General features: G+C 60.8%; 37 protein-coding genes and 1 tRNA gene. 20 read left to right on the forward strand and 18 right to left on the reverse strand.

The features are described from left to right. Positions 1-414 precede the first annotated feature (414 nt). Entirely contained in the window at positions 415-1,251 is an 837-nt protein-coding gene (locus HJC04_RS26505; RefSeq protein ID WP_221147479.1) for an EamA family transporter, read from the forward strand. Here HJC04_RS26505 and HJC04_RS26510 read toward each other — a convergent pair whose 3' ends face one another. Beyond that, positions 1,252-2,079, reverse strand: coding sequence for an enoyl-CoA hydratase (locus HJC04_RS26510; RefSeq protein WP_221147480.1), 828 nt, complete (start codon positions 2,077-2,079; stop codon positions 1,252-1,254). It lies immediately after the preceding gene. A gap of 82 nt (positions 2,080-2,161) precedes the next feature. Then, positions 2,162-2,392: a DUF1127 domain-containing protein gene (locus tag HJC04_RS26515; protein WP_221147481.1), complete on the reverse strand. Its 231-nt coding sequence runs from the start codon at positions 2,390-2,392 to the stop codon at positions 2,162-2,164. Positions 2,393-2,464: 72 nt separating this feature from the next. Here HJC04_RS26515 and HJC04_RS26520 point away from each other — a divergent pair, with 72 nt between their 5' ends. The 7 genes from HJC04_RS26520 to HJC04_RS26550 all read left to right on the forward strand — a co-directional run bounded on the left by HJC04_RS26520 (position 2,465) and on the right by HJC04_RS26550 (position 9,036). After that, the gene (locus HJC04_RS26520) at positions 2,465-3,364 is read left to right on the forward strand and encodes a LysR family transcriptional regulator (RefSeq protein ID WP_221147482.1); all 900 of its coding nucleotides are present in this window, start codon (positions 2,465-2,467) and stop codon (positions 3,362-3,364) included. 269 nt (positions 3,365-3,633) lie between these two features. Then, complete coding sequence (rplM, locus tag HJC04_RS26525; RefSeq protein WP_210628319.1) at positions 3,634-4,098, forward strand: 50S ribosomal protein L13; 465 nt, start codon at positions 3,634-3,636, stop codon at positions 4,096-4,098. A 2-nt stretch (positions 4,099-4,100) separates the two neighbouring features. Then, a complete protein-coding gene (rpsI, locus tag HJC04_RS26530) occupies positions 4,101-4,568 on the forward strand; it encodes a 30S ribosomal protein S9 (protein WP_009995734.1) in 468 nt (155 codons plus the stop codon). Between the two features lie 307 nt (positions 4,569-4,875). Further along, positions 4,876-6,063 carry a CmlA/FloR family chloramphenicol efflux MFS transporter gene (gene cml, locus HJC04_RS26535; RefSeq protein WP_210628320.1) on the forward strand — a complete coding sequence of 396 codons (1,188 nt, stop codon included), beginning with the start codon at positions 4,876-4,878 and terminating at the stop codon, positions 6,061-6,063. A gap of 220 nt (positions 6,064-6,283) precedes the next feature. After that, complete coding sequence (gene speB / locus HJC04_RS26540) at positions 6,284-7,246, forward strand: agmatinase (RefSeq protein ID WP_210628321.1); 963 nt, start codon at positions 6,284-6,286, stop codon at positions 7,244-7,246. A 61-nt stretch (positions 7,247-7,307) separates the two neighbouring features. Beyond that, on the forward strand, positions 7,308-8,240 hold the full coding sequence (gene argC / locus HJC04_RS26545) for an N-acetyl-gamma-glutamyl-phosphate reductase (protein ID WP_210628322.1): 933 nt from the start codon (positions 7,308-7,310) through the stop codon (positions 8,238-8,240). Between the two features lie 7 nt (positions 8,241-8,247). After that, a complete protein-coding gene (locus tag HJC04_RS26550) occupies positions 8,248-9,036 on the forward strand; it encodes a sulfite exporter TauE/SafE family protein (protein ID WP_210628323.1) in 789 nt (262 codons plus the stop codon). A gap of 18 nt (positions 9,037-9,054) precedes the next feature. Here the strand turns inward: HJC04_RS26550 and HJC04_RS26555 are convergent, their stop codons facing one another. Further along, a complete protein-coding gene (locus tag HJC04_RS26555; protein WP_221147483.1) occupies positions 9,055-10,158 on the reverse strand; it encodes a COX15/CtaA family protein in 1,104 nt (367 codons plus the stop codon). Between the two features lie 114 nt (positions 10,159-10,272). Between HJC04_RS26555 and HJC04_RS26560 the strand changes: the two genes are divergently transcribed. After that, positions 10,273-10,482, forward strand: coding sequence for a DUF2842 domain-containing protein (locus HJC04_RS26560; RefSeq protein WP_221123474.1), 210 nt, complete (start codon positions 10,273-10,275; stop codon positions 10,480-10,482). A 118-nt stretch (positions 10,483-10,600) separates the two neighbouring features. Further along, entirely contained in the window at positions 10,601-11,842 is a 1,242-nt protein-coding gene (locus tag HJC04_RS26565; RefSeq protein ID WP_221123473.1) for a GNAT family N-acetyltransferase, read from the forward strand. A 63-nt stretch (positions 11,843-11,905) separates the two neighbouring features. Here HJC04_RS26565 and HJC04_RS26570 read toward each other — a convergent pair whose 3' ends face one another. Continuing rightward, positions 11,906-14,071 carry a GumC family protein gene (locus HJC04_RS26570; protein ID WP_221147484.1) on the reverse strand — a complete coding sequence of 722 codons (2,166 nt, stop codon included), beginning with the start codon at positions 14,069-14,071 and terminating at the stop codon, positions 11,906-11,908. A gap of 188 nt (positions 14,072-14,259) precedes the next feature. Between HJC04_RS26570 and HJC04_RS26575 the strand changes: the two genes are divergently transcribed. Genes HJC04_RS26575 through HJC04_RS26590 form a run of 4 tightly spaced genes read left to right on the forward strand, consistent with a single transcriptional unit; the run spans position 14,260 to position 18,868 of the window. After that, positions 14,260-14,835, forward strand: coding sequence for a polysaccharide biosynthesis/export family protein (locus HJC04_RS26575; protein WP_012483394.1), 576 nt, complete (start codon positions 14,260-14,262; stop codon positions 14,833-14,835). A gap of 3 nt (positions 14,836-14,838) precedes the next feature. Then, the gene (locus HJC04_RS26580) at positions 14,839-16,008 is read left to right on the forward strand and encodes a glycosyltransferase (RefSeq protein WP_210628329.1); all 1,170 of its coding nucleotides are present in this window, start codon (positions 14,839-14,841) and stop codon (positions 16,006-16,008) included. Positions 16,009-16,064: 56 nt separating this feature from the next. Further along, a complete protein-coding gene (locus HJC04_RS26585; RefSeq protein WP_210628330.1) occupies positions 16,065-17,627 on the forward strand; it encodes an undecaprenyl-phosphate glucose phosphotransferase in 1,563 nt (520 codons plus the stop codon). Continuing rightward, the gene (locus HJC04_RS26590) at positions 17,624-18,868 is read left to right on the forward strand and encodes an O-antigen ligase (RefSeq protein ID WP_210628331.1); all 1,245 of its coding nucleotides are present in this window, start codon (positions 17,624-17,626) and stop codon (positions 18,866-18,868) included. The genes HJC04_RS26585 and HJC04_RS26590 overlap by 4 nt, the downstream gene beginning before the upstream one ends. A 20-nt stretch (positions 18,869-18,888) precedes the next feature. Here HJC04_RS26590 and HJC04_RS26595 read toward each other — a convergent pair whose 3' ends face one another. The 3 genes from HJC04_RS26595 to HJC04_RS26605 form a co-directional block, all read right to left on the reverse strand. Next, a complete protein-coding gene (locus HJC04_RS26595; protein WP_210628332.1) occupies positions 18,889-19,722 on the reverse strand; it encodes a carbohydrate ABC transporter permease in 834 nt (277 codons plus the stop codon). Beyond that, the gene (locus HJC04_RS26600; RefSeq protein WP_210631652.1) at positions 19,722-20,615 is read right to left on the reverse strand and encodes a carbohydrate ABC transporter permease; all 894 of its coding nucleotides are present in this window, start codon (positions 20,613-20,615) and stop codon (positions 19,722-19,724) included. Before HJC04_RS26600 ends, HJC04_RS26595 begins: the two co-directional genes overlap by 1 nt. A gap of 125 nt (positions 20,616-20,740) precedes the next feature. Further along, a complete protein-coding gene (locus tag HJC04_RS26605; RefSeq protein WP_221123470.1) occupies positions 20,741-22,078 on the reverse strand; it encodes an extracellular solute-binding protein in 1,338 nt (445 codons plus the stop codon). Positions 22,079-22,254: 176 nt separating this feature from the next. Between HJC04_RS26605 and HJC04_RS26610 the strand changes: the two genes are divergently transcribed. Beyond that, positions 22,255-22,869: a GNAT family N-acetyltransferase gene (locus HJC04_RS26610; RefSeq protein ID WP_210631653.1), complete on the forward strand. Its 615-nt coding sequence runs from the start codon at positions 22,255-22,257 to the stop codon at positions 22,867-22,869. A 20-nt stretch (positions 22,870-22,889) separates the two neighbouring features. On the opposite strand, the gene HJC04_RS26615 is transcribed toward HJC04_RS26610, so the two are convergent. Further along, positions 22,890-24,647: a glycogen debranching protein gene (locus HJC04_RS26615; RefSeq protein ID WP_221123469.1), complete on the reverse strand. Its 1,758-nt coding sequence runs from the start codon at positions 24,645-24,647 to the stop codon at positions 22,890-22,892. A 359-nt stretch (positions 24,648-25,006) separates the two neighbouring features. On the opposite strand from HJC04_RS26615, the gene HJC04_RS26620 reads away from it, so the two are divergent. Next, the gene (locus HJC04_RS26620) at positions 25,007-26,188 is read left to right on the forward strand and encodes an ROK family transcriptional regulator (RefSeq protein WP_221147485.1); all 1,182 of its coding nucleotides are present in this window, start codon (positions 25,007-25,009) and stop codon (positions 26,186-26,188) included. 70 nt (positions 26,189-26,258) lie between these two features. Further along, positions 26,259-26,552, forward strand: coding sequence for a RodZ family helix-turn-helix domain-containing protein (locus HJC04_RS26625; protein WP_097598408.1), 294 nt, complete (start codon positions 26,259-26,261; stop codon positions 26,550-26,552). A gap of 54 nt (positions 26,553-26,606) precedes the next feature. Here HJC04_RS26625 and HJC04_RS26630 read toward each other — a convergent pair whose 3' ends face one another. Both HJC04_RS26630 and HJC04_RS26635 read right to left on the reverse strand, forming a co-directional pair. After that, on the reverse strand, positions 26,607-26,819 hold the full coding sequence (locus HJC04_RS26630; RefSeq protein WP_210628336.1) for a hypothetical protein: 213 nt from the start codon (positions 26,817-26,819) through the stop codon (positions 26,607-26,609). Positions 26,820-27,066: 247 nt separating this feature from the next. Then, positions 27,067-27,288, reverse strand: coding sequence for a hypothetical protein (locus HJC04_RS26635; protein WP_064806073.1), 222 nt, complete (start codon positions 27,286-27,288; stop codon positions 27,067-27,069). 543 nt (positions 27,289-27,831) lie between these two features. Between HJC04_RS26635 and HJC04_RS26640 the strand changes: the two genes are divergently transcribed. Next, positions 27,832-28,464 carry a bifunctional 2-polyprenyl-6-hydroxyphenol methylase/3-demethylubiquinol 3-O-methyltransferase UbiG gene (locus HJC04_RS26640; protein WP_221147486.1) on the forward strand — a complete coding sequence of 211 codons (633 nt, stop codon included), beginning with the start codon at positions 27,832-27,834 and terminating at the stop codon, positions 28,462-28,464. 82 nt (positions 28,465-28,546) lie between these two features. On the opposite strand, the gene HJC04_RS26645 is transcribed toward HJC04_RS26640, so the two are convergent. From HJC04_RS26645 to bcsN, 7 genes are all read right to left on the reverse strand, one after another. Next, positions 28,547-28,623: transfer RNA gene (locus tag HJC04_RS26645), tRNA-Pro, on the reverse strand. Positions 28,624-28,722: 99 nt separating this feature from the next. Next, entirely contained in the window at positions 28,723-29,391 is a 669-nt protein-coding gene (locus tag HJC04_RS26650) for an HAD family hydrolase (protein WP_221123466.1), read from the reverse strand. A gap of 77 nt (positions 29,392-29,468) precedes the next feature. Beyond that, positions 29,469-31,814, reverse strand: coding sequence for a cellulose synthase (locus HJC04_RS26655; RefSeq protein WP_221123465.1), 2,346 nt, complete (start codon positions 31,812-31,814; stop codon positions 29,469-29,471). Next, entirely contained in the window at positions 31,811-32,857 is a 1,047-nt protein-coding gene (locus HJC04_RS26660; protein WP_221123464.1) for a glycosyl hydrolase family 8, read from the reverse strand. The genes HJC04_RS26655 and HJC04_RS26660 overlap by 4 nt, the downstream gene beginning before the upstream one ends. Further along, positions 32,854-35,286 carry a cellulose biosynthesis cyclic di-GMP-binding regulatory protein BcsB gene (locus HJC04_RS26665; RefSeq protein WP_221123463.1) on the reverse strand — a complete coding sequence of 811 codons (2,433 nt, stop codon included), beginning with the start codon at positions 35,284-35,286 and terminating at the stop codon, positions 32,854-32,856. The genes HJC04_RS26660 and HJC04_RS26665 overlap by 4 nt, the downstream gene beginning before the upstream one ends. After that, positions 35,283-37,475 carry a UDP-forming cellulose synthase catalytic subunit gene (gene bcsA, locus HJC04_RS26670; RefSeq protein WP_221123462.1) on the reverse strand — a complete coding sequence of 731 codons (2,193 nt, stop codon included), beginning with the start codon at positions 37,473-37,475 and terminating at the stop codon, positions 35,283-35,285. The genes HJC04_RS26665 and bcsA overlap by 4 nt, the downstream gene beginning before the upstream one ends. A 54-nt stretch (positions 37,476-37,529) precedes the next feature. Next, entirely contained in the window at positions 37,530-38,507 is a 978-nt protein-coding gene (gene bcsN / locus HJC04_RS26675) for a cellulose biosynthesis protein BcsN (protein ID WP_221147493.1), read from the reverse strand. Positions 38,508-38,826: 319 nt separating this feature from the next. On the opposite strand from bcsN, the gene HJC04_RS26680 reads away from it, so the two are divergent. Next, the gene (locus tag HJC04_RS26680; RefSeq protein ID WP_210628343.1) at positions 38,827-39,141 is read left to right on the forward strand and encodes a DUF1236 domain-containing protein; all 315 of its coding nucleotides are present in this window, start codon (positions 38,827-38,829) and stop codon (positions 39,139-39,141) included. Positions 39,142-39,178: 37 nt separating this feature from the next. On the opposite strand, the gene HJC04_RS26685 is transcribed toward HJC04_RS26680, so the two are convergent. Beyond that, positions 39,179-40,825 carry an ATP-binding protein gene (locus tag HJC04_RS26685; RefSeq protein ID WP_210628344.1) on the reverse strand — a complete coding sequence of 549 codons (1,647 nt, stop codon included), beginning with the start codon at positions 40,823-40,825 and terminating at the stop codon, positions 39,179-39,181. 271 nt (positions 40,826-41,096) lie between these two features. Here HJC04_RS26685 and HJC04_RS26690 point away from each other — a divergent pair, with 271 nt between their 5' ends. Continuing rightward, on the forward strand, positions 41,097-41,444 hold the full coding sequence (locus HJC04_RS26690) for a response regulator (protein ID WP_210628345.1): 348 nt from the start codon (positions 41,097-41,099) through the stop codon (positions 41,442-41,444). Positions 41,445-41,590: the final 146 nt, after the last annotated feature.

The raw sequence follows: 41,590 nt of genomic DNA on the forward strand, positions 1-41,590 counted from the left end.
TTTGAGCTCAATCGCGCGCTGCGATTTCCCCTAGATTATACAATCTGAAGCTTCTTTTTTGTGTATATCAAAGTTATAGAATAATATCTGTATTTCAGCAGCATAGAAAGATCCGCTTCGGATTTCCCCCAGCATTTTTCCCCTTATGTTCTCCGTAAGAGCCATATATGTTCTCTCGTCCATTAGAAACATCTCATAGTTGAGAAGATCGCCTGGATTGAACGCATATCGCGCGCACGTAAAACTTGTCGTCAGAGCCCGACATTGTCTGCATATTGAAAGGATGCTATGGGAACCGAAAACGCATCCGCGACCGCGGCAATGCATTTTCGTGCAAATATCAGTTGTCTTTCCAGAATTCTGCCCCGTCGGGGCGAGGCGCTTCGCCTTCCTCCGCAGCACCGGATTTATCCCTTGCCTCTCGACGTCATCCTGCTCGTTCTGTTCGGTGCGTTGCTGCATGCGACATGGAACGCGATCGTCAAAGCGGGAAGCGACAAATCCCTGGATGCGGCGTTGATTTCGGCCGGCGGCGCGGTGTCCGCGCTGCCGTTTCTGGCATTTCTGCCGTTGCCGCAGAGCGCAGCCTGGCCGTTCATCGGCGCCTCGGCCATCCTGCAGTTCGCCTATTTCCAGCTGGTTGCCGCCGCCTACCGAGCCGGTGATATCGGCCTCGTCTATCCGCTGATGCGTGGTTGCGCGCCGTTGCTGGTCGCCGCGACAAGCGGTGTCGTCCTGCGCGAAAATCTTTCCGGCGCCGCTCTTGCCGGCACCATGACGATTTCAGCCGGCGTCCTGACGCTCGCCCTGGAGGCTCGGCGCAGCAGCGGCCACGCGGTCGCCTTCTCCATTGCCAATGCTTTCGTCATCGCCAGCTACACTTATGTTGACGGCGTCGGCGCTCGTCTTTCAGGCAATGCGGTTTCCTATACGTTGTGGATGTCGCTGCTGCCGCCGATACTGCTACTTGCCTGGGCGGCGTCGCAGCGCGGCAGCTTGACGGTGCTGCGTCACGTTCGCCGCAACTGGTGGCGCGGCCTGATCGGCGGCGCGGGATCAATTGCATCCTATGGACTGGCACTTTGGGCGATGACGAAGGCGCCGGTGGCGACCGTTGCTGCACTGCGGGAAACTTCGATCCTCTTTGCCCTGGTGCTCTCGGTTGTCGTATTCAAGGAAAAAGCCGGCATCTGGCGTTACGTCGCTGGCGTCGTCATCGCGATCGGCGTGCTGGTTCTGAAACTCGCCTGATCATTCGCCCTTCCATTCCGGCTTGCGCTTGCCGAGAAAGGCGCCGATCCCTTCCTGCGCGTCCTGCGTCAGCATGTTGTCCACCATCACCTTGGCGGCATAATCATAGGCCGCCTCCACTGGTAGTTCGAGCTGCCCATAAAACGCTTCCTTGCCAATTTTCAGGATCAGTGGCGATTTGCCGGCAATCACGGCGGCATATTTGGAAACGACCTGCGCCAGATACTGCTTCGGCACGATGCGGTTGACGAGGCCGAAATCCTTGGCGGTCGAGGCGTCGATCGTCTCACCGGTCAAGAGCATCTCCATAGCCTGCTTACGGTGCGCGGCACGGGAAACGGCCACCATTGGCGTCGAACAGAACAGGCCGATATTGACACCCGGCGTGCAGAACGTCGAAGTGTCGGTGCAGATCGCCAGATCGCACGAGGCGACGAGCTGACAGCCCGCAGCCGTTGCAAGCCCATCGACCTCGGCGATAACAGGTTTTGGCAGATGCGCGATCTTCAGCATCAAATCGGCGCAGAGCCGGAAGCTTTTCTCGAAAAAAGCGGCGCCCTGATCTTCGTCAACGCGATGGGCCGTGAGTTCCTTGAGGTCATGGCCGGCGGAAAAGACGACGCCGGTGGAGGCGATGACGATGACGCGCACATCCAAATCGGCCTGCGCCTTTTCGAGCTCAGCCATCAGCGCTTCGAGAAGCGCGATCGAAAGCACATTGGCCGGCGGGTCGTTAAGCACGAGCCGCAGCACGCCGTCGCGCAACGAGCGGAGCAACAATCCATCCGTCCTGTCCGCTTCCTTTCGGAAGGATACGATTTCGGCCATGATGCTGCTCCCTGCACTCGATTTTCACACATTCGTTCTGCCACAAGGCGCCGCCAATTTCGAGCAGGATCCGCCGTCGCGGTCAAAACCAGAACCATGATTTCGATCTCTCCGCCCTCGCCTTCGCAGGGGTCAGACCGATATCGCGTAGCTCGTCATCGGTGAGTTCCGACAGCTTGCGGCGGCTGCGGCGCTTTTCGAGCCGACACTCGACGGCTACCAGCAGCCGCCTGCTCCAACGCGCCGTCTCACGATGTTTCAGCCGAAGGGCGCTCAGCGGTATCTCCAAGCTTTCGTCGAATTCTATAGTCATCTCTTCATCCTTTCCTGATGGACGAAAGATGCGATGGAAGGTGCCGCGAAAGAAGCTTATGGATATTATTATATGCATAAGGATTTCTTTGGAATGGCTCTCAATCTCGACCAACTCGCAACCTTCATCAATGTCGCCGACCTCGGGAGCTTTACGGCTGCGGCCGACAAGGAAGGCGTGACGCAGCCGGCCGTCAGCCTGCAGATCAAGGGGCTCGAACAGCGGCTCGGCGTCAGGCTGATCGAGCGCGTCGGACGGCGGGCGCAACCGACGGCGGCGGGCATCGACCTGCTTTCGCATGCAAGGCGTCTGCTTCAGGAGGCAGCCGCGGCGGAAGAAGCGATGATGCCCCACAGGGATGGCGCCAGCGGCCGTGTGCGCATCGGCAGCGGCGGCACGGCATCGATCCATCTGCTTCCGCGCGCCATCTCCGCCGCCCGGAAGTCCATGCCCGGCCTCGAAATCACCGTCTCGATCGGCAATGCCGACGATATTCTGCGCGATCTGGAAGCCAACAGTCTCGACATCGCCGTCGTGGCCCTGCCGGCATCGGGACGGAACTTCGAGATCGAACCCTTTTTCGAGGAGGAATTGCTGGCTGTCGCCCCCGCGGGCAGCCCCGTGCCCAAGGGTGGACCGGACGCCGCCTTCATGCGCGACAGGACGCTGCTACTATATGAGGGCGGCAATACGAGACGGGCAATCGACGCCTGGCTGGCAGCCCCGGGCACCAGGATCCGACCGGCGATGGAGTTCGGCAGTATTGAGGCGATCAAGGAACTGGTGGCCGTGGGACTCGGCTGGTCGATCCTGCCGGGGTTGGCGGTGAAGCGCGACCGCGCCGGTCTCCTGACGGCATCGTCGCTGCGGCCGAAGCTGACACGCCGCCTTGGCATGGTTCTTCGCCGGGACAAACATCTGACACGCGGCCTTCGGGAAATGATAAAATGCCTGCGCGCTTTTGAGGATTAGCGATGGTTTTCGACCGACGGCGGGGCAAATATTCAGTTCGATTGTGGGGTATCACAACACCACACTTATAACCATTTGTTTTCATTTGTACTTTTTTCCGTCCGTCGCGAAAGCCGATATTGACCCGGTGTCACATTGCCTTTATACACCGCGCCAGAACGCAGCCTGTCCGGGCTGCTTTCTTTTTGGCAGGTTCGCGCTTGCCAATCCAAGCAACAAGAAACGCCCTTAAAGCCCTCGGGCCAAGGGTCCTAAAAGAGAGTATTCACATGGCAACCTTCTCACAGAAGCCTGCAGAGGTGGAGAAGAAGTGGGTGATCATCGACGCCGAAGGGCTGGTCGTTGGCCGTCTCGCTTCCATCATCGCTATGCGCCTGCGCGGCAAGCACAAGGCAACCTTCACACCCCACGTTGACGACGGCGACAACGTCATCGTCATCAATGCCGACAAGGTCATTTTCACCGGCAAGAAGTATTCCGACAAGGTCTACTACTGGCACACCGGTTATGCCGGCGGCATCAAGGAACGCACCGCACGCCAGATCATCGAAGGCCGCTTCCCGGAGCGCGTCCTCGAAAAGGCCGTCGAACGCATGGTTCCGCGCGGCCCGCTCGGCCGTCGCCAGATGAAGAACCTGCGCGTCTACGCCGGCTCCAACCATCCCCATGAAGCCCAGCAGCCGGTCGCCCTCGACGTTGCCGCGCTCAACAAAAAGAACGTAAGGAGCGCCTGATCATGGCTGACCTCTCCTCCCTGAAGGATCTCGGCACGGCTTCCGAAGCTGCTGCTCCGGCCCACGTCCGCAAGGTCGATTCGCTCGGCCGCTCCTACGCCACCGGCAAGCGCAAGAACGCCGTTGCCCGCGTCTGGGTCAAGCCGGGCTCCGGCAAGATCATCGTCAACGGCAAGGAATTCGCGGAATATTTCGCGCGTCCGGTGCTGCAGATGATCCTGCGCCAGCCGATCGTCGCGGCTGCCCGTGACGGCCAGTTCGACATCGTCGCAACCGTTGCCGGCGGCGGCCTCTCCGGCCAGGCCGGCGCCGTTCGCCACGGCCTGTCCAAGGCGCTGACCTACTTCGAACCGGGCCTGCGCTCGGTGCTGAAGAAGGGCGGCTTCCTGACCCGCGACAGCCGCGTCGTCGAACGCAAGAAGTACGGCAAGGCAAAGGCCCGCCGCTCGTTCCAGTTCTCCAAGCGTTAATCGCTTCGGACAGACGGAATTTGCGAAAGGCCGGGAAAACCCGGCCTTTTTCTTAGGGTGTTTGATGAATCCCGGGAAGCGCCTGCCGGTCGCCATTGCCGCACTCCGGTTCTGCTGGTAAAAATCCGACAAAACGCTTCGCGAACGAGCGGAGCGGCAATCAAGGTCGCATCATGGGAACAACCAAGTCCGCAGACAACTAAGCCGCAACAACTTTGCGCTGTTGTTGCGGCATCTGTCCAGCAAATCCGATACTGATGAAAGACAGATCGCCGCCGAATGAAAATCATTTGAGCGGACCTTACCCATGTCTTATCCGAAAATTCCGTCGTGGAATTACTCCGTGCCGGCAAGCTTGTTGCTGATCGCCCCTTTCGACGTCCTGGCGTCGCTTGCCATGGACATCTATCTCCCGGTCGTGCCGACGATGCCCCAGGCACTTGGCACCTCGCCTGAAGTCATCCAGTTGACCCTCAGCCTCTACATGCTTGTGCTCGGCGTCGGCCAGATTGTCTTTGGTCCGATCTCCGATATCGTCGGGCGACGGCCCGTGCTGATCGGCGGGGCGGCACTCTTTGCCCTTGCGTCCTTTCTGCTTGCCGGGGCCTCATCCGCACTTCTCTTCGTGGCCTTGCGATTGTTGCAGGCGATCGGCGCCTCGGCGGCTCTTGTCGCCACCTTCGCAACAGTGCGCGACGTCTACGCCGAACGGCCGGAAAGCAGCGTGATCTATAGCCTGCTCGGTTCGCTGCTATCGCTTGTGCCTGCGTTCGGGCCGGTCGTCGGCGCGGTGATTGCCGACCACTATGGGTGGCGAGCCATCTTTCTCGTCATCGGCCTGCTTTCGATCGTTGCCATTCTCAATGCCGGCATGCGGTGGCATGAAACCCGCCCCGCTGCGGCGACGACAACCATCGCCATACGCCCGATCCTCGCGAGCCTGCCCTTCTGGATCTACACGACCGGTTTCAGCGCGGCGATGGGAGCCTTCTTCGTCTTCTTCTCGACCGCACCCCGTATCCTGATCGATCGGGCCGGCTTTTCCGGCATCACCTTCAGCTTCATCTTTGCCTCGGTGGCCTTGGTGATGATCGTGACGGCGCGTTTTGCCAAGCGCTTCGTCACACGCTGGGGCATCACAGGCAGCCTCGCAAGAGGCATGACGTTGCTGCTTGTCGGCGCGGTAACGCTTGCTATGGGAGAGATGTTTCTGCAGGCACCCCTTATCGGCCTCATCCTGCCGATGTGGATCATCGCGATCGGCATTGTCTTTGCGACAGCCGTCACGGCAAATGGTGCGCTTGCGGCTTTCGGCGATACCGCGGGAACAGCCGTGGCGCTCTACTTCTGTGTCGAAAGCCTGCTGGTCGTTGCAGGCACATTGTTCGTGGTTCTGCTCGACGGGAACACAGCCTGGCCACTCGCTGCCTATACCGGCGCGGCAGCGCTGATAACGTTGGCCGGATTGCGTCAGCTAGCGCGGAAGGCCGCCTGAGGAATTTGCCACGGAATGGCGGCAGCTCAAAACGCAGAGCGGCCGTCAAGCGAGGCATCGCTTGAAATCTCGGCGCACCTCGCCTACCCCTTACCTACCCCGAACCGAACATCAGTTCCTTTCGGGGCAGGATCAGGCGGTTTGGTCGTGACGGTGGCCAGGCAATATAAGGTCGACATCGAACGCGACTACGTTGGCGCCCACAGAGAAGGAGCCCCCCTTGGCGAACAAGACCATTGATCACGCCTTCACGGCGACCAGCCTCACCTCCGCCGCCAGCGACCCGACCTTTGCCGGCGCGCTGTCCTTCATGCGCCGCCGCTTCACCAAGGAGCTTGCCGGCGTCGATGTCGCCGTCTGGGGCATCCCCTTCGATGCCGCCACATCGAACAGGCCGGGCACGCGCTTCGGCCCGCAGGCGATCCGGCGTGCCTCGGCGATATTCGACAATGATGCGCAATATCCCTTCAACCGCGACCTGTTTGCCGACATGGCGGTGATCGACTATGGCGATTGCCTGCTCGACTACGGCAATCATCAGGACACACCTGGTGCCATCGAACGCCAGGCCAACGCGATCCTCGACAGCGGCGCCTTTCTGCTGACGCTCGGCGGCGATCACTACGTCACATGGCCGCTGCTGAAAGCCCATGCGGCAAAACACGGGCCTCTCGCACTCGTGCAGTTCGACGCTCACCAGGATACCTGGTTCGACGAAGAGCGGCGCATCGACCACGGCTCCTTCGTGGCGCGGGCCGTGCGCGAAGGTATCATCGATCCTGACCGCTCGATCCAGATCGGCATCCGCACCCATGCGCCGGAGGATTGCGGCCTCAATATTCTCTATGGTCATCAGGTCGAAGACATGAATGCCGGCGACATCGCCTCGGCGATCATCTCTCATACGCGCGGCGCCCCTGCCTATCTCACCTTCGATATCGATTGCCTGGATCCGGCCTTTGCGCCAGGTACCGGCACGCCAGTTGCCGGCGGACCGTCGAGCGCCAAAATCCTCTCGGTGCTGCAGCGCCTGCACCAGCTCGATATCCGCGGCGCCGACGTGGTCGAAGTGTCGCCGCCCTACGACCATGCCGATATCACCGCCATTGCGGGGGCAACGGTGGCAATGTATATGCTTGGCCTTCATGCCGAGCGACGCGCCATTGCGGCCTCACAAGGCTGATTTATCATCGTTCAAATTGAATCCGGAAATCCTCAGAACCCATTGAAAGCGCAGGTCTAACATGGCACCGAAAATCTTCATCGATGGCGAACACGGCACAACGGGTCTGCAGATCCGCACGCGCATGGCCGGCCGCCGCGATGTCGAGCTTCTGTCCATTCCCGAGGCCGAGCGGCGCAACGCCGCCATGCGCGAAGACATGCTGAACGGCGCCGATATCGCCATTCTGTGCCTGCCCGACGACGCGTCGAAGGAAGCGGTCCAGATGCTGTCGGGCAACAACAACGTCCGCGTCATCGACACCTCCACGGCCTTCCGCGTCAATCCCGCCTGGGCCTACGGCTTTGCCGAAATGGACGACGCACAGGCCGACAGGATCAAGGCCGCCCGCTTCGTCTCGAACCCCGGCTGCTATCCCACAGGCGCGATCGGGCTCATCCGGCCGCTGCGCGCCGCCGGCATCCTGCCGGACGGCTATCCGGTGACGGTCAACGCGGTCTCCGGTTATACCGGCGGCGGCAAGCAGATGATCGCGCAGATGGAAAACCCGGATCATCCGGATGCGATCACCGCGCCGCATTTCCTCTACGGCCTGCCGCTCACCCACAAACACGTGCCGGAGATGACCGCACATGGCCTGCTCGACCGAGCCCCGATCTTTTCGCCGTCGGTCGGCAAGTTCGCGCAGGGCATGATCGTACAGGTGCCGCTGCATCTCGGCGATCTCGCCGAGGGCGCGACGATGGAAAGCATTCACGCGGCACTGGTTGCCCATTATGCCGGACAGGACATCGTCACGGTCGTGCCGCTCGCCGAAAGCAAGGCGCTCCCCCGCGTCAACGCCGTCGAACTGGAGGGCAAGGACACGATGAAGCTCTTCGTCTTCGGTACGCCGGGTGGTTCCCAGGTCAATCTGGTGGCGCTGCTCGACAACCTCGGCAAGGGCGCCTCGGGTGCTGCCGTGCAGAACATGGACCTGATGCTCGCCAGCTGAGGCCACGATGCTGGATAGGCTTGTCGCCGATATGCAGGCGTGGTTTGCCGCCGCCCTACCCGGTCACGGCATTTATGCGCTGATGGCGTTTGCCTTGATCGCCGGGCTAGCTCGCGGCTTTTCCGGTTTCGGCGCAGCGTTGATCTTCGTCCCGCTCGGCGGTGCCATCGTCGGGCCGAAGCTGGTCTCGCCGATCCTGCTCGTCATCGACGGCATCGCCACACTGGGGATGATCCCACCCGCCTGGCGCGACGCCAACCGGTCCGAGGTCTTCGTCATGGCGGCCGGTGCGGCACTCGGCGTCCCGACCGGCACGGCGCTGCTGGCGCTGCTCGACCCGACGCTGCTGCGCTGGAGCATCACGATCATCGCCATCTGTCTGCTCGCGCTTCTCGTATCGGGATGGCGCTACCACGGCGCGCCGTTCGCGCCGCTCGGCAGCGGCGTCGGCCTGATTGCCGGACTTTTCAGCGGCGCCGCGCAGCTCGGCGGGCCGCCTGTCGTCGCCTATTGGCTCGGCGGCAAGACCGACTTCGCGCGTGTCAGAGCGAATGTCGTGCTGTATTTCTCGATCTCGTCGGTGTTCAGCGCCATCAGCTATTATGTCGGAGGACTGTTCGTGCCCGCCGTGTTCGCGCTCACCGTCGTCGTCCTGCCGAGTTATGCGCTGGGTCTCTATGGCGGCTCGAAACTGTTCGGGCTTGCCGAGGAACGGACCTTCCGCATCGCCTGCTACGTGCTGATCGCGGCCGCTGCCGTTATCGGCATGCCGCTGCTCGACGGCGTGCTGCGTTAGAACGAAAGGCCTCTCGCTTCAATCGCGTTCGGTGATCATCGTCTCGTGCGGGTATTCGCCGTAAAAGCCGCGCCAGTTGGCGACGGCGAAACCAAATACAACAAGCGCGCCGGCCTGGTGCAGCAGGCCCCAGTGAAGCGGCACCTGCATCAGCAGCGTGGCAATGCCGATTGCCGCCTGAACGGTCACCAGCGCGAAAAGCAGGACGGCGCGGCGGGCATGGGTGGTCCAGGGTGCGGCGCGAAGGGCGATCACCATGTTAATGAGCACCACTGCGAAGAGCGTATAGGCGCCGATGCGGTGGATGAACTGCACGGTTTTCGGATTCTCGAAGGCATTTATCCAGAAGGGCTGCTGAATCAGCAGATCGGAGGGAATGAGGGCGCCATCCATCAGCGGCCAGGTATTGTAGGAAAAACCGGCATCGAGTCCCGCCACCAGGGCGCCGAGATAGATCTGGAACAGCGCGAAAACAGCGATTGCGGCAGCGAAGCCGCGCGAACTGCGTGCCGGCGCCGGATCGTTGGAGTGCGGCGACAGCCCGCGCATGATCCACATGCAGCCGGCAAAGATCAGGCAGGCCATGACGAGATGCGTCGCCAGCCGGTACTGACTGACGTAGGTGCGAACGGAAAGGCCTGAGGACACCATCCACCAGCCGATGAAACCCTGCAGACCGCCGAGCGCCAGGATGCAGACGAGCGGCCAGCGCAGGCGTTTCTCAATCCGCCCCGTCAGCCAGAAATAGAGGAGCGGCAGCGCGAAGATCACGCCGATGCCGCGGGCGATCAGCCGGTGCGCCCATTCCCACCAGAAGATGTTTTTGAACTCGTCGACGCTCATGGAACTGTTCAACTGCTGAAATTCGGGAATACGCTGGTAGAGGCGGAACTCCTCTTCCCATTCCGCGGCTGTCAGCGGCGGAATGACGCCATGGATCGGCTTCCACTCGGTGATCGACAGACCGGAATTGGTCAACCGCGTTGCCCCTCCAACGAGCACGAGACAAAAGAGCGCCAAAAGCACAAAGCCGAGCCACAGCCGCAAGGCGCGCCGGTTGCGGTTCTGCTTGCGTACTTCGCTCAGGATCGCCTGTTCCGTGGTGAGGTTCGCGACGGCCATGATGTCTCCTTCTATCCGGCAGTTGATTTGCCCTACCGGCTCATGCAAAACAAGCCCCGAAGCTTTGCGGCATGCCGTCGCGCCGCTCCGCGCTACCCACACAAGAGATAAACAATGCCCGTCCGCCTCCGCAAATTCATCGGCACGATCCTTATCATCGTGCTTGTGCTCGTCTACGCACTGGTGGCGAACACGATCGCGGTGGTGACGCTCGGCAACGCCCCCTGGTGGGGGCACCTGCTCTACTTCTTGCTGACCGGCCTGCTTTGGGTATTGCCGGCAATGGTCATCATCAAGTGGATGGCCGGACCGCGGCAGCAGTAGACCATTAACGACCGAATAACCGTGATCGGCGGAAAACCTCGTCGATGGGCGGCGATTAAACCAAATATACGTCCTGCACACCTACTTTCCCGTTCAGCATTTTGACCGGAGAGTTCCCGTGCAGACGCAAAAGCTCGATTTTGATGAACAGTCGTCGGACGATGGCGCGCTGGCCGATATGGCGATTTCACGCCTACGCCAGGCGAGCATGAAACTTGCCATGGCGAAAATCGACATTACGGTTTTTGACGCGATGGAGCCATTGGAGGATGATTGGCGGGCTCTGGAGACCGATGATCTCCATTCGCTTCATCAGAGCTATGATTGGTGCGCTGCCTGGGTCAATGCCTTTCGCCAGCCGCTGGCGATCCTCAAAGGCACCTATGCCGGGGAGACGGCCTTCATTCTGCCGATCGAGATCGTCAGATCCCGCGGATTGGCCGTCGCAAAGTTCATCGCTGCCGATCACAGCAATATCAATACCGGTCTGTTCTCCGGCAATTTTGCGGAAAGTGGCGGCAGCATCGATGCGGAGAAGTTCGCGGCGCAGCTTCGGCAGGCCTTAAAGGGCCATGCCGATCTGCTGCTGCTGCAAAACCTTCCGCTGGAATGGCGCGGGAGGCAGACCCCACTCACCGGACTGCCGATGGTGCAAAACCAGAACCACGCCTATCAATTGCCGTTGCTCTCCAATTTCGAGGAGACGCTGAAGCAGCTCAACGCCAAAAGCCGGCGTAAGAAATTCCGCGTTCAATCGAGGCGTCTGGAGGCGGCCGGCGGCGTCGAACACACCATCCCGGAAACATCGGAAGAACAGCACCGCCTGCTCGATATCTTCTTCCGCCTGAAGAGTATTCGCTTCGCCAGCCTTGGCCTGCCCGACGTCTTTGCCGATCGGGAAACACAGGCCTTCCTGCACGGCCTCATCGGTAAGCGGGATGATGCGAGACAGTATCTCGGCCTGCAGATGCATGCGCTGCGGCTGAAGGGCGAGAACAAGGACCGGATCGCTGCGGTCTCGGGCATTTCGCGCAAGGGTGATCACGTCATCTGCCAGTTCGGGGCGATCGACGAAGATCTTGTGCCCGATACCAGCCCCGGCGAATTCCTCTATTGGCAAACCATTTCCGGACTGCACGGCAAAGGCGTCGCGCTGTTCGATTTTGGCCTCGGCGATCAGACCTACAAACGATCCTGGGCGCCGGTTGAGACCGCTCATTACGACGTGGTGCTGCCGGTTTCGCCATTTGGCCTCGCCGCCGGCGCGGCACACCGGATCGTTACCCGGAGCAAGGCGCATATCAAGGCGCGGCCGAAGCTCTATAAATTCGCCCAGGGCATCCGCGCACGGATTGGCTGAGCGTTCTTGGTCTTGCGCATGTCGTTCTTCGCAAAACCGCTGCACAGTTTTGCGCGACATGCTTCAGGCGGCCTGGCCGAGCGCCTGCTCGTCCACTTGGCCGCCCGACATCAGCACGACGCGGTCATAGACCGCCGCCTGGAATTCCGTCATCAGGGCAACGAAGATCGTCTCCTCTAGCCGCGGTAGGGAGAGGATAATTTCAACATCCCGGCTGCGCGTGAGCCGCGAGACGCCGGCAACGTCGGCCGCACCGCATTCGACCACCACGAGGTCGTAGGCGGCGGCGAGCGCATCGAGCAGCAGCGACAGCCGGTCGACACCGCGCATGGCGCGGCGCACGTCGCTCTGACCCTGCGGGATCAGATGAGCATCGGAAAGACGATCGCTGTGGATCGTGTCGCCGAAGGCCGCCTCGCCGCACAGCAGATCGGTGATGCCAGCCGCGACCTGGTTCTCGGCCATCAGTTCTGTGGGATAGCCGGAGCCGGTCATATCAATCAGAATGACGCGGCGGCCGGCATCGGCGAGCATGCGCGTCAACGAAACCGTCGCCGCCGAACCGTTATCACCAGTTGGAGATATGACGATTGCCAGCGGCGCCCGGCTGCCCGTGAGGTAGTCCGCAACGGAGGCAATGGAAAATTCATTGTCGTCCTCCGGCGCCTCTTCGGCGGCCGCCGTTTCTTCGATCATATCCTTTCCGTCATCCTCCGTGACAACGGCGAGCATGCTCGGCTGGACGGGCCTTCCGGCGGCCGGTGCTGCCTGCGGCACATCCTTGTCTCCGACGACCGTTTCCGCCTCGACCGCGTCACGGGACGCATCGACAGCACGAAGCGCCCGACCGCTGAAGAGTTCGGCGAGCATGGTGACGATGGCGCTCAGGATCAGCGTTGCGACGGCCGCGACGACGACGATCGGAACCACCTTCGGGAAATAGGGATCGACCGGCTCGATGGCCCGGGAAACGATACGGGCGTCAGCCGGGCTGGAATTGCTGTCGGCGCGCGAGGCGGCCTCGCGGTAGCGCACCAGATAGGTTTCGAGCAGCTGGCGCTGGGCGTTTGCCTCGCGCTCGAGCGCGTTGAGGCCGACCTCGTCTTCGCCGGCGCGGGCGCTGTTAGCCTGTACCGCGTCCTTCTGGCGCTCGAGCTCGCTTGCGCGGAGGTCGGCAACTTTCGCCTCATTTTCGATGCTGGCCAGAATCTTCTGCGTCTCCTGGCGGATTTGGCCGCGAATATCGGAGAGCTGGGCGCGCAGACTCTTCAGCCTCGGATGACTGTTGAGAAGGCTGGTCTGCAGATCTGATATTTGCGACTGCAGGCCCGATTCCGTAGCCTTCAGCCGCTGGATCGCCTGGGAAGACATGATGTCAGGCAGCGTATCGGAGGCTTCGCCCGATGACAGCGCATTGCGCACCGCCTGCGCCCTCGCCTCGGCATTGGCCTTGTCGCCCCGCACGCGGGTGAGTTCTGCGGAGATGTCATTAAGCTGCTGGGCGGGAAATGTGGTCGTGCCGTTCGTTTGCAGCAGACCGTGGGTGGTGCGATACTCGGCAACCTTCTTCTCGGCATCGCTGACCTTCTTCCGCAGGTTTTCGATCTCCGGCTCGAGCCAACGCGTCGCTTCCGAATTGGAAGCGAGCTTGGCGCCGCTCTGGGTGGAAAGGTAGACATTCGCCATGGCGTTCGGGATGGCGGCGGCGAGCTTCGGATCCTTCGACGTGAAGTTGATGCCGATGACGCGCGAACCCGGCACCTGATAGACCTGCAGCCGCTCGACAAAAGCATCGATTACTCGTTCTTCCGGCGGGTTCTCCATCGGATTCTTCTTCAGATGCAGATTCACGAGGATGCTGCTCATCGCCGAGCCGTTGGCGGCATCGTCGAATTCCGGCAGATTGTAGAGCTTCAGGTCGTTGATCACCTTCTTGAGGAGATCGGCCGATTGCAGGAGCTGCACCTGGCTGGCGATATTCAGCTCGTCCATCAGCGGCCCGCCGCCGGCTTCGTTCGCCTGCTGGGTACTGGCGAAGGCTGGCGCGCGGGGTTCGATGAGGATGCGTGTTTCGCTGCGATATTGCGGCGAGATGATCTTGGCGCCGGCAAAGGCGACGCCGACCGCCGCAAACGTGATCGTCAAAATCCTGAGCCGGCGCGCCCACACGGCGCGAACCAACTGGCCGAGGTCGATGTCCACATCCTGATCACGCACTACCCCGGACATGCTCTTACTCCACAACAAAGGTGCCGCAAGCGTAAACGACCATGGTAACGCAACGGTTAATTCGATCTCGCCAAGAAATAGAGGAGATCGGCAAAGAATTGGGGGATTGCCATGCGCCTTTTACCGGGTATTAACCCTAACGGATCGATAACGGCTGCACCGAGTTCATTTTCTGTGAGCACAAGCGGATGTCTGTCGCCCCGCCTAAGATCCTTTTGGCCCTGAGCCTTGCAGCCATGACGGCGGCATTGGGCGGCTGCACGACGTACAAGCCGGCTCCGAAAGCCTTCAACGAGGCAACCATCCAGCCCTATACGCTTGATAGCGGCGATCGGCTGCGCATCACCGTCTTCGACCAGCAGAGCCTAACCAATACCTACACGGTGGACCAGGCCGGTTACATCGCCTTCCCCCTCATCGGTCAGGTCCCTGCCCGCGGCCGAACCCTCCAGCAACTCTCAGGGCAGATCGCCCAGAAACTGCAGCAGGGCTATCTTCGCGATCCCGATGTCACCATCGACGTCGACCGTTACCGTTCGATCTTCATCATGGGCGAAGTCGGCCAGCCCGGCCAATATGCCTATGTTCCGGGCATGACCGTGCAGAATGCCATCGCCGTTGCCGGCGGCTTCTCCAGCCGCGCCAACCAAAGCATGGTCGATGTCACCCGCAAGATAAACGGACAGGTGCTGACCGGCCGCATCAATATATCCGGCCCGATCATCGCGGGCGACACGATCTACGTTCGCGAACGGCTCTTCTGAGCAATGGCAAGAGAGAGGCCGCTCCGCATTCTTCACTGCTTCAGATCGCCGGTCGGCGGAATTTTCCGCCATGTCCGCGACCTGGTCGAGGAACACAGCAAGGCCGGGCATCACATCGGCATTCTCTGCGACAGCTCGACCGGCGGCGAGCACGAGGACAGATTGTTCGACGATATCCGCCCATATCTGTCGCTCGGCCTGACGCGCGTGCCGATCCGCCGCTCGGTCAGCCCGTCCGATATCGCGACGATGTGGGATACGTACAAGAAGATTAAAAGTTTGCGGCCGGATGTGCTGCACGGGCACGGCGCCAAGGGCGGCGTGCTCGCGCGACTTGCCGGCTCAGCCCTGCGGGTGAACAGGTATCGCGTAGCCCGCCTCTATACCGCGCATGGCGGAAGCCTGCATTATTCGCGCTCCTCATTCACAGGACAGTTCGTCCTCAGGATGGAGCGCCTGCAGGAATATTTCACCGATGCGCTGGTCTTCATCTGCGAATACGAGCGCGACACCTATGCCCGCAAGGTGGGCAAGCCGCGGACGAAGACGAAACTGATCTATAACGGCATCGGAGAGCGTGAATTCGAGCCGATCCACACCCGGTCGGATGCCGTGCATTTCATCTATGTCGGGATGCTTCGGGACCTCAAGGGTCCCGATCTGTTTGTCGATGCCTTCGCCAAGACCGAGCGGCTGCTCGGCAGGCCGCTTTCGGCATTGATGATCGGCGACGGACCTGACCGCGACCGCTATCGCGAGATGATGATCGAACGCGGCCTCGGAAAACGGATCGGCATGCTGCCGGCAATGCGTATCCACGAAGCCTTTGCCATGGCGCAAAATCTCGTCGTCCCGTCTCGCGCCGAAGCGATGCCCTATATCGTGCTCGAAGGGCTGGGGGCCGGCAAAACGATCATAGCCAGCCGCGTCGGCGGCATTCCCGAGGTGCTCGGCAAGGACAGTCCGGCTCTTGTAGAGCCCGGCAATTCCGACGATCTCGCTCGCGTCATGGCGGAAGCGCTCAGCACGCCCGGCTGGCACGCCAGAACTATGCCGTCGCATGAGGCAGTAAAGGCCGTGTTTTCCTCGACCGTGATGGCGCGGGATGTCCTGCAATTATACCATGAGCTCGTCAGTCCCGCCGCCGAACAAGCAGTGTTCGTTACCCCGTAAATATTTCTTAGGGGCTTTCTGGTATTTCGCTTGCTGACAACGAGCGACAAAACCCCATGAACAAATTGGAAAAAAGCGATCAATTCGACGTGGAAGCGCTGCGCAAGCAAATTTCCGACATCGAGGCGCGCGGCGACGCAGGTCAGGCCCACTCCGCCGACCCGATCGAAATCAACCCCTATGCCCGGCAGATCGCCGAACAGTTCCGCGACGGCACTCGTTCGCCTGTCATTATTATCGGCCAATTGCGGCTCCTGGAATTCCTGGCGCTCTTTTCGATTGCCCTGATCGTCCGCTACTTCTGGCCGGGCGACGGCAGCGATCCCTTGCTGGTCCGGACGGGCATGGCAGCGATTGCTTCGGCCTCGACCGTCATCGCCCTGCAGCTTGCCGACACCTACACCATTCCCGCACTCCGCGCGAAGCTACGGCTGATGCCCCGCATTCTCGCCTCCTGGACGATTGCGCTTGTCCTCACGATCGGCCTGTTCGCGCTCATTCGTGGCACCACATGGGCGATGGTCGATGCCTATGTCCCATGGTTCACCGTCGGCGTGCTCTTTCTCGCGGCCGAGCGTTTCCTTGTCGCCTACGGCATCCGTAACTGGGCGCGCAACGGCATCATGGAGCGGCGCGCTGTCATCGTCGGCGGCGGCGAACCGGCCAAGGAGCTGATCCGCATCCTCGAACAACAGGCCGACAACGACATTCGCATCTGCGGCATCTTCGACGACCGCGGCGAGAAGCGCTCACCGATCATGGTCGCCGGTTACCCAAAGCTCGGCACCGTGGCGGAACTCGTCGAATTCGTGCGGCTGACGCGCATCGACATGTTGATCATCGCCCTGCCGCTTTCGGCCGAAGCCCGCATCTTCGATCTCCTGAAGAAGCTCTGGGTCCTGCCGGTCGATATCCGGCTTGCGGCGCACGCCAACCGGCTGCGCTTCCGGCCACGCGCCTATTCGCATGTCGGCGCTGTGCCGATGCTCGACATTTTCAAGATGCCGATCCGCGACTGGGATTCCGTCGCCAAACGCGGCTTCGACATCTTTTTCACTCTGGTCGCGCTTGCGCTGCTCTGGCCGCTGATGGCCGCAACCGCGATCGCCATCAAGGCGACCTCGGAAGGTCCTGTCTTCTTCATGCAGAAGCGTCATGGCTTCAACAACGAAGTCATCAATGTCTTCAAGTTCCGCTCGATGTACACCAACATGGCCGACCCCTCAGGCAAGGCCGCGGTGACCAAGGGCGATCCGCGCGTCACCCGTGTCGGAAGGTTCATCCGCAAGACCTCGATCGACGAGCTGCCGCAGCTTTTCAACGTGCTGCGGGGGGAGCTCTCGCTGGTCGGTCCGCGTCCCCATGCGGTTCTTGCACAGGCGCGCGACCGCGCCTTCGCTGATGTCGTCGAAGGCTATTTCGCCCGCCACCGCGTCAAGCCTGGTGTGACCGGTTGGGCGCAGATCAACGGCTGGCGCGGCGAGGTCGATAACGATGAGAAAATCAAGTTCCGCACGGCCTACGATCTCTATTATATCGAGAACTGGTCGCTCTGGTTCGATCTCAAAATCCTGTTCCTGACGCCGATCCGGCTGCTCAACACGGAAAACGCCTATTGAGCGCGATCCAGGCGACATATTCGCGCGTCGCCCAGCCGCAGCGGGCAACGCTGCGGCTGATCGGCTCCGCCTTCGTCGCTTTCGGTGTTTTCCTTTCCGGCTTCGTCATCGATGAGCCGGCGCCCTATGAACTCTGGATGGCGGGGCTGATCGGCCTCTGGTTCATCCTGGGTCTCAGGATTTCGCGCAGCGTCGCGCCGTTGCTTGCCCTTCTGCTCACTTTCAATCTCGGTGGCATGCTGTCGCTGACGCAGATGAAGGATCTTGCGACGGCGCCGATGTATATCGCTGTCTCGACCTTCCTGGCGCTGACCGCGGTTTTCTACGGGGCAATCATCGAGGACAGCCATAAGCGGCTGCCGCTGATCTTCAACGCCTGGAGCCTGGCTGCCGTCGTCACGTCGGCGCTTGGCGTACTCGGCTATTTCCACGCCTTTCCCGGCTCGGAAGTGTTCACTCTCTATGACCGCGCCAAAGGCGCATTCCAGGATCCGAACGTCTTCGGCCCCTTCCTGGTGCCGCCGTCGCTCCATCTCATCCACGGCATTCTGGTCGGCGATCTGAAGAAATCGCCGTTGAAGGCAGCCGCCCTTCTCGTGATTGCCCTCGGCATCTTCCTCTCCTTTTCCCGCGCCGCCTGGGGTCTCTTTGCGCTCGGCGTGGTGCTCCTGATTTTCATCATGCTGCTGAAGGAGCGCAGCGGCGCCTTCCGCTTGCGGGTGCTGATCCTGTCACTGGCGGCGATCGTCATGCTGGTCGCATCGCTGCTCGTGGCGCTGCAGATTCCGAAGGTCGCTGAGCTGTTTTCAACACGCGCTCAGCTGGTGCAGCAGTATGACGGCGAACATCTCGGCCGCTTCGAGCGCCACAGGATCGGTTTCACCATGATGATGGAGCGCCCGCTCGGCATCGGTCCGCTCGTGTTCGGCACCATGTTTCCCGAGGACGAGCATAACATCTGGCTGAAGTCGCTCACCTCCTATGGCTGGCTCGGCTTCGTCAGCTATGTCGGAATGCTCCTCTGGACGCTCATCCTGGGTTTCCGGAACCTGCTTCACGACCGGCCGTGGCAACCCTTCCTGATGATTGCCTGGATCTCCGTTCTCGGCCATGCGACGATCGGCAATGTTATCGACATCGACCACTGGCGCCATGTCTATCTGCTCTTCGGCACGGTCTGGGGCTGCGCGGCGCTGGAAGCGCGTCACAGGCGCGGCCGAATGCCCGGAGGAATGGCGTAGTCTTGCCGCATTATGGCGGGCTATTTCGTCGCGCCGGCCGTCAAACCGGCGATAAACCGTCGCTGGAAAACGAGATAGGTCAGGATGAGTGGGGCAATGACAATGACCGCACCGGCGGTCAGAACCGGCGTGTTGACAGTATAACGTCCTTGGAAAAACAGCATGCCGAGGGGCAGTGTCCGATAGGCATCGTCGTTCACCAGAATGAAGGGGATCAGAAACTCGTTCCAGGTCCAGATGAACAGGAAGAGCGCCAGTGTCGACATTGCCGGCATCATCAGCGGAACGACGATCTTGCGCAAAATATAGAAGCGCCCGGCACCATCGAGAACGGCCGCTTCCAGAATTTCTTCTGGCAATTGCTGCATCGCGCTGGCAAGGAAGATCGTCGAGAATGGGATCGACATCGCGATCTGGGGCACAATGACGGCCGCATAGGTGTTGATCAACCCGAGATACCGCATTTCATAATAAAGCGGAATGATGAAGGCCTCCGCCGGCACCATCATGCCGAGCGTCAGGATAGCGAACAGGCTGCGCCTGAGCGGAAAGGACAGATAAGCAAAGGCAAAACCCGTCAGCAGGCCCAGAAAGACGCTTGCCGCGACGACGGGAATGACAACGATGATCGAATTCCAGAAGTAGATGTTGAAATGGCCGGCGTTCCAGGCATCGAGGTAATTTTCGAAATGCGGATATGCCGGGAGCGCGAACGCGCCCTGCAGAACGTCGGCCTTGCTCTTGATCGAGGTGAGCAGCAGAAGCAGGAACGGCGTAATCGTTACGAATGCAAGAAGCCAGAGGACAAGGCGAAGGAAGAGCGGGGCAGCGGGAATGTTGGACTTGCGGCTCATCAAGCCATTCCTTTACTTTTTGAGCCCACCAGCCGGTGAATTGCAAAATTGATGGCGAATGTCAGCAGCGCGCCGACAATGGCGATGGCCGCCGCCGCGCCAAACCGATTGAGCTCGAAACCGAGCTGGTACATGTAGATATTCGGCACGAGCGTGGCATTGGCGGGCCCGCCGCGGGTCATTGTGAAAATCAGGTCGAAACTTTTGATCGACGCGATAACCGTCAGCAGCAAAACCACCCTGATCTCCGGCATGAGAAGCGGCAGCGTTATCCAGACAAACGTCTTTCGCGCCGAAGCACCATCGACCTTCGCAGCATCAAAGAGCGAGGGATCGATGCGTTGGATTCCCGTGAGGAAGATCACCATGCAAAAACCGAAGAAATACCAGGTGGCAACGATCCCGACCGCGGGAAGCACGAAGTTGAAATCTCCCAGCCAAGGGAGTGCGAACATGCCCAAGCCCACCGCTCTCAAAAACTGGTTGAACGGACCGAATGCAGGATTGTAGAGCCATGCCCAGATGATGCCCAACACGGCAGTCGGCATGATATATGGGAGGAACAGGAATGTCCGCAGGGCGAGTTGTTCCCGTTGCTTCAGATTCCAGACGCAGGCGGCAAGACCTATGCCGAGCCCGAGCGGCAGGACGCAATAGAATATCATCAGCTCGGCATTGTTGCGCAAGGCGATGTAAAAACGATCATCGGAAAAGAGATCGATGTAATTGCCGAGGCCAACCCACTTGGGCACGGTCAAGCCGTCCCAACTGGTCAGGCTCAACGCCAAAGCCGCGACAATCGGCCCGAAGACAAAGGCCGCGTAAAGCAGCAATCCGGGGAATAGATAGATCCAATTGGTATGTTCGGAGCCATCAAGTGGGGAGCGCTTCATTCCGGTACTCCATGAAGCCGACGCTATCGTCGTCGTGCAGCAAGCCTGAGATCGCGGCGCTGATTTCTTGAGATGATGTCGACGAGACGCAGGCCGCGGACGGTCGCGGCCTGCGTCCGCGCCATTTATTTCTGACCTTTCAGGTAAGCCTGATAATCCTTGTCCATAGCGTCGACAAAGGCTTCAGGCGTGATCTTGCCGGACAGGAGAAGCGGCGTGTTATCGTCGATTGTCTTCAGCATCGTCGGGCTCGACCAATCGGGATAGTGGCCAAGAGCGTCGTTGGCGTTGAGCGTCTTCCACATCTCGATGCCGGAGCTCAGCAGCGGCGTGAGCTTTGGCTTCGCATCCGCCGCAAGCGACGTTGCCGGAAGATAGCTGGCATTGGCCCAGGCTTCGGCAGCTTTTTCCGAAACCATGTAGTCGATATATTCACCGGCCAGGTCCTGCGTTTTCTGATCTTTGGCAAGGCTTGTTATTGCCCAGGCAAGATCCACGCCTCCGACGCTCAGCGGCTTTGTAATGCCTTTCGGGGCAGGAATGGCCATGAAGCCGATATCCTGGTTGTGCTGCATATCACCGAAATACCAGGTTCCCGAGATCAGGAAGGCGCCCTGCCCCGATATGAAAAGCTGAACGGCGTCGTCACCCGAAATGCCTTCGAAACCGGGATAGAAATAGCCGCCCTGCGCCCATTTCTGCACCAGTTTTGCGGATTCGATGTTGCCTTTGGTATTCCAGGAACCGCCCCTGCCGTAAATCAGATCGTCAAGTTCGGCGCGATTGCCCGCGTCGATATGGGCTTGATCGATGGCACCGATCATGTGCAGGGCGAGATGCTGCTTTGCGCTGCCCATCATGAAGGGCGCCACGCCTTTTTCCTTCAGCTTGTCGAGATCGGCCAAAAGCTCCTCGAAGGTCTTCGGCAGTGCTATGCCGGCGTCGTCGAGGATCTTCTTGTTGTAATAGAGGCCGACGATCTCGGCGAGGCCTGATATGCCGTAGGTCTTGCCGACCCCGAACTTTGGCCCATCCCAGCGATCTCGCGCCAGGACGGAATCGGACTGGCGCTTATCCCAGCTGTATTTCTTGATGTAGTCGTCAACCGGCAGGAGCAGTCCTTCCTTGACCATTGCGCCCATATCGCCGGCGCCCTGGTTGACTTTCGTGACGACCGGGCCGTTCCCTGCCGAAACCGCGAGCTTCAGCGTCAACTTCATGTCATCGAAGGTGCGGGCGGTACGCTTGATCGTAACGCCGGGATGCGCAGCCTCGAACTCTTTGTTCAACTGCTCTATGACCGCACTCTGACCTTCGTAGGTCTGGTCATCCCAAACAGCCAGATCGTCAGCCCTGACGGCTGCCGAAAGGCCAAGATTCATAAGCGCTGCACCAGCAAGCGCGACGGCCGTTTTCATTTGAAATGCCGGCAGCATGTTGATCGATTTCACGCTTCTTTTCATCTGCTCCACCTCACTTGGTTTATTCTCCACTCCCCGCTCGAGCCTTGCGCCAGGCGCCGCCGAACGTTTTCTTCCCCCAGAGCTTTGCCTGACCGGCGAATCTGAGGTAATCGTCAGTGCATCAGCTCCTCTCGCGACCCAAAACGACAAAGCGCCACGCAGGAGGTGGCAAAGTGATGGACACCGGTTGCTTCATCCGTCCCGCGACTGAAGCGGATATCGAAGCCTTTTTTGAAATCTGCCTGAAAACCGCGAATGGCGGTCACGATGCCAGCGCTCTCTATAGTGACCCGCGTCTGCCCGGTTACATCTGGTCGGTGCCATATCTCAAGTTCGCCAAAGACTTTGCCTTTGTTCTCGTCCAGCACGACCGACCGGCCGGCTATGTCGTGGCCGCACCCGACACCAGCCGGTTCGATCAGGACTTGGCGGCAAGCTGGTGGCCGCTGGTGCGCCGAGAGGTCGCCGGACTGGCGCCGACCCGTCCGCGCGACGCCGACGTCTTGGAACGAATCCAAAATCCGCGCAGTGGAACGGTCTGGCTTCAGCACCAGTACCCGGCGCATCTCCACATCAACGTCCTTCCCGGCCTTCAGGCAAGCGGCTGGGGACGAAAGATGATCGACACCGAGCTGCAGGCACTTCGAAATCATGGGGTCACGGCCGTGCATCTCGGGGTCGACCCTGCAAACGAACGCGCCAAAGGCTTCTACCGTCACCTTGGCTTTTCCGAATTCGAACGCGATGGCGCCGTCGCCTTTGCTATGCGGATCGATCAGGGATCCCGTTGAAACCGCCGGCGCCAAACCGCTCATGACATCGGCTCCGCATTTGCAGCGTGAAGCCCATATTTCAAAGCGACGGCCGCCGGCATGGCGCTCCAGCCCTGAAGCAGGGAGCCGCGTCCATAAGGCGGCGAGAAATATTCCACTGCGCCTATCCAGCCATTGTCGAGGCAGGTTTCCCACCAGCGTGTCAATGCGTAGCGGGCGCCTCCAAGCCCGTGGCGAAGGCGTTCTTCGGCATAAGCGCCGTCCCAATAAGGCCAGTCCGAGCCGTTATGGTAGCGGTAGGGAAAAGCGGTCTTGGACCGCAAATCACTTTGCCGCTTGAATGGTGGATAGGCGCACATCACACCCCAGCTGCCATAGGGCTGTTCCTGATTGTTGCGCGTTTCAAGTCTGGTTTCGAACGCTCTCAGCAGGCCGACAGCCTTCTCCTCTGAAATAGCACTAAATCGCGATAAGGTCAGGCTGTCGAGAGCCAGATGATCCTCAACAAAAGAGCCAGGCGTTCCGTAGTCGAGATATCCTCCCGTTGCCGGGACGAAGAGCTTGGCTTCGATTTCCCGCCGAGCAAGAATTGCGGTCTTGCGCGCATGTTCGGCAAGGGTCGGATCATGCCCCTCGCCCAGTCTCGCCACCGCATCCATAGCGCCGACGAAAAGGCCGAGATCGTAGGAGACAAAGCCGTCACGGAAGACATTGTCGGCCCAATCTCGGTCGTTGCGCGGCTTCAGCGGCAGAACGCTGTCGGGACCGGCCAGACTGACATAGCGATCCATGATCGCCCTCACTGTCGGCCAATGAAGCTGCACCTCGGCCGCGTCTTTCGTCACGCCGAAATAGTCATCCAGAAAAAGAATGAAGAAAAGCGGACTGTCGAAGTGGTCGCTCCACCAATCCTGCGGACGGTTATGATACTCCGGAACGGCTCTTTTATGGCTTTTGGGATTAGCCTTGCAGTCGGCGACGAAGCGCTGCCAGGCATCCGATTGCGCCGGTCCCGTCAGGATAACTCCGCTCGGGGCCTCTCCGTCGGGCTGTATTCCCTTGGCGAGCAGTCGGATCTCGTCGCGCACCGCCTCCGGAGCAATCGTCAAAAGAGGCTGCGTCGTCCAATAGCCGTCGCGGTAATAGGTCCGCGCCGGAGCGCTATAGGCCTGTCCGGCGGCAAGGCCGGCGAAGGCGCCATTTTCGTCGCGCCTTATGCTGGAAAGGGCCGCATGGATCCCCTGGCTGACCATAGTGCGCATCAGCGGGTCGGCCTCAGGCATCATGTCGCAACGCGCCACATATTCCGCGGCTTGGGTCATAATGGCTTCACTGCTGAGATCGAGCGCTCTCTCGGCTTCGTCTCTCGAGGCGCCGCAGGCAATCCGCAGATCGGCATCTCGAGCTTCCACGATAAGGACGCCCCAGCCCATTTCGAAAATCTTCCGATGACCGCTGCGGAACACCTTCGCTTTCGCGTCTCGCCCATCCGGCTCGTGCCACCAGGCGCAACGGCGCGCTGGATAGACGCCCTGCAGGCTCACTCCATTGATCAGCATCACCGGCAGCGACTGCGCGACGAAAACGCCGCCCTGTTTCGAGACGAGTCGGTTCGGAGCGTAGCTATAGGGGCCGGCGATCGGAGAAAACCGCACACGCCCCAGGCTGCCGGCACCCCAAAGGGCAAGATCGGCATATCCGTCCGGATGAACATCCGCCTGGAGGCGTGGCGCCATTATAGGCAGCAAGACACCGGCGTCGGCTGAAAGCTGCCCGTTGGTCGAGGGCTTAATCATAGACAGGTCCCCGACAGCCGCATTGAGGAACCTGCAGAATGCGAAACGAAGAAACAGCTGAACCAGCCTGAGCCGGTTCCTCTTTGGGCGATCTTGGCGCGTACGCGCCGACCCAGACAATATGTACGGTGCATACTTGTCCTCGACCCTGTTTCAATCGCGCATTTGACTACGCGTTGATCCCAGCCTACAGGCGGCTCCTCTCTTGTCAAGGACGTAGACAAATTGTCGGCTTCCGTGTACTGAACTGGGCTACGGAGATGGGGATTGAGCACTAAACCCATCATTTCGCGATGGTTGAGAACCGGACCGACCTTACATTAGGGATACGCCTCGAACTAATTGGAACGCGCAGCCGGATGGCAACGACGTCGTCTATCGTACAGACTCCCATCGCACGAAAAATCTCGACCAATACGGTGATCCGGACCGTGTTAGCCAAGGGGAAGATCTCTCGCGCCGATATTGCCAAGCTGACAGGCTTGTCGAAACAGACGATTTCCGATGTCGTGCGCGATCTTGAGGATGATGGGTGGCTGAAAGCTGTCGGGCAGACCGATGGTCGTCCGGGCCGGAATGCGATCATCTATGAAATCAACGCAAGAGCGGGCCTGGCTGTCTCCATCGATCTCGGAGGCACCAAGATCGCTGCGGCTATCTGCGATCTGTTGGGTAACGTCGTTGCGGAAACCAAAGTGCCCACTGACCCACGCGGCGGACCGCATCTCGTCAACCAGTTCAGCGACCTGATCACTCAACTCGCGCTTACGGCGGGGACGACTGCCGACAAGCTGCGTCTCGTCGTTCTCGGCAGTCCCGGCGTCCTCGATCCGGCTACCGGACATATCAACGTCGCGCCGAACATTCCCGGCGTGGACGCAATGGATCTGCGGCAAGCGTTCAGCGACAAGATGGGCATACCGGTGATCATTGAAAATGACGTCAACCTCGCCGCGCAAGGGGAGAGATGGCGGGGTCACGGCATCGAGGTCGGCAATTTCGCTTTCGTGGCGCTTGGGACGGGCGTTGGCATGGGCATTATCGCCAATGGCGCGCTGTTGCGCGGTGCCCGCGGCGCGGCCGGCGAAATCGCCTATCTTCCACTCGGCGGCGATGCTTTCGATCCAGGCGGTTTTACACTGGGAACCTTCGAGAGCGCGGTCGGCAGCGTCGCCATGCTGCGGCGCTATACCGGTTTCGGCGGGCGCAACGCCTCTACCGTGGCCGACCTCTTCGCTGCGTTCAATGCAGGCGAAACGAGCGCCATCGCCGCAATCGAAGAGACGGCGAGGCTGGTGGCGATCGCTATTGCCACCATCGGAGCAACTCTCGACCCGGAACTGGTGATCACCGGCGGCAGTATCGGTGCAAGGCCGGAGCTCGTAAACGCCATCCGCGCTTTTCTGCCGCGTTGCACCCCTTACCCGCCGCGCATCGAGATCAGCCGATTCGGCAACCGCGCCGCTCTCATGGGAGGCATGGGTATCGCCGTCGAGCGCATGCATGACGATCTGTTCGGTGTAAAATTGCAGGACGCTTGAAGATCGCAGCAGCTCGCAATCAGCCGCTGCGCCACTTGCGAAGCGCGGCAAATGCGCTAGATTTTGCGTCATGATCACAGCAACGCAGATACGCGGCGCGCGCGCCATGATCGGAATGAGCATCGAAGAGCTCGCCGCCGCAAGCGGCCTGCCGGTCGAGATCGTGACGGCTTTGGAAAAGGGCGAGTTTGAGGGTGAGCCGCATGCGTTGTTCGACGTGCGCAGCACTCTCGAAGCGCACGGCATCATCTTCCTGTCGAGCGGCAATCAGGATGAAGGCGGCCCCGGCATCCGGTTGCGGGCACGCACATCAACCGATGACGGCATCCGGCCGGAAAATCTCAATGCCGCCAATGACGACTGACCAGATTGGTCCGTCGCGTCTCGCTGTCTGATCCTTTATCGCGGGAACCACGGGTCAGAGATAGGCCTTGGCAAGGTCAGCGAGTTTGCCGCCGTCTCTCACGCCCTGTCTGTAAAGCTGAATGATAACCGCACCGATCCTCTCGGCTTCCGGCGTCGTTCTGACCAGGCCGCGTTCGTCGCAGACCTTGTCGAGCACTTGGGAAAGCAGATCGAGATCTTCCGAAAAGAGCGGTAAATCATGCGGATGAATTGATGACCGTAACATCACGCCGCACTTCCCTCCGAGGGCAAACGCCTACACGCTTGCATCGCCGGCCGCCCTCCGCAACCGGCAATGAAGTTATTATGCGTGAGGGTCCGAACTTTAGCAACTGCGCAAACTCCTGCGGAATAAAATTTCTTCCGCGCGTCTGGCGCATTTTGCAGCAGGGATCCGAACCGGCTCAGGCGTGTTGCGATTTTTCAGATTCGCCGTTCGGCTTCATCCTGATCTGGCGTTACCGCAACATTCTTCAGCCGTTGCGGCGGCCTCCAGCGGCGATGAACGGCGGATCGATGAAGCCTTCCATGATCACCTTGGCGGTCAGCTCGATCACTCGTTCCTCGGCAAGTTCGGCAAGCGCGAGGGCAACGTCGCCCTCTGGCCAGCCGGCCTTGACCGCCTCGTCCGACAGAGCTTGGAAAGCATCGGCAAGGGCCTGCCTGCAAGTTAGGTTCTGGTTCATATCCGCCATGCGCTCGCACCAGGCCATCACTGAGAGGAACAATCCTAATCTACACATATTCGCAAAAATGCGAAGCACCAAAAGGTTCTCTGAAATTTAAAAGCAGACTATCCAGCGTAAAATTCTGTATATCCTTAACAAAATATACAAATATCAGTCCATATTATTGATGGACCCCCAAAATGGACGAGAATAAATATTTTCCAAGCACTCCCGTTAAGAGAGTACTTCATTGGATAATTTACTTCAAATGGTCAAAATCGAATTCGATACACTGATCATTTACTCTGCCCAATGGCATAGACCCGAAGTCCGGCCGTTTTCAGCATCTTCGCGCCACCCTGTCAATTAGCTTCGGGATATTCCCGGCGCGAGCATGACCCTCAATCGCGTCGTGGTGAAGAGGATATTAAAGCGGTTCGGCCGTTGGGCATCGGAGGATAGCGGCGAATGCCGACCGGCGTGATCACCTTATTACCATAACGGCACCACACTGGCGTCAAAGTCCGCCGTACCATTGCCTCGGCGCGTTCAATTTTTTCAGGAGGTAAAATGTCTATTGAACTGGATGCTACTACCTATGTTCACGCTAAGCCGACGACCGCTCATTCCTATATCCTGCCGGCCGTTGTCGACGTTCTTGAAAATAGTTTCCACGAGGCAAACGAAACGGCGGTCTTTGATCTCGGCTGCGGCACCGGCGGCGCTGCCTCGGTGCTTGTGGAGAAAGGCTACGATGTCGTCGGCGTCGATCCGTCGGAGGACGGCATTGCGAAAGCGAAAGCGGTCCATCCCGGTCTTCCGCTGGAAATCGGTTCCGGCTACGACGATCTTTCCAGCCGCTACGGGACCTTCGATGCGGTGATCAGCATAGAGGTCGTGGAGCATGTTTACGACCCGAAGGCTTTCTCGGCGACCATGTACGATCTGGTGAAACCGGGGGGCATCGCGGTCGTATCGACGCCTTTTCACGGTTACTGGAAAAATCTGGCTTTGGCGGTAAGCGGAAAGATGGATGATCATTTCATGCCGCTCAAGGAGCACGGCCACATCAAATTCTGGTCCCCGGGGACGCTCAGCACGCTGCTGCTCGACACAGGTTTCGAAGACGTCGACTTCGAATATGTCGGGAGAATTCCGCTTCTGGCAAAATCGATGATCGCAATCGCGCAAAAACCGCACTGACAACCCGTTCTCTACCGCAGCCAGGCACGCGCTGCACTCACCGTTAACGTGATGTTGTGACTAGGGTCTTCAAGGAGTTAAATGGTCGGGGCGACTGGACTCGAACCAGCGACCCCTTGACCCCCAGTCAAGTGCGCTACCGGGCTGCGCTACGCCCCGACCTGCCGAAACGGCTTGCATCGTTTAGTTTTTCGGCGCGTGCAATGCAAGCAGAAAAAACCTGCATCCGACAAAAAGCAAGCAGTTCGCTTGCAACGATCAGATCGCGGCGACCTTCAGCCGACCTTCGGCGGTCTGGCGAGGCTGCCACGCCCGATAATTGGCAATCGAAAAATGCGGGGTTTCGAAAAGCGTGGCGTGGGTGTCGGTGATGACGGTGACGTCGGCGCCGGCGGCCTCCCCGGCAAGAATGCCGGCAACGGCATCTTCGAAGACCAGGCAGTTCGCGGGGTCGACCCCGAGGCGGCTTGCACCGAGCAGATAACCCTCGGGGCTCGGCTTGCCCGATTTGACCGTTTCGCCGCTGACGATCACCTTCGGCATCGGGATGCCGGCCGCTGCCATGCGGCGCTCGGCGAGTTCGATCGGCGCCGAGGTGACGATCGCCCATCTGCCGTCGGGGATGGCGTTGAGGAAGCGGACGGCATCGGGGATTTCGACGATGCCGGAGACGTCCTCCATCTCCTCGGCCAGCAGCAGATCCGCCTCGTGCACCGGATCGACATCGGGCAAGCCGAGGCCGCGGATCACGTCGGAGGCACGGATGCCGTGGATCGTTTTCAGGAAAACTTCCGGCTCAAAGCCGTGGCGTCTTGCCCATTCGCTCCAGACGCGCTCGACGACGGCAATGGAATTCAGCAGCGTTCCGTCCATATCGAAGAGGAAGGCGTCATAGGATCTGTCGAGGACGTCGTGGTGACCGGGCACGGGTGTTTCCTTGCGAGCACGAGGCAGTGGGGGCCTCTCCGGCAGGCGAGTAGCCGAGAGCAGCGACGGCGTCAACGTCAGTCGTTGACATCAGGATGCGTGACGTTGCGAACATCGGCCAGACCACGTGCGGCGTCGCGATTGCCGGTCGCAGCGGCGGCTTCGAAGATTCGCATCGCGTCATCGTACATTTTCAGATTGAGATAGCAGTAGCCGCGCAGAACCATCAGATCGATCCGCTCCTGCTGCAGCTGGGCGCGCTGATCGAGATAGATGAGGGTTTCACGGTAACGCCCCGCGTCGAAGGCCGACAAGGCGCGATCAGCGAGGATCGCCACCTGCAGTTCGGCAGCGCGCTGGCGGCTCTGCGGCGCCTTGGTTGCCGCAACGGCAGCATTGCCGGAAAGACCGGCGCGCAGATAGGCGAGGCTCTGACCATAGGCTGCGTCTTCGCGGATCTTGCGGACCGGGCTCTGCAACGCCGTCTCGAACGCCGAGACCGCCTCCATCGGCCGGTTAATATCCATCAGGCACCAGCCGCGCGACAGCGCCTCGCCGGGCCCGAGTCGTGATGCGTCGATGGTCGTCGAGCAGTCCCGCGCCTGGCGCGGACCGCGCTTGACAGTCACCGTCTGCATCGCCGGCCTTGCGGCGCGGATGGCGACTTCCGGTTCCGGCTGCTGCATAGCTTCCGGCTCGGCCGGAAGCGGCGCCATGGAAGCGGCCGAACGCTGCGGCGTCTCTACCGGCTGGTCCGGCTGCTGCGGCGCGAGCGGCGCCTTCGCGGACTGCGTATCGGCGCTCGATACCGACAAGGAAGTGTCCTGAAGATTGGCGATGCGCGCCGACCGGCCGGCCCAGCCGCGCTGGAGGTCGAGGACACCCTTGCGGTCGTTCAGCTGCTCACGCGTGACGGCAAGGCCATAGGCGGACGGTTCGTCATCCGGTTTCCAGGCAAGCGCGGTTTCGAACCAGCGCGCGGCAGTCTGGAACTGGTTGAGAGAACGGGCATACCAGCCGAACTGCTGCGCCGTCGGCACATATTTCCGGGCGATGACCTCGGCTGCGATCCGATGAAGCACGTCCTCGCTGAGATCGGCCGGCGGCTGCAGCGCCATCAGATTGGCGGTAGCGGCAAGATAGGTCGCGGTCGCATCATCGGAAACGGCGCGCCAGCGGAACATCACGTCCTCGGCTTCCTGAGGCGCCTTGCGGGCGATCAGCGCCAGCGCCAACCCCTGCGAGGCGGCCGCCGTATCCTCCCTGTCGCGGGCGGCACGAAACCACTTTTCGGCATCGGCAGGATTGTTGCGGCGAAGCTGGTGCCAGCCGAGCAGCAGCGCATCGGAGGCCAGCCCCTGGCTTTCGGCGAGCTTTTCGAGGTGAGCGATATAATTCGGCGCGATGGCGAGCTTCGGATCGTCATTGCTTTCAGCGACGAAGCGTCGGGCAAGATTATCACGAATTGCATCGAATTCCCTGCTGCCGTCGACAGCTGGCTCTTCCAGCGCCAGCAGCGCCTGCATCGGCTGGTAGTCAAGCAGCGTCGAGGCTTTTTCGACCGTCGCCTGCCGTTCGGCAGCGTCGGTGCAGTTCTTCAGGATATAGGCATAAGCATCCTGCCCGCGCTGCGGCCTCTCCGTCCGGATGAAGGCCTCGGCGACACGCCAGAGCACGTCGACCTCGCTGCAGGTGAGCAGGCTCGGCGTCGCGGCGGCGATTTCGACCACGGTCGCATATTGCTTGAGGTCCGAAGCATTGATGAGGCGAGAGCGGGCTTCGGCGACACCAAGCCGCTCGAGCAGATCGGCCGGTGGCTGCCACCCGGCGTCGGCAGCCTGGCGGTCGGCGATCGCTTTGCGCAACTCCGCATAGCGGCCATCGGAATAAAGCTTCCACATAGCCTCGAGCTGCTTGTCGCCGTTTTGCGGCACGGCAAGCGGATCGGCCGGCGGAACCCAGTTTGGATAAAGCGCCTGAAGGCGGGAGATTTCAGCCTGCAGGCGCACTTTGTCGCCGCGGCTGGCAAAATAGCGAAGCGCGCTTTCATCGACGGCAGGCGGCGCGGACGCGGCGGCCCGTTGAGGCGCTGGCGGATTGGAGACGATCGGCGGTGCGACCGGAGTCGGCTCTGCAGCTGTCCGGGGGACGTCGGGTTGTGGTGCTGGCTCACCGCTGCCCGGTGCCGGTGGCGGCGACGAAGTGATCGCTTCGATCTTGTCGGCGACGGTCTCGGCATTGAATTCGGAATTGCCCGCGGGAGCGTCGTCCGGCTTGATGCGACCCATCAGCAGCAGCTCCGGCGCCGGCCTGGCTGCAGAGCCGAGGCCTAAATTTTGCTGCAGGGCGCCACGATCCTTCAGCCCGGTGATGAGGGTCGCCACCACGACTGCCGCTGAAATCGCCACGAGAGAAGATTTCACAGACACTCCGGATGCTTCTCCCCGATATAGGCCAGCCCCAGCAATTGAAGCGTGGACGGAAAATAGAGTGTGGGTGCGAATTGCAGAGCCGAGACCGGCAGCCTGGTCCCGTCGACTACACAGGCCACAACATCGTTAACAATTCTATAACCCGGGTCCAGCAACACGGTCTTCGGCCGGCCTGTGGTCAGATCGATGGTGGCCGGAACGCCATTCTGCGACATCCCCGTTCGCAGGCGGTTCAACAGCGCCTTATCCGTGATGCCGCCGCGCGCGAGATAGAGCGGGATGCGAAGGGCATTATAGGCAAATTCGGCATCGAAACCCTCTGCCGGTCGCGGTGGGCCACTGAGACTGACCCATTCGGCAGGAAGCTTGCGCGGACCGAACTGCATCGTCTTCAACAGCGCTACGCCATCGTCCGACAGCTCTTTCCAGGCATCGGAGGGAGCAAGCGCCGCCATGACAGGCATTGCCTCGTAAATCCAGTAGGAAGGATTGACGACAGGACCGTCGTCACGATCGGCGGCTCCAAAACCTGCGCTGCCCGGCATCAGCAGGGTCCGGCCCGCCGAGCGGACGACGGCTTCGGCAAGCAGCGCCTGCGCCATGCGAGAGGCGGCGAGGATATAGTCGTTGCGCTTCCATGCGGTGCCGGCAAGCGCCAGAGCATAGGCGATCAATATGTCGCCATCCGAGGCATTATTGGTATCGGTCACGTGCGGCTTGACGTTGGGATCCCATTTCCAGACGGCCAGGCCATCGTCGCGCAACAGCAACTCGGTGCGGGTAAAATACCAGATCTGCTCGAAATCCGCGGGGCTTGCCGAGAGATAAGCGAGCAGCATGCCGTAGCCCTGCCCTTCGCTGTGGCTGATATTGCTGTTGCCGTTATCGATGATCCGGCCGCTCGCATCGAGAAACTTCGCCTTGTAGGCGGACCACGCATCGGCATTGATCATCGCCTGCTGTGCGGCGGCGGACGGGCCTGCGGGGGCGAACGCAGTCGTCGCCGCAAGCAGAAGCACGCACCACCACCTCATTTGGACCGACCCAGCGTTTTTAGCATGCGCGAGGTAGCGACGCCGATCAGCAGCACGAAGACGACGAGCAGCGAAGCATAGGAGAGGATGTTCGTCGACAACCAGTTTGCGGCGATCAAGCGGTAATTGGCGATCGACCAAGGCGTGGACGCGACGAAATCGAAGCGGGTGACGGGCACGGTATCGATCTTGCCCGTCTTGCTCGAATAGGTGGTGATATGCCCGGACATCTGCGGCCAGTTCAGCTGACCGGTCAGCACCTCGAGCCCTTCGCGCAGATCCTTCGCCGAGGGTGCTGCCACCACGGTCCACGAACCCTCTCCCAGGGGGCTGGAGCCCTGCGCAATCATGAGGGTGTCGGCGTTGGACGGGGTGAAGACCTTCTCGGCGACGGGGATGAACTGCAGCGAACTGCGGGTGATATCGAAATTGCGCCCCAGCCATTCACGGAAGGCAGTGATGCGGCTGCGCAAGATACCGCCGCCCACCTTGGAATTCCACTCCTCGAAGGCCGTGCCGGTATCGACGACGCCTGGCTGCGGGTCGGCGACCGGACGCCATGAGGCTTGGCTCGCCGCCGAGATGTTGGCCTGCGTCAGCGCGGTTGCCGGCATCTGCGAAATCGAGCCGATAAAGATGGCGTCCCGATCGCCGATCGTATTCGGCGAAGCCACGGTTTCGACGGCGATCGGATGACCGGCCATTACCGCCATCTGACCAAGGAGCGTAGCGGCGGCCGAAAGCGTATCGGCATCGACGCGATCGATGAACAGCGGCGTCGGCTCCGTCGCCCGGCTGTAGGGATAAGCCGTGCCGGACATGGCGGCCAGGTTCGGACGCTGCCCGACGCGGGCAAAATCCGGAATGTGCACTTCGGACGTGTCGAACAGGGCAAAACGGGGACTGGCGCCGGCGGTAGCACCGGGAGCGCAAGCTGTATCGTTTTTCGTCATCAGGATCGTCTCGATCCCAATCGTATTGAGGCCGGGTTTGAAGTGGCGCATCGTCACGCGGATCGGCAGATGACGGAGAATGCCGCCGGTGGTCGAGGTAAGCGGTACGGTGGAGGCGATGTTGTCGTTGACGTAGATATCGATATGGCTGCCGGGCAGCACATTGTCGGTATAGGCGGCATCGAGCAGCACCTTCGCCTCGCCATAGGCATTGGCATAGAAGTCGGCCGGCACGGCGACATTGAAACTGGCGCGCAACCGCCGGCCGGAAAATTCCGTGGTCTTCACGCCGAGTTGGGAGAGGGCGATGCTGGTGTCGGAAAAAACCAGCGGCGCATTCGGCGCGCTCCAGCGCTCGGTGGTCAGTGCATCGCGGCGGACATCTGCGGACCTGTCCGTTGGCGACACAATGGTATCGATCGCCGAGGAAACCGCTTGCCAGGAAGGACCGCTGATCAGCAGCACCGGCGAACCGCTGCGCGGATCGATCACGAAAGCGGCCAGCGGCGCGCTTTCGGCGCCGGGCGGCAGGCTGGGAAAGAACGGCCGCAGCTCCGCGGCGGTCCCGACGAGGACCCCGAGCTTGCCAGGACCGGCGGCTGCAAGGGAGGCGGTGTTGAAGGCAAATATTTGGTTCGGCATGCTGCTCAGCACCGACAAACCCTGTGCCAGCCGCAACAATGGCTTGGTCGTCCCCGGCTGCTCCAGCGCCGGGACGACGATATCGAACTCTGTCCTGCCGGCGCCATCGACGCCGATGGCGCGGATCGCGTCGGCACTCGAAAGCTCCGCGGCATTCCCGCCGGCAAAGCTCAGAAAGGTTCCGGCCGGATCGATATTCGACCATAATTCATAGGTGGACTGGATGCTGCAATCGGTGCGATGGCGTTGCTCTGCCTGGAAGGTCACGAGATTGGCGCCCGGCTGCAGCAGGCCGGAGGGAACCTCGAAAGTGACGGCGGAAGAGCCGTCCGCCGAGCCGACCCGCTGCTGGCCGATCGGACGATTGTTGAGATAGACGGTTAGCGCGGAAGCTTCAGGCGCGACGACGATCGAATTCTGGTAAGCGAAGGTGAAACTTGCCTTGGCGGCCGCCTGCTCGGGCGTCAGATAGACAGACCATGACCGGCGGTCAAATTCGCCGCTGAGGCTGAATTTCGAAAAGGGCACAAGATAACGCCTGCTATCGCGGTGGCGCGGCTGCGAAGCGGCATTCGCCGCCGCGCCAGGCTGAGGCGCCGGCGTCGCCGGCTGCGGCACGGCAGTGATCGGCGCGGGAACGGGCGCGGGCGTTACGGAAATGGGTGGCGTGACAGGTACCGGCGCCGCCGCTGCGGGCGGAGCGGGCGGCGTCAATCTCGGGGCGGTGGACCCACCGGGCGGCCGCTCGCCGGACATATCGAAGGGCGCCGTCTGCGCCTGGGTGACAGCGGGGGCATGCAACAGGAGAAGCGCGGCGGCGACGATCTTTCTCATCCGGCATTGACCTTTGCCGCCCGCTGCTGCGCCTCCCGCTCCGGCCGCATGCTGCGGAAGAGGTAAACCAGGCCGCGGCTGGTCTGATAGAGCGACAGGCCGAGAAACCAGATGGTACCGCGAATGAGGCCCGGATTGCGGCGGCGCGATTCCTGGAACTGGGTCCACTGATCGGAATTGGCAAACATCAGATCGGCGATGAGGCGATGATCAAGCGCGCTTTTCGGCACGTATTGACAGCCGACATTGCTGATATCGCCTGATGGCTCGATGTTGCGGACGATCAGCGGCAGGGTTTCCAGATCTGCGCCGCTATAGGGCCGGAAGCGCATCTCGCCGGGGGCGCCGACGAGCAGCTCATCGAGATGCTTGTTGAAGATATGCAGCCTTGCACCGTGGACGGAGACGTCCTCGATCGAGGCGGCATACCACTTGCCGTTGGCGTAAAACTCGCAGCGCCGGTTGACGCGGACGCGGCGGGACAAAGCGCGCTCGCCGCGTTCCGACACGACACCAAGCGCACAGCCGGCCATGATCAGATTGATGATGTTCCACGCGCCGACGACAAGCGTGACGTCGGCCTTATAGGGCTCGGCATAAATCCTGTAGAAGGTGATGATCAGCGCGATGATCTGCACCGCAAAGATCACGAAGAAGGGACGGCTGATCTCCGACAGGCGGCTGACGGCGATCGATTCGTCCTTGGCGGTAACCTTGAAGGTCGGCTTCCTCGGATTGAGCATCACCGAGACGACGGCCGGCAGCAGATGCACCGTCTGGACATATTCGTAAAGCTCGGAAATCCAGGGCCAGCGGAAGGATCCGTAGAGGTAGTTCTGCATCATCAGATTCACGAGCATATAGGCAAGCGTATAGGCAAGGAATTCACCGCCGGAGGCCGTGAAGATTTCCAGATCGAAGAACAGGTAGAAGAGCGGCGCAAACAGGAAGATCGTGCGCGGGAACGGAAAGAGCCAGAAAAGCGTGGATGACATATAGCACAGGCGCTGCGGGATCGACAGGCCGCGCTTGAACAGCGGGAAGCGGAAGCGCAGGATCTGCATCATGCCCTGCGCCCAGCGGCTGCGCTGGCCGATGAAGCTTGCAAAGGTGGCCGGTTGCAGCCCGGCGATCAGCGGCTTGTCGACATAGATGCTGTTCCAGCCGCTGCCATGGAGAGCCAGCGCCGTCTCGCAATCCTCGGTAATGCTAATGCCCGAAAAGCCGTTCTGGGATTCGAGCGCCTTGCGGCTCAAAACCGCGGCCGAACCGCAGAAGAAGGCGGCATTCCATTTGTCGAGGCCGCGCTGGATGATGCCGTAGAACATCTCATTCTCGCTCGGCATCTTTTCGAAAGTGCGCAGATTGCGTTCGAGCGGATCGGGATTGATGAAGAAATGCGGGGTCTGGACGAGAAAGAGCTTCGGGTCGTCTTCGAAATAGCCGACGGTCTCGATCAGGAAGTCGCGGGCCGGCGCGTGGTCCGCGTCGAAGACGGCGATGAGTTCGCCGGTCGAATGTTTCATACCATTGTTGAGATTGCCGGCCTTGGCATGCTCGTTGCGGTCGCGCGTGAGATAGGTGACGTCAAGATCCTGGCAGAGCTGCTTCAGCTCGATATGGCGGGCCGCCGCCGCCTGCGCCTCGAGCAACTTGCCGGAATTGCGCTTCTGCAGGGTGCCGCCGTCGTCGAGCAGCCAGACATGCAGCTTGTCGGCCGGATAGTCCATCGCCTTGGCGGCAGCCAGCGTGTTTCCGAGAAGGCCGGCATCCTCGTTATAGGTGGGAACGAAGACATCGACATGCGGCAAGCGACCGGGATTGGCGGCACGCGACGGGCGCGGCGGGAGCGGCGTGGCAACGATGAAAAGGCTGAGCGCCAGCATCGCGACGCTGTACATTTCGGCAAGGTAGAGCAGCAAGCCGGGAATGAAATTCTCAGGCTGATTCAGCGGCGGCAGCGTATTCGTGGTGCGCCAATAGACGTAGCGCAGCACGATCGACGTGCCGAAGGCCAGCGCCACCAGGCGCCATGTCCCCTCGCCCTTCAGAATTTTAATCAGCGCCATCACCGTGACGACCGTGATGCTGGTGATGAGCTGAGTCTGCAGATTAACCGGCAGAGTGATCAGCACGATCATACAGAGCGAAACAACGGCCCATATGAAGACACTGCGGGCTTTGCGCATCGACGTTCCTTCGAAATTGCTCCACCGGGCACCGTTCGGCCGCTGGCATTCTCGTTATCTCCGGCAGACGGCCGTCATGGCCGCGTCGCCTATGCAGTCCGGCGAGGGCACGGTGACGCCGATTGCTCTTGCCGATTGTTCCAGCGGCGCGGCCGGATCCGGCGCTGCGTTCGTCTGTGGGGCCTCGCTCGGCAGCGGCACGTGCGGCCCGATGGGCGCGGGCAAGCGCGCAGCGCCCTGCGCCGGTTGCTGGCTTGGGGCGCTGCGAACCGGAGCTGTCCGCGGCAGGCGGACTACGGCAGGCGCCGGCTCATAGCCGATCGGCATCGGGCTGGCGCGATATCCGCCCTCATCGGGGTAGATCGGTTCACCGGTACGACCGAGCGCCGCGCTGGTGGGCGGCGGGTTACCGTACGGATTCCAGGTCGGACCGTCGAAGGTGCCGGTGATGGTATAGCCGTAGACGACGCCGAGCAGCTGGCGCTCGGTCGCGCGGGCGTCACAGAGGCGCACGCGCAGCTGGATCATGCCGAAATTGCGCGCCTGGGTATTGGCGGCCGCGCTCGAGCGGATCTGCTGCCAGGCATAAATGCAGGTATCGCCGGCGCGGCTGCGGCCGGAGGCATAGCCGAAGGGGCCATAAGTGTTCTGCAGGAAGGTCGCCGATGTCGCCATCGGCACGCCGGGAGCCGAACGGGCTACCTCGCGGGCAATGCCGCTCTCGTTGATCATGCTGAAGCTGGCATTGCCCATCCCGGGATTTCTCCCGGAAGCGCCAAAGAACTCAGCTTTGATAAAATTCTGGCCGGCTACTGAAGAGGAGGTGAACAGCGAGATCGCCTGCTCGACGCCATTGCCGCGCTTGCGCTCGACGACGCTGACAATCGACGGGCCGCCCGGCGGCGGCAGGACCAGCGCCTTTTCAGGCGCCACCGTCTCCGGTCCGGAAAGCTGTCGCACACCGCCTGTCGACGTGCAGCCGGCCATCAGACCCGCCACGGCCAACAGCGATATCGTCTTCCCCAAGCGCATGTCTCGAGCCGCCGTAATGGTCTTTCCAGATATCCGTTCGCAGACCGAAACGCGACGGACCGTCGAATCAACGGCCATCCGACCGCTCGCCTGACATAAATCGCCGACATGGTTAACGAAGAGTAAAGAGCCCGACCCTGATGCCACCAGACGACTCGCGTTGAACGTGATTCGGACGGTTCAACCGTATGGTGCACAAACCACTTTAGCAACAAACAATCGGCGCGCTGGCCCCTGCCAGGACATCAAGGCGGTTGCGGAACCATGCCGTATGGCCGGCGTTGCCCTGAGGTCTAGAGTTCAAAAAGGAGAACACCCCATGCGCAAGATCATGCTGGCTACGGCCGCCATGCTGACCATCTGCTCGGCCGCCTTCGCACAGAGCACCGTGGTTGTCACCGATCCGGCACCAACCGGCTCCGTCGTCCTGCCCGGGGAGGTGCGCACCTATGTCATGGAGCAAAACACACCATCCGTCGTCTATGACGGCGAAATCACCGTTGGCGCGACGCTGCCGGATACCGTTGAAGTCCATACCGTGCCCAATGCCGATGGCTATGCCTATACGGTCGTCAACGAGCGGCGCGTGATCGTCGAGCCGAAGACGCATCGCGTGATCCAGATTCTCGAGTAGGGGATTGGGGGCTGGAGACGCGCAGTCCTGCACGACTTCACGTCCCCTCATCTCCCGCGTTGACTGGCACGTTCAAGAGTTCACGGATCTTGTGGGCGAGTTGCTCCAGGCTGAATGGCTTGGCGAGCAGCGAAACGCCATGGTCGAGCACGCCATTGTGGACAATGGCATTGCGCGTGTAACCGGTGGTGTAAAGGACCCGGATCGCCGGCCATTTTTCTTGAACGGCATCAGCAAGCTGACGTCCGCTCATCTGCGGCATAACGATATCGGTGAAGATCAGGTCGACGCCGGGATTCTCCTCCAAAAGGAGAAGCGCCTCCACGCCACTTGCCGCCTGCAAAACGCTGTAGCCGAGTTCGTGGAGGCTTTCGGCGGTCATGGTGCGGACATGCTCGTCGTCCTCCACTACCAGGATAGTATCGTTGACACTTCCCTGGGGAATTGGCTGGGCGCCGGCGGCGGCCAGGCGGGCATCCGCCTTGCCGACATGACGCGGCAAATAAATCTTCACCGTCGTTCCCCGGTCGATCTCCGAATAGATCTTGATGTGGCCGCCGCTCTGTTTGATGTAGCCGTAGACTTGGCTCAGCCCGAGACCGGTTCCCTTGCCGGGTCCTTTGGTGGTGTAAAACGGCTCGAAGGCGCGGTCGATTACATCGGGCGACATGCCGGTGCCAGTGTCGGTGATGCTGATCATCACATATTGGCCCGCCTCGACCTCCGAATGCATACGCGAATATCGCTCGTCAAGTTCGGTATTGGCGGTCTCGATCGTCAGATGACCGCCGCCGGGCATGGCGTCGCGCGCATTGACGGAAAGGTTCAGCATGGCGTTTTCGAGTTGGCTGAGATCGGCGAAGGTCGGCCAGAGGCCACCGGCAAGCACGGTCTCGATCCGGATATGTTCGCCGAGCGTGCGCCGCAGCAACTCCGACATGCCGCCGACCAGCTTGTTGACATCAATCACCTCGGGGGCCAGCGGCTGCTGGCGAGAGAAGGCCAGAAGCCGTGCGGTCAATACCGCGGCCCGCTGGGCTCCGTCTCTGGCATTCTGAAGGGAGTTCAGCAGGCGGGGATCCTCATGTCCGGTCATCCGCCGCTGGGCGAGATCGAGATTGCCGATGATGATCGCCAGCATATTGTTGAAATCATGGGCGACGCCGCCAGTGAGCTGACCGATCGTCTCCATCTTCTGCAATTGTCGCACCTGCGCCTGGGCGGCGGCATTCTCTTCCATCTCATGCCTGAGTTCGGCAGTGCGCTGCACCACCGTTTCTTCAAGGCGCGCGTTGAAGCTGTTGAGTTCGCTACGGAGGCGACTTTGCCTGCCATGGGCGACAATAATCGTCTCCATCAGGCCAATGATGATCACCGCATTGATGAGAAAGGTCGCAAGTCCGATCCATTGGCCGGCGCTCACCGGCCAGAAGGCATCGTCCGGTTCGACGAAAAACTGCTGGACGAGGAAACCGGCGAGCATGGCCGCCACGAGGCCCGGCCCGGCGCCGCCCATGAAACTTGCGAGCAAGACCGCCGGAAGGAAGCTCAGGAAGGGAAACCCGGAGAGATAATCACTGGCGGCAAGTCTCAGAAGAAAGGTCAGGCCGACGAAGGCAACGGCCAGCGGATAGGTATAGCCCGGCCTGTGACGCAGCCAATCCGTGGCACTCAACAAATCCATTCCACACCCCTTCCCGGCCGTCGCGAAAACGACATCCCAGCTTTTGCACATCGAATTTCGCCGGGCAATATGCTGTTTCCAAAGCGCGGCGCGATCCTCCAGATTCGCTTGCCGCGCCTTAGACTTTTATGTTTACACATATCGGCGTTTCAAAACCGCTGCAGTGTTTTGTGTGACAAGTTTTACCACCGCCGCGCGTGGCGTCTTGACGAGCTTCGCAAGCGGTCCACATAAATCTTCATGCCCGGCAGGGGAATGGGTGGACGGGATCATGAAAGACATATTCATCGTCGAGGACGATGCGCTGATCGCCATGTTGCTCGAGGACATGCTCAGCGATCTCGGCTATCGGGTTTGTGCGAGCGCACCGGATCTGGAACGGGCGCTCGCAACCGCCAGGGATGCAGAATTCGACGCTGCAATTCTCGACGTCTCCCTCGCCGGCCGGAGCTCGCTGCCGGTCGCAAAGCTTCTCGATGAACGTGGCAAGCCCTATCTCTATGCAACGGGGTATGGCAGCGCCCCGGAAGGCAGCAGCCCCAGCGCGCTCCCGGTGCTGCGAAAGCCGTTCCAGCTCAGCGAGCTCGAACAGGCGATGAGGCAGCTTTGCGAAAGCTAGAGTATCCGTTTTGATCAAACGGCTTTTGGTGTCCATTTTTGGTTTTTCCGCAGGAGTGCGTTTGCCAGCAGGATGATCTTTCGCATGATGGCTGTGATGGCGACCTTCGGCGGCTTGCCGGCTTTGATGAGGAGGTCGTATTTGGC

Source organism: Rhizobium sp. NLR8a (assembly GCF_019685235.1).
Taxonomy (GTDB): domain Bacteria; phylum Pseudomonadota; class Alphaproteobacteria; order Rhizobiales; family Rhizobiaceae; genus Rhizobium.

Bases quoted from the DNA above. Each gene is read 5' to 3' on its own strand.
- HJC04_RS26600 (WP_210631652.1), bottom strand. From the start codon at position 20,615: ATGAAGCGCTCCCCACTTGATGGCTCCGAACATACCAATTGGATCTAT.
- HJC04_RS26595 (WP_210628332.1), bottom strand. From the start codon at position 19,722: ATGAGCCGCAAGTCCAACATTCCCGCTGCCCCGCTCTTCCTTCGCCTT.
- HJC04_RS26640 (WP_221147486.1), top strand. From the start codon at position 27,832: ATGTCTATTGAACTGGATGCTACTACCTATGTTCACGCTAAGCCGACG.
- HJC04_RS26635 (WP_064806073.1), bottom strand. From the start codon at position 27,288: ATGGCGGATATGAACCAGAACCTAACTTGCAGGCAGGCCCTTGCCGAT.
- HJC04_RS26665 (WP_221123463.1), bottom strand. From the start codon at position 35,286: ATGAGAAAGATCGTCGCCGCCGCGCTTCTCCTGTTGCATGCCCCCGCT.
- HJC04_RS26570 (WP_221147484.1), bottom strand. From the start codon at position 14,071: ATGTCCGGGGTAGTGCGTGATCAGGATGTGGACATCGACCTCGGCCAG.
- rplM (WP_210628319.1), top strand. From the start codon at position 3,634: ATGGCAACCTTCTCACAGAAGCCTGCAGAGGTGGAGAAGAAGTGGGTG.
- HJC04_RS26625 (WP_097598408.1), top strand. From the start codon at position 26,259: ATGATCACAGCAACGCAGATACGCGGCGCGCGCGCCATGATCGGAATG.
- bcsA (WP_221123462.1), bottom strand. From the start codon at position 37,475: ATGCGCAAAGCCCGCAGTGTCTTCATATGGGCCGTTGTTTCGCTCTGT.
- HJC04_RS26690 (WP_210628345.1), top strand. From the start codon at position 41,097: ATGAAAGACATATTCATCGTCGAGGACGATGCGCTGATCGCCATGTTG.
- HJC04_RS26630 (WP_210628336.1), bottom strand. From the start codon at position 26,819: ATGTTACGGTCATCAATTCATCCGCATGATTTACCGCTCTTTTCGGAA.
- HJC04_RS26550 (WP_210628323.1), top strand. From the start codon at position 8,248: ATGCTGGATAGGCTTGTCGCCGATATGCAGGCGTGGTTTGCCGCCGCC.
- bcsN (WP_221147493.1), bottom strand. From the start codon at position 38,507: ATGCGCTTGGGGAAGACGATATCGCTGTTGGCCGTGGCGGGTCTGATG.
- HJC04_RS26575 (WP_012483394.1), top strand. From the start codon at position 14,260: ATGTCTGTCGCCCCGCCTAAGATCCTTTTGGCCCTGAGCCTTGCAGCC.
- HJC04_RS26580 (WP_210628329.1), top strand. From the start codon at position 14,839: ATGGCAAGAGAGAGGCCGCTCCGCATTCTTCACTGCTTCAGATCGCCG.
- HJC04_RS26520 (WP_221147482.1), top strand. From the start codon at position 2,465: ATGCATAAGGATTTCTTTGGAATGGCTCTCAATCTCGACCAACTCGCA.
- HJC04_RS26605 (WP_221123470.1), bottom strand. From the start codon at position 22,078: ATGAAAAGAAGCGTGAAATCGATCAACATGCTGCCGGCATTTCAAATG.
- HJC04_RS26685 (WP_210628344.1), bottom strand. From the start codon at position 40,825: ATGGATTTGTTGAGTGCCACGGATTGGCTGCGTCACAGGCCGGGCTAT.
- HJC04_RS26510 (WP_221147480.1), bottom strand. From the start codon at position 2,079: ATGGCCGAAATCGTATCCTTCCGAAAGGAAGCGGACAGGACGGATGGA.
- HJC04_RS26515 (WP_221147481.1), bottom strand. From the start codon at position 2,392: ATGACTATAGAATTCGACGAAAGCTTGGAGATACCGCTGAGCGCCCTT.
- HJC04_RS26555 (WP_221147483.1), bottom strand. From the start codon at position 10,158: ATGGCCGTCGCGAACCTCACCACGGAACAGGCGATCCTGAGCGAAGTA.
- HJC04_RS26680 (WP_210628343.1), top strand. From the start codon at position 38,827: ATGCGCAAGATCATGCTGGCTACGGCCGCCATGCTGACCATCTGCTCG.
- HJC04_RS26660 (WP_221123464.1), bottom strand. From the start codon at position 32,857: ATGAGGTGGTGGTGCGTGCTTCTGCTTGCGGCGACGACTGCGTTCGCC.
- argC (WP_210628322.1), top strand. From the start codon at position 7,308: ATGGCACCGAAAATCTTCATCGATGGCGAACACGGCACAACGGGTCTG.
- cml (WP_210628320.1), top strand. From the start codon at position 4,876: ATGTCTTATCCGAAAATTCCGTCGTGGAATTACTCCGTGCCGGCAAGC.
- rpsI (WP_009995734.1), top strand. From the start codon at position 4,101: ATGGCTGACCTCTCCTCCCTGAAGGATCTCGGCACGGCTTCCGAAGCT.
- HJC04_RS26620 (WP_221147485.1), top strand. From the start codon at position 25,007: ATGGCAACGACGTCGTCTATCGTACAGACTCCCATCGCACGAAAAATC.
- HJC04_RS26560 (WP_221123474.1), top strand. From the start codon at position 10,273: ATGCCCGTCCGCCTCCGCAAATTCATCGGCACGATCCTTATCATCGTG.
- HJC04_RS26610 (WP_210631653.1), top strand. From the start codon at position 22,255: ATGGACACCGGTTGCTTCATCCGTCCCGCGACTGAAGCGGATATCGAA.
- HJC04_RS26585 (WP_210628330.1), top strand. From the start codon at position 16,065: ATGAACAAATTGGAAAAAAGCGATCAATTCGACGTGGAAGCGCTGCGC.
- HJC04_RS26615 (WP_221123469.1), bottom strand. From the start codon at position 24,647: ATGATTAAGCCCTCGACCAACGGGCAGCTTTCAGCCGACGCCGGTGTC.